Origin of the sequence: Vibrio harveyi NBRC 15634 = ATCC 14126 = KCTC 12724 (assembly GCF_001591145.1) — a bacterium.
GTDB lineage: Bacteria > Pseudomonadota > Gammaproteobacteria > Enterobacterales > Vibrionaceae > Vibrio > Vibrio harveyi.
This window is the reverse complement of the sequence record NZ_BCUF01000007.1, coordinates 1-57,671: the sequence shown is the minus strand read 5'-3', so window position 1 is coordinate 57,671 and position 57,671 is coordinate 1. Positions and strand designations below refer to the sequence as shown.

General features: G+C 46.3%; 54 protein-coding genes. 34 read left to right on the top strand and 20 right to left on the bottom strand.

Annotation, left to right across the window (positions count from 1 at the left end; translation table 11 throughout):
• Nucleotides 1–14: 14 nt before the first annotated feature.
• Nucleotides 15–443, top strand: coding sequence for a hypothetical protein (locus tag VHA02S_RS05670; protein WP_005434695.1), 429 nt, complete (start codon nt 15–17; stop codon nt 441–443).
• A gap of 151 nt (nt 444–594) precedes the next feature.
• Complete coding sequence (locus tag VHA02S_RS05665; RefSeq protein ID WP_009706731.1) at nt 595–1,461, top strand: phage antirepressor KilAC domain protein; 867 nt, start codon at nt 595–597, stop codon at nt 1,459–1,461.
• Between the two features lie 117 nt (nt 1,462–1,578).
• On the opposite strand, the gene nagB is transcribed toward VHA02S_RS05665, so the two are convergent.
• Nucleotides 1,579–2,379 (bottom strand): glucosamine-6-phosphate deaminase, encoded by an 801-nt coding sequence (nagB, locus tag VHA02S_RS05660; protein WP_005448902.1) that lies wholly within the window; start codon nt 2,377–2,379, stop codon nt 1,579–1,581.
• Between the two features lie 375 nt (nt 2,380–2,754).
• Between nagB and VHA02S_RS05655 the strand changes: the two genes are divergently transcribed.
• Complete coding sequence (locus VHA02S_RS05655; protein WP_009706732.1) at nt 2,755–3,006, top strand: DUF3081 domain-containing protein; 252 nt, start codon at nt 2,755–2,757, stop codon at nt 3,004–3,006.
• A 146-nt stretch (nt 3,007–3,152) separates the two neighbouring features.
• Here the strand turns inward: VHA02S_RS05655 and VHA02S_RS05650 are convergent, their stop codons facing one another.
• Complete coding sequence (locus VHA02S_RS05650; RefSeq protein WP_005434702.1) at nt 3,153–3,506, bottom strand: MaoP family protein; 354 nt, start codon at nt 3,504–3,506, stop codon at nt 3,153–3,155.
• A gap of 148 nt (nt 3,507–3,654) precedes the next feature.
• Between VHA02S_RS05650 and VHA02S_RS05645 the strand changes: the two genes are divergently transcribed.
• Nucleotides 3,655–4,548, top strand: coding sequence for a LysR family transcriptional regulator (locus tag VHA02S_RS05645; RefSeq protein ID WP_009696587.1), 894 nt, complete (start codon nt 3,655–3,657; stop codon nt 4,546–4,548).
• 159 nt (nt 4,549–4,707) lie between these two features.
• On the opposite strand, the gene VHA02S_RS05640 is transcribed toward VHA02S_RS05645, so the two are convergent.
• A complete protein-coding gene (locus VHA02S_RS05640) occupies nt 4,708–5,151 on the bottom strand; it encodes a DoxX family protein (protein ID WP_038895002.1) in 444 nt (147 codons plus the stop codon).
• A gap of 348 nt (nt 5,152–5,499) precedes the next feature.
• Complete coding sequence (locus VHA02S_RS05635; protein ID WP_005448910.1) at nt 5,500–5,703, bottom strand: hypothetical protein; 204 nt, start codon at nt 5,701–5,703, stop codon at nt 5,500–5,502.
• Nucleotides 5,704–5,906: 203 nt separating this feature from the next.
• On the opposite strand from VHA02S_RS05635, the gene VHA02S_RS05630 reads away from it, so the two are divergent.
• From VHA02S_RS05630 to VHA02S_RS05620, 3 genes are all read left to right on the top strand, one after another.
• The gene (locus tag VHA02S_RS05630) at nt 5,907–7,274 is read left to right on the top strand and encodes a DNA-3-methyladenine glycosylase 2 family protein (RefSeq protein ID WP_038898433.1); all 1,368 of its coding nucleotides are present in this window, start codon (nt 5,907–5,909) and stop codon (nt 7,272–7,274) included.
• Nucleotides 7,271–7,753, top strand: coding sequence for a methylated-DNA--[protein]-cysteine S-methyltransferase (locus VHA02S_RS05625; protein WP_009696589.1), 483 nt, complete (start codon nt 7,271–7,273; stop codon nt 7,751–7,753). The genes VHA02S_RS05630 and VHA02S_RS05625 overlap by 4 nt, the downstream gene beginning before the upstream one ends.
• A 108-nt stretch (nt 7,754–7,861) precedes the next feature.
• The gene (locus VHA02S_RS05620) at nt 7,862–8,683 is read left to right on the top strand and encodes a hypothetical protein (protein WP_038898434.1); all 822 of its coding nucleotides are present in this window, start codon (nt 7,862–7,864) and stop codon (nt 8,681–8,683) included.
• Between the two features lie 189 nt (nt 8,684–8,872).
• Here VHA02S_RS05620 and VHA02S_RS05615 read toward each other — a convergent pair whose 3' ends face one another.
• The 7 genes from VHA02S_RS05615 to VHA02S_RS05585 form a co-directional block, all read right to left on the bottom strand.
• Nucleotides 8,873–9,139, bottom strand: a complete 267-nt coding sequence (locus VHA02S_RS05615) for a DUF2999 family protein (protein ID WP_005448923.1) — start codon at nt 9,137–9,139, stop codon at nt 8,873–8,875.
• A gap of 66 nt (nt 9,140–9,205) precedes the next feature.
• The gene (locus VHA02S_RS05610; protein ID WP_038898435.1) at nt 9,206–10,558 is read right to left on the bottom strand and encodes an MATE family efflux transporter; all 1,353 of its coding nucleotides are present in this window, start codon (nt 10,556–10,558) and stop codon (nt 9,206–9,208) included.
• Between the two features lie 86 nt (nt 10,559–10,644).
• Nucleotides 10,645–11,496, bottom strand: a complete 852-nt coding sequence (locus tag VHA02S_RS05605) for a helix-turn-helix domain-containing protein (RefSeq protein ID WP_017189758.1) — start codon at nt 11,494–11,496, stop codon at nt 10,645–10,647.
• Nucleotides 11,497–11,578: 82 nt separating this feature from the next.
• Nucleotides 11,579–12,712, bottom strand: a complete 1,134-nt coding sequence (locus tag VHA02S_RS05600; RefSeq protein ID WP_038898436.1) for a lipocalin-like domain-containing protein — start codon at nt 12,710–12,712, stop codon at nt 11,579–11,581.
• The gene (locus VHA02S_RS05595; protein WP_038898437.1) at nt 12,712–15,237 is read right to left on the bottom strand and encodes an ABC transporter permease; all 2,526 of its coding nucleotides are present in this window, start codon (nt 15,235–15,237) and stop codon (nt 12,712–12,714) included. The genes VHA02S_RS05600 and VHA02S_RS05595 overlap by 1 nt, the downstream gene beginning before the upstream one ends.
• Nucleotides 15,224–15,934, bottom strand: coding sequence for an ABC transporter ATP-binding protein (locus VHA02S_RS05590; RefSeq protein WP_005448934.1), 711 nt, complete (start codon nt 15,932–15,934; stop codon nt 15,224–15,226). The genes VHA02S_RS05595 and VHA02S_RS05590 overlap by 14 nt, the downstream gene beginning before the upstream one ends.
• A gap of 225 nt (nt 15,935–16,159) precedes the next feature.
• A complete protein-coding gene (locus VHA02S_RS05585; protein WP_005448935.1) occupies nt 16,160–16,405 on the bottom strand; it encodes a DUF3297 family protein in 246 nt (81 codons plus the stop codon).
• A 235-nt stretch (nt 16,406–16,640) separates the two neighbouring features.
• On the opposite strand from VHA02S_RS05585, the gene agaR (VHA02S_RS05580) reads away from it, so the two are divergent.
• The 10 genes from agaR (VHA02S_RS05580) to VHA02S_RS05535 all read left to right on the top strand — a co-directional run bounded on the left by agaR (VHA02S_RS05580) (nt 16,641) and on the right by VHA02S_RS05535 (nt 25,813).
• On the top strand, nt 16,641–17,411 hold the full coding sequence (agaR, locus tag VHA02S_RS05580; RefSeq protein ID WP_038898438.1) for a transcriptional repressor AgaR: 771 nt from the start codon (nt 16,641–16,643) through the stop codon (nt 17,409–17,411).
• Between the two features lie 449 nt (nt 17,412–17,860).
• A complete protein-coding gene (gene agaR, locus VHA02S_RS05575) occupies nt 17,861–18,637 on the top strand; it encodes a transcriptional repressor AgaR (RefSeq protein ID WP_005448941.1) in 777 nt (258 codons plus the stop codon).
• A gap of 8 nt (nt 18,638–18,645) precedes the next feature.
• Nucleotides 18,646–19,956, top strand: a complete 1,311-nt coding sequence (locus VHA02S_RS05570) for a D-tagatose-bisphosphate aldolase, class II, non-catalytic subunit (protein ID WP_038898439.1) — start codon at nt 18,646–18,648, stop codon at nt 19,954–19,956.
• A complete protein-coding gene (locus VHA02S_RS05565; RefSeq protein WP_005448944.1) occupies nt 19,953–21,110 on the top strand; it encodes an SIS domain-containing protein in 1,158 nt (385 codons plus the stop codon). The genes VHA02S_RS05570 and VHA02S_RS05565 overlap by 4 nt, the downstream gene beginning before the upstream one ends.
• Nucleotides 21,111–21,132: 22 nt before the next feature.
• A complete protein-coding gene (agaV, locus tag VHA02S_RS05560) occupies nt 21,133–21,606 on the top strand; it encodes a PTS N-acetylgalactosamine transporter subunit IIB (protein ID WP_005448946.1) in 474 nt (157 codons plus the stop codon).
• A 16-nt stretch (nt 21,607–21,622) separates the two neighbouring features.
• On the top strand, nt 21,623–22,399 hold the full coding sequence (gene agaW / locus VHA02S_RS05555) for a PTS N-acetylgalactosamine transporter subunit IIC (protein ID WP_005448948.1): 777 nt from the start codon (nt 21,623–21,625) through the stop codon (nt 22,397–22,399).
• The gene (gene agaE, locus VHA02S_RS05550; RefSeq protein ID WP_005448950.1) at nt 22,389–23,273 is read left to right on the top strand and encodes a PTS N-acetylgalactosamine transporter subunit IID; all 885 of its coding nucleotides are present in this window, start codon (nt 22,389–22,391) and stop codon (nt 23,271–23,273) included. Before agaW ends, agaE begins: the two co-directional genes overlap by 11 nt.
• A 59-nt stretch (nt 23,274–23,332) precedes the next feature.
• Nucleotides 23,333–23,773 carry a PTS galactosamine/N-acetylgalactosamine transporter subunit IIA gene (agaF, locus tag VHA02S_RS05545; RefSeq protein ID WP_005448952.1) on the top strand — a complete coding sequence of 147 codons (441 nt, stop codon included), beginning with the start codon at nt 23,333–23,335 and terminating at the stop codon, nt 23,771–23,773.
• On the top strand, nt 23,763–24,968 hold the full coding sequence (nagA, locus tag VHA02S_RS05540; RefSeq protein ID WP_038898440.1) for an N-acetylglucosamine-6-phosphate deacetylase: 1,206 nt from the start codon (nt 23,763–23,765) through the stop codon (nt 24,966–24,968). Before agaF ends, nagA begins: the two co-directional genes overlap by 11 nt.
• Entirely contained in the window at nt 24,959–25,813 is an 855-nt protein-coding gene (locus VHA02S_RS05535) for a tagatose bisphosphate family class II aldolase (RefSeq protein WP_005448957.1), read from the top strand. Before nagA ends, VHA02S_RS05535 begins: the two co-directional genes overlap by 10 nt.
• A 123-nt stretch (nt 25,814–25,936) precedes the next feature.
• Here the strand turns inward: VHA02S_RS05535 and VHA02S_RS05530 are convergent, their stop codons facing one another.
• Nucleotides 25,937–26,332 (bottom strand): hypothetical protein, encoded by a 396-nt coding sequence (locus VHA02S_RS05530; protein WP_038898441.1) that lies wholly within the window; start codon nt 26,330–26,332, stop codon nt 25,937–25,939.
• Between the two features lie 32 nt (nt 26,333–26,364).
• A complete protein-coding gene (locus VHA02S_RS05525) occupies nt 26,365–28,356 on the bottom strand; it encodes a peptidase U32 family protein (protein WP_038898442.1) in 1,992 nt (663 codons plus the stop codon).
• A 212-nt stretch (nt 28,357–28,568) separates the two neighbouring features.
• Between VHA02S_RS05525 and VHA02S_RS05520 the strand changes: the two genes are divergently transcribed.
• A complete protein-coding gene (locus VHA02S_RS05520; protein ID WP_005448963.1) occupies nt 28,569–29,018 on the top strand; it encodes a DUF302 domain-containing protein in 450 nt (149 codons plus the stop codon).
• A 151-nt stretch (nt 29,019–29,169) separates the two neighbouring features.
• On the opposite strand, the gene VHA02S_RS05515 is transcribed toward VHA02S_RS05520, so the two are convergent.
• Nucleotides 29,170–29,778: a DUF6198 family protein gene (locus VHA02S_RS05515; RefSeq protein WP_038898443.1), complete on the bottom strand. Its 609-nt coding sequence runs from the start codon at nt 29,776–29,778 to the stop codon at nt 29,170–29,172.
• A 541-nt stretch (nt 29,779–30,319) separates the two neighbouring features.
• Between VHA02S_RS05515 and VHA02S_RS05510 the strand changes: the two genes are divergently transcribed.
• The 3 genes from VHA02S_RS05510 (at nt 30,320) to VHA02S_RS05500 (ending at nt 33,488) form a co-directional block, all read left to right on the top strand.
• The gene (locus VHA02S_RS05510; RefSeq protein ID WP_009696607.1) at nt 30,320–30,784 is read left to right on the top strand and encodes a CesT family type III secretion system chaperone; all 465 of its coding nucleotides are present in this window, start codon (nt 30,320–30,322) and stop codon (nt 30,782–30,784) included.
• Nucleotides 30,785–30,793: 9 nt separating this feature from the next.
• The gene (locus VHA02S_RS05505; protein ID WP_038898444.1) at nt 30,794–32,527 is read left to right on the top strand and encodes a hypothetical protein; all 1,734 of its coding nucleotides are present in this window, start codon (nt 30,794–30,796) and stop codon (nt 32,525–32,527) included.
• Between the two features lie 565 nt (nt 32,528–33,092).
• Nucleotides 33,093–33,488, top strand: coding sequence for a GFA family protein (locus VHA02S_RS05500; RefSeq protein ID WP_005448972.1), 396 nt, complete (start codon nt 33,093–33,095; stop codon nt 33,486–33,488).
• A gap of 26 nt (nt 33,489–33,514) precedes the next feature.
• On the opposite strand, the gene nhaD is transcribed toward VHA02S_RS05500, so the two are convergent.
• Both nhaD and VHA02S_RS05490 read right to left on the bottom strand, forming a co-directional pair.
• Nucleotides 33,515–34,945, bottom strand: a complete 1,431-nt coding sequence (gene nhaD / locus VHA02S_RS05495; protein ID WP_050567807.1) for a sodium:proton antiporter NhaD — start codon at nt 34,943–34,945, stop codon at nt 33,515–33,517.
• A 420-nt stretch (nt 34,946–35,365) separates the two neighbouring features.
• The gene (locus VHA02S_RS05490) at nt 35,366–36,391 is read right to left on the bottom strand and encodes an acyltransferase (protein ID WP_038898446.1); all 1,026 of its coding nucleotides are present in this window, start codon (nt 36,389–36,391) and stop codon (nt 35,366–35,368) included.
• Nucleotides 36,392–36,644: 253 nt separating this feature from the next.
• Between VHA02S_RS05490 and VHA02S_RS05485 the strand changes: the two genes are divergently transcribed.
• A complete protein-coding gene (locus tag VHA02S_RS05485) occupies nt 36,645–37,235 on the top strand; it encodes a TetR/AcrR family transcriptional regulator (RefSeq protein ID WP_005448982.1) in 591 nt (196 codons plus the stop codon).
• Nucleotides 37,236–37,357: 122 nt separating this feature from the next.
• Nucleotides 37,358–38,212, top strand: coding sequence for an alpha/beta fold hydrolase (locus VHA02S_RS05480; RefSeq protein ID WP_017818347.1), 855 nt, complete (start codon nt 37,358–37,360; stop codon nt 38,210–38,212).
• A 119-nt stretch (nt 38,213–38,331) separates the two neighbouring features.
• Here VHA02S_RS05480 and VHA02S_RS05475 read toward each other — a convergent pair whose 3' ends face one another.
• The gene (locus VHA02S_RS05475) at nt 38,332–40,872 is read right to left on the bottom strand and encodes a glycosyl hydrolase family 18 protein (protein WP_026138283.1); all 2,541 of its coding nucleotides are present in this window, start codon (nt 40,870–40,872) and stop codon (nt 38,332–38,334) included.
• Between the two features lie 348 nt (nt 40,873–41,220).
• Nucleotides 41,221–41,724: a DUF2850 domain-containing protein gene (locus tag VHA02S_RS05470; protein ID WP_029790555.1), complete on the bottom strand. Its 504-nt coding sequence runs from the start codon at nt 41,722–41,724 to the stop codon at nt 41,221–41,223.
• A 220-nt stretch (nt 41,725–41,944) separates the two neighbouring features.
• Here VHA02S_RS05470 and ppnP point away from each other — a divergent pair, with 220 nt between their 5' ends.
• Together ppnP and VHA02S_RS05460 are read left to right on the top strand one after the other, a co-directional pair.
• Nucleotides 41,945–42,229, top strand: coding sequence for a pyrimidine/purine nucleoside phosphorylase (ppnP, locus tag VHA02S_RS05465; protein WP_005448986.1), 285 nt, complete (start codon nt 41,945–41,947; stop codon nt 42,227–42,229).
• 141 nt (nt 42,230–42,370) lie between these two features.
• Nucleotides 42,371–42,652, top strand: a complete 282-nt coding sequence (locus tag VHA02S_RS05460; RefSeq protein ID WP_005448987.1) for a hypothetical protein — start codon at nt 42,371–42,373, stop codon at nt 42,650–42,652.
• Between the two features lie 51 nt (nt 42,653–42,703).
• Here VHA02S_RS05460 and VHA02S_RS05455 read toward each other — a convergent pair whose 3' ends face one another.
• Nucleotides 42,704–43,894: a GGDEF domain-containing protein gene (locus VHA02S_RS05455; RefSeq protein WP_005448988.1), complete on the bottom strand. Its 1,191-nt coding sequence runs from the start codon at nt 43,892–43,894 to the stop codon at nt 42,704–42,706.
• Between the two features lie 446 nt (nt 43,895–44,340).
• Between VHA02S_RS05455 and VHA02S_RS05450 the strand changes: the two genes are divergently transcribed.
• The 9 genes from VHA02S_RS05450 to VHA02S_RS05410 all read left to right on the top strand — a co-directional run bounded on the left by VHA02S_RS05450 (nt 44,341) and on the right by VHA02S_RS05410 (nt 55,533).
• Nucleotides 44,341–45,666 carry a carbohydrate porin gene (locus VHA02S_RS05450; RefSeq protein ID WP_005448989.1) on the top strand — a complete coding sequence of 442 codons (1,326 nt, stop codon included), beginning with the start codon at nt 44,341–44,343 and terminating at the stop codon, nt 45,664–45,666.
• A gap of 481 nt (nt 45,667–46,147) precedes the next feature.
• Nucleotides 46,148–47,152 carry a LacI family DNA-binding transcriptional regulator gene (locus tag VHA02S_RS05445; protein ID WP_005448990.1) on the top strand — a complete coding sequence of 335 codons (1,005 nt, stop codon included), beginning with the start codon at nt 46,148–46,150 and terminating at the stop codon, nt 47,150–47,152.
• A 22-nt stretch (nt 47,153–47,174) separates the two neighbouring features.
• Complete coding sequence (locus VHA02S_RS05440) at nt 47,175–48,422, top strand: ABC transporter substrate-binding protein (RefSeq protein ID WP_005448993.1); 1,248 nt, start codon at nt 47,175–47,177, stop codon at nt 48,420–48,422.
• Nucleotides 48,423–48,482: 60 nt separating this feature from the next.
• A complete protein-coding gene (locus VHA02S_RS05435) occupies nt 48,483–49,472 on the top strand; it encodes a carbohydrate ABC transporter permease (protein ID WP_005448995.1) in 990 nt (329 codons plus the stop codon).
• A 1-nt stretch (nt 49,473) separates the two neighbouring features.
• Nucleotides 49,474–50,358 (top strand): carbohydrate ABC transporter permease, encoded by an 885-nt coding sequence (locus VHA02S_RS05430; RefSeq protein WP_005448996.1) that lies wholly within the window; start codon nt 49,474–49,476, stop codon nt 50,356–50,358.
• A gap of 23 nt (nt 50,359–50,381) precedes the next feature.
• Nucleotides 50,382–51,731: a GH1 family beta-glucosidase gene (locus VHA02S_RS05425; protein WP_009696616.1), complete on the top strand. Its 1,350-nt coding sequence runs from the start codon at nt 50,382–50,384 to the stop codon at nt 51,729–51,731.
• Nucleotides 51,731–52,825, top strand: coding sequence for an ABC transporter ATP-binding protein (locus tag VHA02S_RS05420; RefSeq protein ID WP_005448999.1), 1,095 nt, complete (start codon nt 51,731–51,733; stop codon nt 52,823–52,825). Before VHA02S_RS05425 ends, VHA02S_RS05420 begins: the two co-directional genes overlap by 1 nt.
• A gap of 134 nt (nt 52,826–52,959) precedes the next feature.
• On the top strand, nt 52,960–53,982 hold the full coding sequence (locus tag VHA02S_RS05415; RefSeq protein ID WP_009696617.1) for a LacI family DNA-binding transcriptional regulator: 1,023 nt from the start codon (nt 52,960–52,962) through the stop codon (nt 53,980–53,982).
• Between the two features lie 210 nt (nt 53,983–54,192).
• Nucleotides 54,193–55,533, top strand: a complete 1,341-nt coding sequence (locus VHA02S_RS05410) for an MATE family efflux transporter (RefSeq protein WP_005449001.1) — start codon at nt 54,193–54,195, stop codon at nt 55,531–55,533.
• 213 nt (nt 55,534–55,746) lie between these two features.
• Here VHA02S_RS05410 and VHA02S_RS05405 read toward each other — a convergent pair whose 3' ends face one another.
• Nucleotides 55,747–57,426 carry an RluA family pseudouridine synthase gene (locus VHA02S_RS05405; RefSeq protein ID WP_038898448.1) on the bottom strand — a complete coding sequence of 560 codons (1,680 nt, stop codon included), beginning with the start codon at nt 57,424–57,426 and terminating at the stop codon, nt 55,747–55,749.
• Nucleotides 57,427–57,671 lie beyond the last annotated feature (245 nt).

Genomic DNA, 57,671 nt, shown 5'->3' with positions numbered 1-57,671 from the left:
CCCCGTTAATCTGAATGAAATTACTCCATCTGCAACTTTTCTGGTACGAAAAACATCACACCCTATTGGAGATGGAAGACCTGCCAATTCTTACCCCAGCGCAAGAGCAAGAACTGCGTGAGTGGGCGAAAACACGCCGAAAAATCCTCAGCTACGAAGTGCATCAACAGCCTTGGGTAAAAGTGAACGTCGACGGTTTCTCATCGATTTTAGAGCTCAAACCAAATGGCACGTTGGTGGAAAAAGACTTGTTCAGTGAGCGTGGTTTACAGGGCTTATGGAAGGTCAGCGACGGCTTCTTGTTTATTAAAGTCATCAGCGGTGAATTCATCGTCGAATACCAAATTGTTGGTCACACCGAAAACAATGTGCACAGTGGTATCGAGTACATCAACGGCAAAATCAGTACCTATAGCAAATTTGCCAAACTCGCGAATAATTAAGCCGATTCAATTCGATGTCGAGAAAGGAGCCAAAGTGCTCCTTTTTTGTTGTGGATAGAAAATCCCAACTATTCTTACTTCAAGCAATGAAATCAATGCGTTAATATCCAAGTCATCACCTTATTTCAAACAGTAGCAGGAGGCATGAATCGTGTCTGAAAAAATATCGACGTCGGCGCTGGCAAAAATGCGTCAGATAGAAGCAAAGCTGCTGTTTGCTGATCTCAAACGCGCTGGTTACATCGTTCGCCAAGACGAGAAATGGATTTTGACCGAAGAGGGCGCCAAGTTTGGTGGCGAGTATGTTGATCACCCTAAATTTGGGCAGTTCATCGTATGGCCGACTAACTTGCACATCGAGCTTGCTGCAACGTCTGGCAAAACCTACAGCGCAACCCAGTTAGGTGAGAAGCTTAAGCTCAATGCTAAGCGCATGAACCAGCTGTTAAGTGAATTAGGCTGGATCAGCAAATCCGAAGAGGGTTGGAGCTTAACCGAAGCTGGAATCCGTGCTGGTGGGCAGCAGAGAACCGATAAAGAGTCGCAGAATACCTTTGTGGTGTGGCACGACGTAGTGCTGCGTAACAAGCGACTCAAGCAGTCTGTGATTGAGTTTTTAGGTCAAGATGCCGAGTCCCATTCCACAGATAAGTCGTTTTCTAGTTTTCGCCAGAAGTTTGAAGCCAAGCACCGCACTTTAGATGGACATTATGTACGTTCTAAAGGAGAACTGCTGATCGATAACTGGCTGTATTTGGCAGGAGTAGTACACGCTTATGAGCGTCAACTGCCGATCGACCAAGATGTGACAAGCGATTTCTACCTACCAGGCGGCAAAGTCTATCTGCAGTTTTGGGGCAGCGACACCGGTGAGATGTTAGAAGCGGAGCGAGAGAAGATTCGTGCGGTGTACGAGCAGCATAACTTCAACCTCATTGAGGTCGAACCGAGTGAGTTAGATAAACTCGATGAGGTATTGCCGAAACGTCTGCGCCAGTTTGGTATTCAAGCTTATTAAACGCCTCGCTAGCGGTTGTTTAAATTCCTAAACCTTCCAGTCTTTAAAAACGAAAAACCCGTGATGACTCACGGGTTTTGTGTATTCAGCGTTTATCTTTGGTTGTTACCCGAAGGATTAGAAACCTTTGATGTTTTCCGCTTCTAGCTCAGAGAAGTACTTAACAGTCTTCACTTTAAGCTCTTGTTGTGAAGGCTCATCACAAACGATCACTGCTTTAGGGTGCAGTTGAAGTGCAGAAACCGTCCATAGGTGGTTTACGCTGCCTTCTACTGCTGCTTGTAGAGCAAGTGCTTTGTTGTGACCTGTTACTAGGATCATCACTTCTTCAGCGTCTAGTAGCGTGCCAACACCGATAGTTAGTGCGTACTTAGGAACTTGGTTGATGTCGCCATCGAAGAAACGAGAGTTCGCGATACGAGTGTCTTCAGTTAGTGTCTTGATGCGAGTGCGAGAAGACAGAGAAGATGCTGGCTCGTTAAATGCGATGTGACCGTCGTTACCTACGCCGCCCATGAATAGGTTGATCTTGCCGTAAGACTTGATTTTGTCTTCGTAGCGTTGGCATTCCGCTTCGTGATCTTCCGCGTTACCGTTAAGAAGGTTGATGTTCGCTTCTTGGATGTTCACGTGGTTGAAGAAGTTGTTGTACATGAATGAACGGTATGATTCTGGGTGATCCGCAGGGATACCGATGTACTCGTCCATGTTGAAAGTCACAACGTGTTCGAAGCTCACTTCACCAGCTTGGTAAAGTTCGATCAATGCTTTGTAAGTTGCTAGAGGAGTGCCACCAGTAGGTAGACCCAGAACGAACGGACGCTCAGCAGTTGGTTTGAAGTCGTTGATGCGCTTAGCGATGTGTGCTGCTGCCCACTTGCCTACTTGTGCTGCTTGAGCTAACGGGATAAGTCTCATTTTGTGCCCCTAGTTATTGGAATTTAAGATGTCCTGAAACATTAATTCGCATTATAAAATAAGTAATGACGATCTGCTATTGTTTTAGGTCAAAATTTTGCTTTTTCTTTAACCAATGTTGCTTTTCTCAACAGTTTTCACGTTTGCTTGTTGCGATTACCCTCTTATATAGAGTGCGTTAGACTAGTTGATTAGCGTTTAAAATTTATGACTGAAAAAAAGTTTTTTGGCTGAATGAGCGAGCCAAATTGAACCGAGTTGCGTAGGAGAAGGGGAAGAAAAATGCCGAAGTTATGATCTCACGCAATCTATGGTGTGGCACGGCGTTTCTTCCTTAACCATACTTAAAGTGTGTTTATTGCTGAGGGAATCGCAATGAAAAACGACTTAGACGCAACCAAAGTGCTGCAAGCATACGAATGTGTGATGAACAACGGCACGCCTACCGAGTTTGGCAAGATGTATGAAGGGGTAGAAGCCTTTTCTGATTACGACGGCTATAACGTGTTTCTGAGAGGCAATGGCGTGGAGCTCAAAGTGGGTTTCCACAACACCTATCAGTTGGAGTATGACCAAGAGCATCTTAAAGACAGCTTCTTGAAGAAGGTCGCCATGCTGGCGAAGTGAGTGCTCGCCGGATAAATAGGTTTACTGAAAAATGAAAAAGCCCTTTGGTGAAACACCTCTGGGCTTTTGAAAAAGAAAAATTTTTGCAACTCCACAGAATGAAACACTCTGAGGATTAACCAAGCATTAAGGCTTGGCAGAGTCGGTTAATCGTCTTCTGCTAGGCTCTCTTCTGCGTAGTCATCTGACGCCTCTGGTTTGTTACGACCGTTTAGCGTGTGGAAGCGTTTGCGACCACGAGCTAACTGTGTGTATTTTAACCAAGTGCGCTCGATCTTAGTTTTCGCTTTGCCTGGGTTTTCCAGAACTTTTACGAAGTGTTTCTCTTCGCTGTTCTCAGGTGTCAACTCGCCTGACTCTAGGCCAAGCATAGTATCCCCATAAATTGTTAGGATTTCCTCTTCCGAAAGAGTAAAATCGCCAGACTTTGCAAAGCCGCGTGGGAATTTTACGTTGTCGTAAAAACGTTTTTTGCCATGACGAAATTCAGTGTCAGACATATCAACAGCCTCTGTAACCGTTATTGATGAATGTGATGAATTACGGCGAAAATTAGGCGCAAAGCTAACAAAAGAAAAACAAAACTTTTTTGTCGTCAAAATTTTAATTAGTTGTTAATCTGGTTTTATATTGACCAGGAGATGGTTTATGGATGTAAAGGTCTTTCGAACATTTTTAGAGCTGGCAAAGGTTCGTCACTTCGGACGAGCTGCTGAGAACTTGTACATTACTCAAGCCGCTGTGAGCGCACGCATCAAACAACTCGAAAGTTATTTCGATACGCAGTTGTTTATTCGTGATCGAAATAACATAAAGTTGACCTCCGCAGGTGAGCGTTTAATAGGCTATGCAGAGGTGATGGTCACCACCTTGCAGCAAGCCAAACTCGAATTATCCCTCGAAGATGGCAAAGCGTTGCAGCTCACCATGGGTGGTACGCCGAACATTTGGGATGCTTACCTGCAAAACTGTTTGAGTGTCGTAACAGACTCGTTTGGTGGTTACGGTTTTATGGCGGAAGTCATGGGACGTGAGATGCTAAGCCGCAGCCTGCTTGAGCGCACACTCGATATGGCTTTCGCCTTCGATCAAATCAAAGCGGATGAGCTTAACTGCAAAAAAGTGGCTGACGTGGTGTTGGTGCTTGTGTCTACCGAACAAGATTCTCTTGATACGGTGTTTAACAAGAAATACGTTTACGTTGATTGGGGTACGCGCTTCGCTTCAGAACACGCGGAACGTCACCCGAAAATCCCAGCGCCTTACCTTCGCACTTCTACCGCTCGTATCGCGTTAGACTTCGTTTTAGAGAAAGGTGGCAGCGCATACCTACCAGCGTCTCTGGTAGAGCCTTTTATTGCAAGCGGGCAGCTCCACAAGGTGTCTGGCGTAGAAGATTGGTACCGTCCTATCTATTTGAGCTATCGCAAAGCCAGCACGTCTGTAGAAGCGATTAAGCAGGTTGAAGAAATCGTAAAAGAGATTGACCCGTTAACGGCGTACAGCTTGCAACAAATTGCGGACATTCCTGCAGACGAGTAATTTCTGCTTTTGCGATCCAGTGCAAAATTAAACGAAAACCCCTTGGTGTGATGCCAAGGGGTTTTTTGTATGGGTTTCGGGAAATGCCGATATGTTTATAAATAAATCGCCTTCTTGAAGCGAGAGTTGTGGCACTGTGAAGGTCGTTTTTGCTCCCGTTTACGCCAGTTTCTGACGGAGCGCTTCATCCAATGCGGCTTTGCCTGCACCAGAGAAAGCGAGAGAAACGCTTGCTGCCAGTAGTGCTAAACCAAACTCGTAGCCGTTGTTTGACATAAACAAGCCATTTTCAAAGTGAACCGAGAAAATGGCGATAACCATGGTGAATGCCAAAGCCACCGCTGCTGGGCGGGTAAGTAGACCAAGTAAGATGAATAAACCGCCAAAAAACTCTGCACTGCCTGCTAAAAATGCCATCAGCATGCCTGGACCTAAGCCAATCGATGCCATCCATTGACCTGTACCTTCAAGACCATAACCGCCAAACCAGCCAAAAAGTTTTTGGGCGCCGTGCGCCATAAAGATGATGCCGACTGGAATGCGAAGTGCGAGTGCGCTGTAACCCGCGTTTGAAGTGGTGATTTTCTGTAGTAGTGCTTTCATGACTTTATCCTTTCTCGAATTTTTCTGATGAGGAGTGGTGACTCCCTTGCTGTTGAAATCAGTGTAGGTAGGAGGAGAGAAAGAAAAAATTGGGGCAATTTGATGTTCTCGTTCGATAAATTCGATGGAACGTTTTTTTATTTTTAAATACATTAACTTAAATTGTTAAAAGTATTTGTTTTTAGTGCTCATACGTGCCGGTTTTGATCAAGGAATTGGTAAAATTTTGAATGACATTCTTTACTTTGGTTGGTCTTTTAGAAGGGTGTCTGTGTACTACGGGCAAAAAAAAGAACACAGGGGGCTGTGCTCTTTTGCTTTTACGATTAACAAGGGAGAAAGGAGTTTTTATAGATTCATTAAGCTTTCAAGCGAGTCTTCCACACTACTGTAGTGATAAGTGCGAATATTCACACCATCAGTCGCATTGATTTGAATTTCTGAAATCTCGTTATCAGAGTCGCGTTCGATAATCCCTATCGAGTGCTCGACTGATTTACTGGTAATAACCTTGTGATTTCTAAGTACAATCACGCACGTATGTAAGTCCATGCCAATTCCCTTTAGCCGACGTTGTTGTGTTGTTCTGATCTAACTTTAGTGCACAAATTTACTAATGCCAAAATTTCTCAATATTGAGTTCCGAAAATGGCTAATCTACAGTAACTCCTCGTTCTACAATGAAGTTATACCGATCGAGTGGCGAGCAAGTTACCCACTCGTTAAACACACACTGTGTACGCAAGGACAGCACTATGCTCATCCACCCACACACATCGTTGACCTTCGAACAATGTCAAAAAGCACGCATGGCACGTGATAGCCGTTTTGATGGGCGCTTTTACATTGCGGTGAAAACCACAGGGATCTTTTGCCGCCCGATCTGCCCAGCCAATTTGCCCAAAGAGGAAAACGTCGAGTACTTCACTGACAAGACGCAAGCTTTGAAGGCAGGTTATCGTCCGTGTTTGCGTTGTCGCCCGGATAGTGCGCCAGGATCATGGGCTTGGAAAGGGGTTGAAACCACATTCCAACGTGCGATCAAAATGATCGATCAAGGTGAGTTACATCATCAGTCCCTTGCAGATCTCTCCGATCGTCTTGGGATCTCGGATCGTTACTTGCGCATGCTGTTCGAGCAATATTTGGGGATGTCACCTAAGCAATATGCGCAGTATCAGCAATTGATGTTTGCCAAGCAGCTTCTGCATTCGAGTTCGATGTCAGTCACCGAAGTCGGTTTTGCCGCGGGTTTTAACAGCACTCGACGCTTCAATGATGCGTTCCAAAAGATCCTTCAGCTAACGCCTTCTCAAGTGCGCAGAAAGGAGTTTGATGGAGTGGGGACGAACCGAATCGTGCTCCCTTATCGCGGCGCTTTGCACTGGCAACACATGCTCGACTTTTATCGTCTGCGTGCGATTGAAGGAATGGAGCAAGTCACACAAGATGCTTACCAGCGCAATGTTCTACTTGATGATTGCCATGCACGATTTAAGGTCACTCAAGGGGAGGGTTACCTTGAGATGGAGTTCGATATTGAAGACGTCACTACATTGCAGAATTTGGTGTCTGGAGTGCGTCGCATGTTCGACCTTGATGCGGATATTTGCACGGTGGAGCAGCACCTTAATTACATCGCGCCAGGGTTGGTGAAAACCCAAGGGATTCGCATTCCGGGCGTCTGGAGTGCGTGGGAAGCCGGTGTACGCGCTGTGTTGGGGCAGCAAGTGTCGGTCAAAGCGGCTATCGGACAACTTAATTTGTTGGTAGAAACGCTCAGTAACGATCAGCAAGCGCGCCACTTTCCAACGCCAGAAGCCATTGCGAATGCCGATGTTAGCTTCTTGCGTATGCCGCAAAGCCGTAAAGACACACTCGTGCGATTTGCTCAGTACATGCAGCAAAACCCTGAAGCCGATCCGCAGCAATGGCTGGAATTAAAAGGCATTGGTCCGTGGACGGTGAGCTATGCGCAATTGCGTGGCCAATCTCAGCCCGATTGTTTTTTAGATAAAGACTTGGTGGTGAAGAAAGCCATGCCAAACTATCCGTCATTGAATGCTCATACTGCGTCGCCTTGGGGCAGTTACGCGACTTTTCACTTATGGAATCAATCATGAAATCACTTTATACGGTAATGCCAAGTCCGTTAGGCGCTGTGACCATTCAAGCTAACGATCAAGGTTTGCTGGGAATTTGGTTTGAAACGTGTACCACCAAACCAGACGAGTTGGGTGAGCGTGATGATCAACATGCAGTGCTCAGCCAGACTGTTACTCAATTGGAAGAATACTTTGCTGGGCTGCGTAACGAATTCGACTTGCCCCTTGCAGCGACAGGTACGGCTTTCCAAACTCAAGTTTGGGATGCGCTAACGACTATTCCTTACGGTGAGACATGGAGCTACCAAGACTTGGCAAATGCCATCGGTAATCCGAAAGCGGTACGTGCGGTGGGGCTGGCGAATGGTAAAAATCCAATCTCGATTGTGGTGCCGTGCCATCGTGTCATCGGCAAAAGTGGCAAGCTTACGGGCTATGCGGGCGGGGTAGAGCGAAAGCAACGATTACTCGCATTGGAGAAGGGCACGCCACTTTAAGTGAGACCATTCTCAGAATCCGGCAAGGTTTATCTTATTTGGCTAAATTTTGTGTAGGGTTGTTGTGCTAATAAACAATTCAGAGCAATGAAAAAGGATAATAAGGATATGTCTTTCAATACGGATTTTGATGCATTCATAAACCAAAGCTGGCAGCGACATGAAGCGCAGCCACAACAAACATACAATCAATTAGAACAAGCGCTTAGCGAGGTGGAAGACACTAACCATGCTGAGCGCATCTTACCCTTGATGTTGCACACATCCATTGGTCATCTGCACGACCCAAGCCAGTTTCTCTCCAGTTTAGATAAGCTCGAAAATGGCGTAGCGACTCAGTGTCTAGCGCGTCAGAGAGCCAAAGCCGTTGCACAGTACTTCGTTGATCAAAATACAGACCCGATTACGGATCTAGATGATGTCGATCAGCGTCGCGTGTTTGCTCAAATTGCTAACGAGCTGTCAGCAATGAATGAACTAGAGCAAGCGAGCACGTGGTTAGCAAAAGCAGCCAACGGTATAGATTCAGATCAAGCTGCCGAGCCTTTAGCGCGTTCAATTGCCATTACGGGTAACAACCTTGCCTGCCAATATGAAGAGCTTGAAACCCGCTCTGAGGTGCAAGTAGAACACATGCTAGAGGCTGCTACATTGGCGCTGGAGTATTGGAAGGTAGCGGGAGGTTGGATACAAGAAGAGCGCGCAGAATATCGCTTAGCCATGAGTTTGCTCAAAGCAGGAAACCCACTCAAAGCCAAAGTGCACGCTGATCGCTGTGAAGCAATCTGTCGACAAAATGGAGAGGACGCTTTTGAGCTTTTCTACGCGCATGATTTGTTGATGTTGGTGCACTATCACTTAAGCCAAGCGAGTAAGAAAAAACTGACTGCGGATGACCAGAAGTATTGTGAGAACTCACCATTGGCGTAGCTAGAACACGTGAGAATAGAAAGTAGCAAATAACGGCTTGAACCTGATAACAAAAAGGCAGTTAAGCCCACTCAATTGGGATTAACTGCCTTCTGTTTTCTACTATGCCCAAGCGACTTCAAACGCAGGTTTCAAATCAAGTGATTCTCACTAAACTAAGCATCCGAGGTGACTTGGGTATACAAGGAATTAGTTGCCTTGATTTTGGCTTTGAAGCTTCTCTTTTGCTTCTTCAACTTTTGAGAAATCCAATCCCAACTCATCCACCGCTTCTTTGATTAGCACTGGGTTTTGCATCACTTGTGCCATCAGCATTTGTAGCTTGTCTTGTGGTAGACCTAGCTGGCTGATTGTTGCCATTGCCGCAAGAGGGTTTTGGGTCAGAGTCTGAAAAATCTCGTTGATTTGTTCGTCGCTGATATTGTTCTCTTTCAACAGCGCAATAATCGGGTTCATCGCATTTCCTTTTAATCACAGAATGAAATAGAACCCGAGTTTATCATTTGGCTGGGTTTGGTTGAACTAAGAACTGCTCGCGAAAGCATTTGTTGGTTCTACCGTGCGTTTCCGGTAATTGAATAACATGCTCAAGCTGATCACCGCGGTGAGAGACTCTGCGAAGAGAATGCTTGCCCAAATACCGTTGTGCGGGAAGAACTTAGGCAGTATCAAAACACCCAACGCAACAAAAACAAACCCTCGGCTCAATGAAATGAGTGTTGCTTGCTTTGGTTTGGCAATGGCTTGGAACAAATTAGCAATCACCATGTTTAACCCCATCAAAGGCACGCCGAAGAAGTAGAAGGTGAGTGCAGTCGCGGCAAGTGGGATCAAGTCGTTGCTGTTACCTAAGTACACCGATGCAATTATGGGTGCCAATAACCAAATCCCCATTAGGAAGACGGTGCCGCTACCAATTGCCGTTTTTAACCCTAGTTTTAAGATCTCATCAATGCGCTCTGGGCGAGCTGCGCCGTGGTTAAAGCTGATGATTGGCTGACACGCTTGCGCGATGCCGACCATGACAAAGAGGGCGAACACACCGACGTTCGTAGTCAAGCCGTAGGCAATGATATGACTCTCACCAAATTGAGTCAGTAAGACATAATTAAACAAAACAATGGTCATTGCAGACGTGACTTCGATAAAGAATGTCGGTGTACCGATGCTTAAAATCTCTTTGGTTTTGCTGAATCCTATGCCTTTTAAGCTCAGTACCAAAGCGCCTTTCTTTTGCACAAAGTGAGTCAACAAAATCAGTGCGATGACCGCTTGAGCAATGGCCGTACCATACGCTGCGCCCTTCATCCCCATGTTCATCTCGATGATAAATAGGTAATCAAATGCGAGATTAGTAATGGCACCAATCGACATCGCATAGGTTGCCAATTTGGGGTTGGTGTCGTTACGCACAAAGCAAGACAGTACCCAAGCGAGGGAATAGAGAGTAAAAAACGGTAACAGTACAACAAGGTAATCATGAGCAAGCTGAGCCAAGTTGCCTGAAGCGCCCATCAAGGCAATCAATTCATCTAACCAAATGAGAGCGAGCGTCACCGTGATAGTGGATAGCAAAGTGGTAATCAACATGGATTGGCTAAACCACATCTGGCTGGACTCGGAGTTGCCTTTACCAATTTCGATCGACATTTTTGCGGCGCCACCAATGCCAACCATCATGGCGATGGCAGTAAAAATCGAAAACGGTGGAATGACTAAGGCAATAGCACCAAGTCCATCGGGACCAACGCCCAAACCGATAAATAACGCATCGCCCATGATGAACAAAGATTTGATCACCATGCCAGTGAGAGCAGGCCACAGGTACTGATAAAAGGATTTTGAAATGGGATCAGTTTTTAGATTGATAGCCATGGAATAGAAAAATACCCGAATGTGGTGGATTTATGTTCGGGTATTATCAGTACATTCAAGTGTGGCGAAAAGGGATTATCCGCCCATTATATTGCACTATCTAAACATCGTAGACGAAATTCCGCTGGTGTTTCTCCTTTTTGTTTCCGATAGAAGCGGCTGAAATAGGCAGGGTCATCAAAGCCTAATTCAAATGCTATGGTCTTGACGGTTTTCGTCGAAAACACCAGTTCTCGGTTGGCTTCTAATATGATTCGGTCATGAATCAGTTGCGTGACCGTCTTGCCTCTGTCGGCTTTCACTAACTCGTTTAGACGTTTGCTGGTGAGAGCTAAGGCATCGGAGTAGAACTGGCATTTCTTTTGTTCGCGATAATGCAGCTCAATTAATTCGGTCAACTGTACGATGCGAGCGTCTTTCTGCTCCCCTTTTTGAGATGGTGTTTTAGCAAAGCGCAATGCATAGCGTAGAAAGCTGTTGATGAGTGATTCGACAAGATCCCAATCACAATCCTCTCTTTCACATTCTTCTTTGATTAGGGTGTAAATTGATTCTAGGTAGGGAAAACTCTCTTCGCTACAATCGAGGTACGGCGGTCGATCAATCGTAGAAAATACGCTATTCACCAACTGCGTGCTGCGTGGATTGGTTTCAGCAAAGCCGGGACGGAATATCAACATGCGAATGTTTTTACCCATGAACTCGGAATGGTGAACCTGCCCTGGTGAAATGGTAAATAAGCGACCAAGGCGGTTTTGGTATTCGACGAAATCGATGCTCTGCGTTCCGCTATTATCCAAGCACCAGACAATCTCCCAGTACTCGTGGCGATGTGGCTCGATGTATGGGTCTTCTTGGATGTCTGAAAATTCAAGCGCTCGACACGGCTCACCTAAAATGAGTCGCACTTGTCGGATTGGCGAAATCATATTGCTCATGAGGGCATTCAACAGCTCTTGGGGATGAGGATTTCATCATTATGAATCGAATAACCAAGGTTGTGCACGGAAATTTTTGTCCTCAGTAGCCAGTAAGTTCCATATAACCAGTCCCAGAATGAGAGCCATCAATACGCACTGGACCTTCCCAATAAGGCACCGAAAGCGGCATTTTCGCGTTCGGGTTGAGTGCAGAAACGGTTAGCTCGATTTGTTGCTTAGGAATCGACACTTGCCACTGAGTTGGATAATTGCGACCTTGGATTTCTGTTTGATTGGTTGCCTCTAACTGAATGTCTTTTTGTGGGATAGCGATGCCAGAACCATCTTGCTGCATCAGCCTTGCGCTGGAGTAACTGGCTTGACCGGTTTTGGAATCTCGCAATTGGAACACCACCAAGCTGGTTTCGTCACTCAACCTTAGGGCAAACCAGTCCCAGCCTTGTTGTGAGTCGAGTAAGAATTGCGAGCTCCACTCTCGGTCTATCCAACCTTTGCCCGACACTTGATGAGTTTTGCCGTCGATCGTGACTTCACCGGAAACATCAATAAATGGTTGGCTGTAGTAATACGAAGCCACCTGACCATCGGCACTTTTGGTGCTGTAACCTTGTTCGCCTTGCTTTTGATAAGGTGCGCTGCTGGTAAGCGTCAGCGAATAGCCAAACTGTTCCGAGTTCGCCTTCAATGTTGCAGGGAAGAGATCGGTGGTTGAAGAAGTCCACTGCCAATCATCGAGATAAACCCGAAATGGTGAAGTGTCGACGCCGGCTAGAGAGGCTTGATCGCGTGACCATTTTTCATCGGCGTAGTGTTTGTCGGTTGTGGTGACCGCGCTGTGTGCCATGAAGATTTGCTGAGTCTGCCATTCGGTTTTCTTTACGTCATCTTCGCCCTTTGGCGGTGGCGGCGGTGCAGCAGCAAAGCGAAATTGTGTCCATTGGACGCCAAGTGGGTTGCTGTCTTCATCAATTAAGTTAGCGGTTAAGTACCACCATTCATGACGAAAATTCGGGTGCGCTTGATGGTCTGCTGGGAAGGTGAGTTCAACCCCTTTTTCCACGGGTGTGAATGGGTTGCTCTTACTTTGCGTATCTCCACTGCCCAGCAACGTGCCCATATTTTGTGTGCTCATATTTTTTTGTTGGGGATCTTCACATCCAAATAGGAATAGACTACCTATGAACAGAGTAAGTTTGCTTGCTAATCGAACCATCACAACACCTCGCTTTGCAAACTGGACACGACAGGCTTACTGACTAATCGCCACAGCGGAATCAAGGTCGCAATCACTGCCACCAAGATGGTGATCGCCGCAATGCTGAGGGCATCACTCCAATTCCACAGATAATTTAAGCTCCAACCAAAAGCGCGCAAGGTGACGATGTCTGTCAGCACATAACCCACTATGGCTCCGAGGGGTAGGGCGATAACCAGAGTAAAACTGACCAAAGCGACGATCTGTCCGACCACCATGGTCATTAATTTTCGACGGCTGACGCCAAGTGCATATAGCCTTGCGATGGCGGCTTTGCGCGCGTCGAGCAACATGAAACAAGCACTGAACAAACCAATCACCGCGACCATCAAAGTCACGCCGTTGAGTGCGCGTGTAATGGCGAAGGTCTGCGAGAAAATATCCAACGCGATGGATTTGATTTGCGCCTGATCGTAGAGCTGACTTTGATGCAGATTCAGTTGCTCGCGCAGTTGGTCGTATACGATTTGTGGGTCACCAGATACTTTAATGCCAAGGCTTGTTGGCAAGTCGGTAAATCCGCTCTCTTGCCATAACTTTGGTGATAACAAGACTTCACCGTTGGGTGAGCCGTAATCATGGAATACCGCACCCACAAGCAGGTTCTTATTTGGAACGGCATCAAGCGTGAGCTCGCTACCCAGTGATAAACCCAGTTTGACTGCGGTTGGTTCACTGATGGCGATCAGCTCACCTTGGTAAAAGCGGGACCAGAAGTTCTCCAAATGCGATTTGAACACCATGGTTTGCTCTAAGGTGTCTTTGTCTTTGGTACCAAGCAAAATCGGTAAGCCTTGCAGGTTATCGTCGACGTAGTATTGCTTGTAGACGGTCTCAACCTTGTCGAACTGTCCTAATGCGCGCTCTACATCTGCGATTTCCCCTTGGGCAGGGCTGACGTAAATATCGGCGTGCAACCTTTGTTCTAACCACTGTTTTAGGGTGGATTCAAAGCTGCCCACTAAGGTGTTCATCCCCATGTTGGCAGTAACGGCGAGTAGCAACGCCATCATGGCGAGAGAAAGCGGAGAAATCAGCTCACGCAGCTCAGCAAACAGGTACTGCAGCAAACCGGAAGTGGTGCGCTTTTCACTCCAGTTTGCTAGTACGCTGAGTGTTTTAGGAAGATATAAAGGAATCGACACCACAAGCACGCCGAGCCACGCCATGGTAAATCGGTGATGCTCACTCAGCCATAACCCTGCAAGTGCGAGAGCCGTCAAAGCAGCACCTATCACGAACAAGTGGTTTTCGTTAGAGGCTTCAGGTGCTTGATAAAATCCGCCATGAGAGGAAAGCGGCTGGCGCACGCGCTGTTTAAAGTGCTGCCAACATGCCAATAGGGTTGCGGCTAATGTGAGTAACAGCGCTTGCGCCCACCATTGCCACTGCCAAGTACTGGGCAGCAGTGTCGCTCCATAAAGTTGCTCTAAAGTCAGTGCTACGGTCGGGTGCAGCCAATGGCTAAGTTGCATGCCCAATACAAAACCCAGCGAAGCACCGATGGTAACCAGAATTGTGAGTTCAACTAACAGCGCAGAGAACACAATGCTCGGCGCAACGCCCGCCTGTTGAATCTGCACTAACAGTCGATTGCGTTTCAGCAAGCTGTACTTTACGCCGTTGTAAGCAATGAACAACCCGACTAAAAAGGCAAGTAAGCTCATTGCTGTGAGATTGAGGTGAAAGCTGTCGGTCAGCGAGCCAAGGTCTGTGCTTTGATTGTTGGAAATCCATTGCCCTTGATCGCCAATCAGCTTCTGCCAATTTGCTTGCGTGTCTTTATTCCCTTTATAACCCGAGTGGAAAACCGCAATGTAACTGAGCTGTCCTTGTTTATTGAGCAGTTGCTGGGCAAAGCCAATGTCCATCAACATTCGGCTACCTAACTGCCATTCGTCGGGTAGCACCACCACTTGGGTTGGAATGTCGTCCAGAGTTAGGGTTTCTACCTCTCCTAAGTTTTGATGTTGAGATTGACTCATCATCACGATTGGCTTGCCGGCTAAAAGCTCAGGCAAAGGTAAAGCACTGTCGAACAAAGAGACGTTCTGTTGGTTTTCTGCTGACTTTCCGTTTGCAGAATACCGAGAACGTGAAGAGATAGCGGCAATCAACTCGCTGCCTTGTACTGACCAGCGACGCCCTTGTTCATCTCTCACTCGCCCTTCGATTACAGGTAGTGCTGCACTGAGCCCGTTTTGTCTAAGGGTGAAGTAGAGCGATTCAGGCAGATAGTTTTGCCCTGCTGGTGGAATAATTAAGTTCTGAGCTTGTGCGCTAAGCTGCTCGGTAGACTCTGCATAACTGCGCTTGGCATTGAGGTTGATGGCTTGTACCGCAACAAACAAGGTCACAGCCAACACGATACCGATCAGAATCGCGGCGGCTTGCAGTGGTGCCTGCCGATAGTGCGCCGCAAACAGATTCAGGGCGAGTCGAGTATGCGTGAATCTGGTGTTTTGGAGCTTAGCTTGCTTCATGGTGAAGCTCATGTTTGTTTACTTGATGACTGTTCTGTAGCTGATTATTATCCAATCGCAGCCGTGTTTTCATAAACTCAGCGCAGTCAGGACTGTGGGTGACTAACAGCACTGCCGTATTGCCTTGGGTGGTGATTTCACTCAGTAGTTTCATCACTTCCAAACCAGCTTTTTGGTCGAGGTTACCTGTGGGTTCATCAGCAAGCAGCAGTTTAGGTTTGTGGGCTAATGCGCGCGCAATCGCAACTCGTTGTTGTTGACCACCGGAAAGGGCAGAAACATGTCTATCGAGCAGTTGGCTGATGCCCAGAGTCTCGACCAAGTAATCGCACCAGTCGTTCCATTTCTGTTGATTCAAATGCAGAGGGAAGGCGATGTTTTGCTGCACGTTGAGCGGCGTTAACAGATTGAATTGCTGGAAGATAACACCGAGCTTTTGGTGTCGAAATCGGCTCCATTGTGGGTCTTTCCAAGCCGTCGTGTTATCGCCATCTAACCACAACTCACCTTCGGAAAGCGGCTCAAAGCCAGCGATGATATTGAGTAGGGTACTTTTGCCGCTACCACTGGCGCCCGTCAGCGCAACACTCGCTCCTGTGTTCAACGTAAAGTCGACGCCTTCCAACACGCGATGTGTCTCTTTACCATCGACAAAGCTTTTACTCGCATGTTTAAGTGTGACAAGTGGGCTTTCCATTTCCTCTCCTTGTGTTCAAAGGTGTCGTTTCTTTTGGCAATGGTTATTACAGTAAGTTCTATAGAAACTTTAGACAACAATAAGATAAAAACAGCGATTTACATCGATTTCTTAATAACTTGTACTGAAAAGAAGAGGGATTAGATTAAACGAGGAGGGGATATGGCAGGCATTAAAAAAGCCCGAGTCAGATTCGAGCTTTCAAAGAAATTCAGCGTGTTCGGCTTACACGTAGTACGCTTCAACTTCGCCTTTAAGTTTGATAAGCATTGGGTTACCGAAACGGTCTTTTGCTTTAGGAGAAGCAATTTTTACCCAACCTTCGCTGATGCAGTATTCTTCTACGTCAGTACGCTCTTTGCCGTTAAAACGGATACCGATTTGGTGATCGAAACATTCTTTGATGAAGAATGGGCTACGTGGGTTACCCGCTAGGCGATCTGGTAGAGCTGGTTTAGCTGTATCTGTCATTTTGTGTGACCTTGAAGTCCGTAAAAAAAGTGCGCCATTGTAGTCAGTGCAAGGCGAGTGTTCAAGAAATGTTGATGTGAGTTTGAAGCGTATAACACTCACAGCCATGCTATCGTCTTTTTTGGCGTGAATACGCTCTCGATTTCAATTTGATAGCATTAAAGAAAGGTTGCATTATAAACAGATACGAGTACCTATCATTACATCTATAGCTTGTTACCGGTGATCAACTTTTATGAAATTAAACGCATCATTAAGGCGCAAAGAGATTTTGCGGTTCATCCAGAACGCCCAGCGAGGTGAAGTGAGTGACTTTGCCAAGCAATATGATGTGTCAGAAGTGACCATTCGAAGTGACCTCAACTATCTAGAGAAACAAGGCTGCGTCAAACGTTGTTATGGCGGAGCACTGTTGAATAATCAGTTTGCGTTTGAACGTCCTCTCAATGATAAAAAGCAGCTCAACAGTAATATCAAGGCGAAGCTCGGAGAGTATGCTGCCTCGTTGATTGCGGACGGCGATAAAATCATTCTCGACTCTGGTTCAACCACAGAGCAAATTGCTTATCACTTGAAAGGTAAGAATGATCTTGTCGTCATGACTAATGGGATTAACATCGCCTATCACCTTGCCAATCAAAGTAATGTCTCTGTTATGGTCACTGGAGGCACCATGCGTGAGAATTCTTATTCCGTCCACGGTTTAAGTGGTGAGGACTTCCTCGCAGGCTATCGCTTTAACAAGCTCTTTTTAGGTGTGGATGGCTTTGACAAATCTACTGGCGTCACGACTCCTCATCAGGGTGAGGCTGACATTAATCGAAGAATGCTTGACGCGGCACAAGTCGTTATTGCTGTAACTGACTCATCAAAGTTTTCTCGTCAGAGTTTTTGCCTTATTGCCCGACCAGAGCAACTTGATATGCTCATTACTGACAGTGGCATCCCGTCCGATTACCTTGAACATCTCACTTCAATGGGCGTTGATGTACGTATTGTTGATTAGTGATTAGTGATTAGTGATATTGGTTTTTCTATCAATATCGTGAAGATTATTTCTGATCGACTTAAACCTTTGTGCAACTTCAGCATCAAAAAAAAGTCTTCTAACGACTTCATCGACCTTCAAAAAAATAACTGATATTGCATTTTGTGATCTCGCGCAGGCTGTAGTTCGAAACGACAGCTGTTAACTCTATTTCATCCTGCCTTTCACTTTCCTTGTATCGAAAGTGAGTTTTTATGCGCCCCTTTGTGATTACTTTCAATTTAATAACGAAAGAGAAAAGCCTTTCGTTTTTTATGAAGTGAAAGGTTTTTTGGGGTGAAAACGAAAGAAAAATGACTGTGATCTAGCTTTCACTTTTCCTAACTTCGCCCTGTTTTAATACCAACGAAAAGAAAATCGAAACATTTCTAACGGAAAGCGAAATGGAACGAAAGGAGAGTTGGTGAATGAACAGTGCAGAACGAAGACAGCAAATCATGGCTCATATTTGTCGTCATGGTTCAGGAAAAGTGGACGACTTTGTCGAGCATTACAATGTATCGGCTGTCACCATTCGCCACGACCTCAATCTTCTAGAAAAAGAAGGCTGTGTTTTTCGCTGTTATGGTGGCGCAACACTCAACCCTAACTTTGCCTTTGACCAACCGCTCTACCGCAAAGATCAACTTAATCGCAGTGCGAAACAAGCGATAGCACAGGCTGCAGCGAGCCTTATTCAAGATGGTGAAGCGATCATTTTGGATTCCGGTACCACGATAGGTCTTATGCCGCAGTACTTGGTCAATAAGCAACAATTGGTTGTGATGACCAATGCCCTCAATACCGCCTACCAACTTAGCAAGATGGAAAACGTCGAGTTACATGTGGTTGGAGGTAGCCTGCGTCGCGCTTCTTGTTCACTGATAGGTAACCATGGTGAACAACAAATTCGATCTTACCTTTTTGACAAGCTGTTTTTGGGCGTGGATGGATTCGACCTGCTTGCTGGCGTGACTACGCCGGACAATCAAGAAGCTCAGGTGAATCGCGCCATGTGTGAGGTTGCTCGCCAAGTCATTGCTGTCACCGATTCAAGCAAATTTGGTCGCAAAAGCTTTTGCATGATCCGAGCTGCAAGCCAGATCGACGTCTTGGTCACTGATCGCAACATTCCCCATAACACGCACCAATCCCTTATTGAACTTGGCGTAGATGTCGTCATTGCGGATCAAATCGTTAACTAGGAATCAAAATGAAAGCGTTACTTTCTCTAATCGAGCAACACAAACAAGGTCAGCTTACCGGTATTTATGCTGTGTGTTCTGCTCATCCCTTAGTACTTGAAGCTGCGATAAAGCAGGCTGCGCAAAATGAGCAACTGGTTTTGATTGAGGCAACGTCAAATCAAGTTAATCAGTTTGGTGGCTACACCGGAATGACGCCACAAGATTTCGCGAGCCACGTATTTGATTTGGCTGAGCGGGTTAATTTTCCCGCTGAGAACGTGGTATTGGGTGGCGATCATCTTGGTCCTAACTGTTGGCAGCACTTGCCAGCAAGCCAAGCAATGGAATATTCAGCGCAAATGATTCGAGACTATGTTTGCGCGGGCTTTAAGAAGATTCATCTCGATTGTTCAATGCCTTGTGCCGATGACGAGGTACCGCTGAGTGAAGAGCTAATGGCGCAGCGTGCTGCCCAGTTATGTTTGGTGGCAGAGCAAGCATGGAAAACGGTCGGTGGTGAAGCGCCAGTGTATGTGGTTGGCACGGAAGTTCCAACGCCAGGTGGTGCTCTTGAGTCGCTTGAAGAAGAAGGTATTCAAGTGACGAAAGCGGAAGAAGCATTGGCAACGCTAAATGCTCATCATCAAACGTTCAGTGATATCGGGCTTAGCTATGTTTGGCCTCGTGTGATTGGCTTAGTGGTGCAATCAGGAGTGGAATTTGATCACCACTCAGTACATCACTACCACAGTGCGGCAGCGCGATCGTTAAGCAATATGATCGACAGCCAACCAAATCTGGTCTTCGAAGCGCATTCTACGGATTACCAAAACCCAGAGGCATATCACCAACTGATTCGCGATCATTTTGCGATTCTCAAAGTCGGTCCAGCTCTCACATTTGCTTTGCGTGAAGCCTTGTATGGTCTGGACTCTGCGGAGAAAGAGTGGTTAGGCGCTCATCATGCTTCTCACTTACGCGAAACCATAGAACAAGTGATGAGAGAGCAACCTAATTATTGGCGTTCTCACTACTCCAGCAAAGGGCATCAACAATATCTCGATTGCAGCTACAGCTTGAGTGATCGCATCCGTTACTACTGGAATCATCCAGAGGTTAAAGCAGCGCAGCAAGCTCTGTTTGACCACTTAGCTGCTCACCCTCTGCCAATCACAATCCTTAGCCAATATTTACCCAACCAAGCTAAGGCAATTTCTCAACATCAAATTCAAAATCAACCTGCTGAGATTGTCGTGCACAAGATAATGGAAGTGACACAAGTCTATTCCGAAGCCTGTTACGCCAATTCAGTGGCTAGCAAGGAGACGACCAAATGAGTTCAGTTTTAGGCTATGAGTTGCCATGGTTAGAACAACGTAATGGTGTTCATACGGCTCAAGAAATCAGTCATCAACCTCAGTTATGGCGAGCACTTTCTACCATTTTAGAAGAGCAGTATGAGGCAATCCGCGATTTTCTAACGCCTCTGCTTGAGCAGCCAGACCTACGCATTATTTTGACTGGTGCGGGCACATCTGCATTTGTCGGCGATGCGGCAGCACCATTTATTCAAGAGGGGCTGAGATTTCAAGTTGAGTCCATCCCAACCACGGATTTAGTGTCAAACCCGGAACAGTATCTGGACCCGAGTCGTCCGACCTTGGTCGTTTCTTACGCCCGCTCTGGTAATAGCCCGGAAAGCGTTGCTGCTGTTGCTCTTGTCGATCAGCTTGTTCCTCATTGTCATCACTTGTTCTTGACGTGTAACCGTGACGGGGAACTCTCTCATTACGCTCGAACTGCACAAAATGCTTGCTGCGTGATCATGCCTGAAGGCTCAAATGATAAGAGCTTTGCGATGACATCAAGCTTCAGTTGTATGTTGATGTCTACGCTGACGTTATTTGGTGGTCAATCTCCAAAACAATGGCATGAACAAATTGAAGTGGTAGCAGCACTTTGCGAAGCCAAGTTAGAGCAATGGGAGTCTGCTATTAAGGCGCTCGCCAGCCAGCCTTATGAGCGTTTAATCGTAATTGGTAGCGGTGGTTTTGCAGGGCTTGCCCGTGAAGCATCACTCAAATCGCTTGAGCTTAGTGCAGGTAAAGTGATGACGGCTTTCGACTCATCTCTTGGCTTCCGCCATGGTCCTAAATTCACCATTAACGATAAAGCGGTCGTGATCCAGTTGCTATCAAGTGACGCTTATACCCGTGGGTACGATCTGGATTTATTCAATGAGATCCGTCGCGACAAACAAGCATTAGCTCATATTGCTCTCACAGAACTGTCTCTCAACGAAGATGATGTTTTTGAATTTGGGAGATTGGACTTGGGCGATCAGTGGCTGTGCTTCCCATTCATTCTCTTCTGCCAAATGTTGGCATTTGAAAAATCACTTCAACTGGGATTTGGACCGGACAATCCGTGCCCAACCGGTGAAGTCAATCGTGTGGTGCAAGGTGTCACCATCTACCCATTCAACAAGTAACGGATTCGAAAAGGAATAGACCATGCCAAATATCGTGTTAAGTCGTATTGATGAGCGCCTCGTCCATGGCCAAGTGGGTGTGCAATGGGTAGGTTTTGCGGATGCCAACATTATTGTCGTTGTGAACGATGAGGTAGCAGAAGACACCATTCAACAGAACTTAATGGAGATGGTGCTAGCAGATGGCATCGCAATCCGATTTTGGACGGTGAAAAAGACCATCGACACCATCCATAAAGCGGCTGAACGCCAACGAATTCTAATGGTTTGTCGCACACCAAAAGATTTCCGCCAATTGGTGGAAGGTGGTGTGCCAATTAGCAATATCAACGTCGGAAACATGCACTACGTTGAGGGGAAAAAGCAAATTGCCAAAACGGTCTCAGTCGGAACTGAAGACGTTGCGGAGTTTGAAAAATTAAAAGCACTAGGGGTGAAATGCACGATCCAAGGGGTGCCAACTGAAAGTGCGACTGACCTCTTTACTCTTATCTAACAATAGGAAAGAAATCATGGAAATAGGACTCTTACAGGCCTTGATGCTCGGCATCTTAGCCTTTTTTGCTGGCCTAGATTTATTTAATGGTCTTACTCACTTCCACCGTCCGGTGGTGCTTGGTCCACTTGTTGGTCTGATTTTAGGCGACTTGCAAACCGGTATCTTGGTCGGCGGTACGCTTGAATTGATTTGGATGGGACTTGCCCCTCTTGCGGGGGCTCAACCACCAAACGTTATCATCGGTACCATCGTGGGTACGGCTTTCGCGATTACAACCAAAGTCGAGCCAAATGTTGCGGTTGGCGTCGCTGTGCCTTTCGCCGTTGCCGTACAGATGGGCATTACGCTGCTCTTTTCTGCAATGTCTGCGGTCATGTCTAAGTGTGACGAGTACGCACAAAATGCGGATACCAATGGTATTGAACGCGTGAACTATATGGCACTTGCTGTACTCGGTTCTTTCTACTTTCTGTGTGCATTCTTGCCCGTTTATCTTGGGGCTGAACATGCAGGGAAAATCGTTGAAGTACTACCGAAAGATCTTATTGATGGCTTAGGCGTCGCTGGTGGCATCATGCCTGCAATTGGCTTTGCTGTCTTGATGAAAATCATGATGAAGAACGCCTACATCCCTTACTTCATCCTTGGTTTCGTCGCTGCTGCTTGGCTTCAACTGCCAATCTTAGCGATTGCCGCGGCTGCGACGGCCATGGCCATTATCGACTTCATGCGTAAAACGGAACCCACTCCTGTAACTGCACCTGCTGAGGACTTTGAAGATGGAATCTAATGTAAGTAACGAACTCGACCTTCGTAGCCAAAATGTTGATGTGCAGCCAGCTCCTGGCGTGGCTGAAGATGAGTATGAAAATAAAGAGATTGGTGCAGATCTAACCAAAGCAGACATCAATCGTATGGCGTGGCGCTCGCTGTTACTCCAAGCGTCTTTCAACTACGAACGTATGCAGGCTTCTGGTTGGTTGTACGGACTACTGCCTGCGCTGAAGAAGATTCACACCAATAAAGCTGACCTATCTAAAGCAATGCAAGGTCATATGGGGTTCTTCAATACTCACCCGTTCTTGGTGACATTTGTCATGGGGATCGTTCTGGCGATGGAACGCTCCAAGCAAAACGTCAGCAGTATTCAGAGCACTAAGATTGCGGTTGGTGCACCAATGGGGGGCATCGGTGATGCGATGTTCTGGCTGACTCTTCTTCCTATTTGTGGCGGCATCGGTGCAGACCTTGCGCTGCAAGGCTCCATCATGGGTGCGGTGTTCTTTATTGTGCTGTTTAACGTGGTGCATTTTGGTCTGCGATTTGGTCTCGCACATTATGCGTATCGCATGGGGGTTGCTGCTATCCCTGTTATCAAAGCCAACACGAAGAAAGTCGGACACGCGGCTTCGATGGTAGGTATGACGGTGATCGGTGCTTTGGTGGCGACTTATGTTCGTCTATCGACGACCGCAGAAATTACCGCCGGTGATGCCGTGGTGAAACTGCAAGGCGATGTGATCGATAAACTCATGCCAGCGTTTCTTCCATTGGTCTACACCCTAGCTATGTACGCGCTCGTCAAGCGTGGTTGGAGCCCGCTAAAACTTATCGGTATCACCGTGGTGTTAGGTGTTGTTGGGCGTTTTATGGGTTTCTTATAAATCACATTGGACACACAAAACATTGGGGTGGAGTGCTCTGCCCCATTAAGGAAACGTAAATGATTGCTGTAATTCTATCTGGTCACGGAGGGTTTGCTTCCGGTCTTGCCAAAGCGGTGTTTCAGGTTATTGGGGAGCAACCTCAATTTAAGTTTATCGACTTTCCAGAAGAGGCAACGACTCCGCAACTGGAAGTGTCAATGCGCGAGGCGATTAATGAAGTTGATTCTGGCGAAGGTATTGTTTTCCTGACTGATTTGTTGGGAGGTACACCTTTTCGTACTGCATCACTGATCAGTCAAGAGCGTGACGATGTCCAGGTTGTAACGGGAACAAACATGCAGATGGCGGCTGAGATGCTTTTGGAACGTGATGAACTCGATCTCGCTGAGTTTCGCGATCAAGCGCTGGCTTGTGGGCATCGTGGCATTACCTCGTTGAGTGCTGAAATGGCTGAGAAAGCTAAACATGTGGGAACGGTAGAAGAAGATGGCATCTGAACAAGATCGTGCAAGGCATTCTTGCTACCGAGCTCAGCGTGTATTGCAAGGTGATAGATGGCTTGATGATGGGCTAATTCGCATCGACGAAAATGGGGTGATTGATTCTGTTGAGCCATTCAACCCTCATGAACATATTGATTTTATTGACTTAGGTGAGGTGAGCATACTACCCGGCCTGATTGACAGTCATGTGCATGGAGCCAAAGGCTGTGACGTTATGGATGCCGAGCATGACAGCCTCAATACGATGTCTCGCTATTTCGCGAGCTTGGGCGTTACCGCATTTGTTGCCACAACCGTAACCGCTCCTGTGGCAAAAATTCGTGCCGCGTTAAAGCAAGTTGCTGTGAGTAAACGACATGGCGTTGATGGTGCTGAGATCTTAGGTGCGTATCTAGAGGGACCTTATTTCACCGAGAAGAATCGCGGCGCGCACCCGACGACATGGTTTAGAGATTTATCGCTCGAAGAGTTGGAGCAGTGGATTTCTTATTGTGATGACCAGCTCGTCACCGTCGCACTGGCTCCAGAAAAAGACGGGGCAATCGATGCGATTCGTTACCTGAATAAACAGGGTATTAACGTGATGCTTGGGCATACCGATGCGAGTTACGACCAAGTGAAACAGGCGTTGGATGCTGGCGCAAATGGCATTGTCCACTGCTACAACGGCATGCGTGGTCTACATCACCGAGATCCAGGAGTCGTTGGGGCAGGGCTTATCCACCCTAATAGCTATGTCGAAATGATTGCCGATGGGCATCACGTTCACTCTGCTGCTATAGATGTCGCGCATCGCTGTTGTGGTCAACGCTTGACGCTGATTACCGATGCTATGAGTGCGACAGGCATGCCTGATGGCCGCTACACGCTTGGTGAATACGAAGTGCAAATGAAAGGCGGCGTCGTTACTACAGAAAGTGGAAGTTTGGCAGGCAGCACTTTGACCTTGCCGCAAGCAGTTAAAAATATTCATAAATGGCTAAACATCCCACTAGAGCAAGCTTGGTTGATGGCATCGTTAACTCCGGCTCAATCGTTAGGTTTGCAACACCAATTAGGCACCCTAGAAGCCGGAAAGCGCGCATCTATGGTCGCTGTTAAATCAGATTTCTCAATTGTAAAAACTTGGGTCAATGGGCGTCTTGTGTTTGATGCATCCGTACCAAGTCAGGAGGCTTTATGTATCTAATTTCTTCCCGTGAAATGCTAAAACGTGCTCAACAAGCTGGTTATGCGGTGCCTGCATTTAATATTCATAACTTAGAGACGGTCCAAGTCATTGTTGAAACCGCTTCAGAGATGGGCTCCCCAGTGATTCTCGCAGGCACGCCGGGAACTTTTGATTATGCGGGCACCGATTACCTGATCAGTATTTGTAAAGAAGCTGCACATAAGCATTCAATCCCGTTAGTTCTTCATCTTGATCACCATGAAGACCTACAAGACATTTGTACTAAGGTCGATCACGGTATTCGTTCTGTAATGATTGATGGTTCGCATTATGCGTTTGATCAGAACATAGAGATTGTGCGCTCGGTGGTTCAATACTGTAACCGATTCGACGCAAGTGTCGAAGCTGAGTTAGGTCGTTTAGGCGGTCAAGAAGACGATCTGATTGTCGACAGTGCCGATGCACTAATGACCGACCCAGCTTCTGCCGCAGAGTTTGTTCGTCGTACTGGTATTGATTCGTTAGCTGTGGCAATTGGCACAGCTCATGGCTTGTATAAAGCGGAGCCTAAACTCGATTTTAACCGCTTAGATAAAATCCGTGGCGTTGTCGATATTCCGTTAGTACTGCATGGTGCATCAGGTGTTCCTGATGAAATGGTTCGTCGTTGTATTGACCTTGGCGTGTGCAAGGTGAACGTGGCGACTGAGCTGAAGATCGCGTTCTCAAATGCGGTCAAACAACATTTTGCGCATCACCCTGACGCAAACGACCCTCGTAAATACATCACGCCTGGTAAAGCGGCGATGAAACAGGTGGTGATGGATAAGATCCATATGTGCGGAAGTGAAGGAAAGCTCTAGGGTCTGTTGACCCTAACAACTGATTATATTTGGTAAACTCCCCCCGATGACATGTTTACCTAGGTGCTAGGTCTTCTAGCACCTTTTTATCTTTATGGCATTTTAACCGTTATGATGTGGGTATTACGCCCGATAGAATTTACTGTCGTTGAACACGTCACGATCACGTGGATCATTCGATAAGAACATCCACATCTCTTTCATGCTTTGTTCAAAGAATTCTTCCTCAAACACCACCATGGAACAATGTTCATTCAGCCTGATGACAAAAGATTCGAGTGCATCAAAACCGATGTTTTCGATGTCATCAATATCGATAAAATAAAGTTTCTTATCAGTTTTTTGCGCGCTTTCTGCGGGCAATTCGCCTTTACCAAGAGCAGAGAAGTTGAGCTCTACCGTCAACCCCGTGCGGTTTTGCGTGAGCTCATAGACGTCTTCTGATTGCGTCACAACGTTGTAATTCAGATCATCAAAGTAGCTGAGCGTTTCTTGCTTCATTGGGTATAAGTCTTCCATAAATTGTGCGAGTGCAATCTTGCTCTATTCGCTTATAAGCCTTTTAAATACTGAGCATTAGCAGTAGGGTGAATCGCAACATTCAGAGCGTCTAGATTCTGCTCATTGTGTTCATCAAGCAGCGTTGAAAAAGCCTCTATTAGCTCAGGTTTGGTGATTGTGACTTTGGTTTCTGTCTGGATATCACGTAGGTCAATCAACACGTCTGTAAACAGTTGCGGCAAATCTTGCAGTATTTGCAGGTTCAGCACGTTATGTTCGCTGTAAATTGCGTTATGGCTGCCTTTTTGCTTTTGTACCACATATGGGTTGTCTTTGAGGTTGATGATTGATGTGCGTTTATCACAACGCTTCAAACAACCTTTGTTAACCTTGATTTTGCGGCAACCTTCGGTTTGTTGGAACAAACATTGACGACTGGTTAAGAGCGTATTTGGGTGGTAAATGCTGTAGTAACTGCGCATGTTGTGTGGGCGTTTAATATGACGCATTTGCTTCATGTTCAGCTCGTTTGAGATAAATGCTCCGCGTGCCGCGAATTCTTCTTGCAAACACTTAAACGAGTATGAGTTCACCGTATTCATTTGTGGACCTGCAACCCAACCTAATCCAAGCTCTTGAGCGAGTAAGCCTACGCCAGAGTTGTTGGTGATCAGCAGCTCTGGTTGGATAATTTCTAAGAACTTGCGTGCAGCTTGGTAATCGTCACCAATCAAAATTGCAGGGAACCAAGGCTTCAACGCCGTGTTTTCTTGGAATAAGTCGACCATAGCGTTTAACTCGCTCGCCAATCCCATTGGTAGTTGAAAGTACACATCGACATCGCGATATTTGCACAGCGAAGCATCTTCTAGCGACGAAATCAGTACCGATAGTTTTGCTGTCCCTTCACGCTCTTGTGGCTGAGGTAGCGTCGGTAAACTCGGTACATCAATGGCGCCTTTTAAACTACCGCCTGAGGTTTGTGTTGCCGTGACGTCGAAGTCTTGCGTCTTCTCGGCGACTTTTTCGATGATTGCGGTTTTGTCGTCGTACAGCTTCTTCTTCACTGTTTGCACATCGTCCGCGGATTCGCATTTGTATATCTTTGAGAAGTGTTTCACCGCATGGTCGCGTGGGTTGTCGATATACATCGCTTTACCGAAGTCGCCTTGCAAAAATGCGTTGGAGAAATCACGGTTGAATACGGTGTACAACTCTGTGGTGTCGCTCGACAGCTCTACGCCATCACATAAGCGATCAATCTGCTTACGCCAATTATCGACGACGGTGTAAACGTAGTGGGACTTCTTGATGCGACCTTCTACTTTCAATGAATACACACCTGCATCGGCAAGCGCTTGTAGATTGCCAAAAGCTGAGTTGTCTTTCATGTTGAGCGGGTAGCTGTTGCCTGTCTTGGTTGTCTCGTATTGCTCACGACAAGGCTGACTACAGCGTCCACGGTTGCCCGATGCACCATTACGCGCTGAGCTAATGTAGCAAATGCCAGAGAAACCAATGCAGTAAGAGCCGTGAACGAACACTTCCATCATCACGTTGTGCTGACGACCGAACTGAGCCAAGTGTTTTATTTCATGGATATTGAGTTCACGAGAGAGGTTCACGCGGCTCGCTGTCAACTGATTGAGGAACAGAATCTGTCCTTCATTGTGAGTGTTGAGCTGGGTTGAAGCGTGTACATCTAACTCTGAGAAGTGGTTCTTGAGAATGTAAGCAAGACCAAGATCCTGCACGATTACGCCGTCAATCGCGGTGTTGTTCAACTGGCTAAGTAAGCGAACGATAGCAGGAATTTCGCTTTCTAGAATTAACACGTTCAACGTGAGGAAAATTTTACAATTGTGCTGATGCGCCAACTGTAATACGCCGTTCAAGTTATCTAAGGTGAGGTTGGTTGCGCGGTTACGTGCATTAAAGCGGTCAAGTCCGCAGTAGATGGCATCGGCACCTGCAGCAATAGCCGCTTTAATGGAATCTAAATCGCCACCTGGCGCTAATAACTCAAATTGATCGCGTGTCACTAGTTAACTCTTACTCAATAAAATAGGTTGCGTATTTTATGTGCTTCACAGTTTTAATGTTGGATTGATTAACGCTTTATTAATCTGAATCAATTATTGCCTGTTGGTCGGTCTATTGTAATTACGGGAAGTCATGACCTGAGACCACATGCTCGCGAGTCGGTGACTTGGGTATATAATTTTTGGATATAGTAAAAATAAGGAACTGGCAGATGGTAAAAGTAATCACAGTTGGGTTGGTTGTTGCTCTGGCGTCATTTTCGACCCTAGCAGAAGAGAGTGTTATCCGCGTTGCAAGCCAACATTCGGTGCAAGATACAGCGAATAAATTTGTTCAGATTGCTCAGGGTAAAGGTTTGAATGTGTTTGCTCGCGTGAACCATCAAGAGAACGCGGCGAAGGTCGATATGACGCTACGACCAACAGAAGTGATCGTGTTTGGCAACCCAAAAGTAGGGACGCCATTGATGCAATGTGCACAAGAAGTGGCGATTGATTTACCGCAAAAAGTGCTGGTTTATGAGGATGCAGAAGGTAAGACATGGCTTGCTTACAACAACCCAATGTATCTAAAAGAGCGCCACGGTATTGAAGGGTGTGATGAAGTGCTGACGAAGGTGAGTGGTGTACTCAGTAAGCTAACCGGTGCAGCGGCAAAATAGTGCTTGAAGAATAGGGGCTTATCATCGCTATCTAAGCTTACGACGCTATCATCTACATTAATTTTGAAAACAAAAATCCCCGAGATATTGCTCGGGGATTTTATTTTTAGCTGCTGTTGAACGCTAAGACTAAGTTCGTCGTTTATTGCGTTTATACTGGCTGCGGCTTGGGCTGATAACGCCCAGGTTTGTGGTTCATCGCCAAGATCAAGTTGGTCGCCACAGCGCCAAGTACAGAAAGAGCAATCAAGTAAACATCAACGATAAACAGCGACATCACTACGATGGTGCAGTCCAGAGCCATTTGTACTTTACCTGCTCGAATACCAAAACGTTCCTGAAGAAAAAGCGCCAAGATGTTGAAGCCACCTAAACTCATCTTGTGGCGGAAAATTACCAGCATGCCCATGCCAATCAAACCACCACCGAGTAGCGCTGCGTACACGGGTTCAATACGAGAAATCTCAATCACATGATGCAAATGGTCTACCGCAAAAGACACGATCGAAACCGCAATAAAAGTGTTGATGGTAAAACGCCAACCCATGCGTATCACAGAGAGAATGTAGAACGGCAGGTTCAGTGCGAAGAATATCTGGCCAAAACTGAAGTCACTGACCTTGGTAAGGAAGATCGCCAAACCGGCCGTTCCGCCAGTGAGCAATCCCACCTTGCTGAAGAAGATAACCCCAAGTGACACCAACGCACTACCGAGCGTCAAGGCCAAGAGGTTTTCTCTAAGGCTATGATCTTTATCCATAAAAGTATTTTCCTTGGTTTTAAAGCCGTTTTAGCTGTAAGTACGAAACCAAAACGGATGCGGTTAGCAAAATGCCAACCAAATAATGATAAATCGCTGAATAAAATGTCGTGAAAAGTGATTGATGTCGAGTTTTCGACCTAGATTGCGCGGATGTTAACTGTTTAACAGACTTTACACATTAAGCTAGGGCATGTTGCTCTTTGCTGTACGCATTTTGTTCAACAGCGCATCGGCAACCACCTTACTACCTTTCCTTGCTTCCGCATTACAAGTCCGCTGCGCACCAGCACAAGAACTAACACGCCTTTAGCCAGCGTCTCTGATATCCAGGGTGAATAGAGGTAAGTACCAAGCTGCAGAGCCGCAATATTATGTATCCAGCGCAACAGCAGGCTTGCGATAAACGGTCAAATAGCGCGCCCACTGGCATCAGCGTTTGCTTAATAAACCTAAAAAACCTTGCCTAATAATGAAAGAAATTCCCCTTGCATACGCGGTAGTCTGAACACTCATTCCCCGACTGTATCTGGAGGTGCTGATGACGGCCGACCAAACCTTTCTGAACAACCTGCTTCTCGAGTTGGGTAACACTTGGCAACTGGACTGCTTAGAGCTTGATAACTTTGGACGTTGTGCACTGCTGACTGAAGAAGGCATCGAGCTGGCAATCGATATGGCAGCGGGAAGCAACCACCTTCAGTTTCTTGCAGAATTAGGGGCTCTGTCGGAGGTGCAGAGAGAGCGTCACCTGACCCGTCTTCTTAAGCACAACTTTGAAAATCCGGTCTTGCGTCAGGCACACTACGCCCTGAGTCCGCAAGGCGATCAGGTTCTGCTGCGCTACCAGCACCCGATTGAAGGGTTGGAGCTGGAACTACTGGCGAACCTGCTTGGCAACTTTATTACCACAGCGACTGATGCCAGAAACGCTCTTCAAGCCCCTTTAAAGGAAGAGGCTAAAGCACCTTCTCTGTTTTGCGACGCGCACCTGTTAAAAGGTTAAGGAGTCATTATGCCGGTAACTAAACTTCTCAACACCTTGTTTAAAGGTGTCTCTCAGGTACATCAGAGTGCACCGAAACAGGCGCCGAAACTGGAAAAATCTAAATCAGAACTTCCGGGGGCTGCGCATTCAACACAGAGTATGAGTGAGCCGCTAAGCCAGAACCCTGTAGGTTTGCAGAGTGCGCCTCGCATCCATGATGAGGATCTCACGCCACTTGCCAAAGCTTTTAGCAGCGCACTGCAACAATACGTAGACAATAAACTGGAGAAGCATGGCGAGTTTCTGCGCGGATATTGTGAGATGGAAGAGATCAAGGGACGGATCACCATAGATGATCAGGAAAAAGTCAGGGTCATCAGACTGCCCCGCTCGCCGCAAAAACTGGCAGAAATGTTTAACCTGATGCTAGAAGGTCACTCAAGGTTCGGCTCTATGTATAAAGCGTTAACCCGACCTTTAGAGAGCAAAGACAATATTCTGGGCTCGTACTTGCGCCTTTCTCACGGCAAGGTAAAAGCTGCTAAAACACTGCCTGCCGAAGCGGTGACTAAAGCGGAGCAGACAACCAAAGCTAAGTCTCAGGAAACAAAAGCTGAAGCAGCGCCAAAAAACGCGCCGGCTCCTGCTGCCGAGCCACCGAAAACTGAGATTAAATTTACTTCCAGTGAACGTAATATGATCTCAGACGGTATCAACCAGATACTGTCCGACTACCTGCTCACTGGCAAGAAAGCGGCTTCGCACCAGGAGAAACTGAAAGCGCAACTGGAAAGCGGCGATCCCATGATCAACCGTTTCTTAAATGTGGCAAACGGCGAAATGAAGCTGAGTTGTCCTAAAGACCGCCAGGAGTTGAAAGGATTTCTCGAAGCGCTGCTTAAAGGTCACCGGGGCTTTGATACCCGTTTTTCTGCTGGCTCAAGCAGCCTGGTAAATCTGGTCAAAAAAGCGGTGCAGAGTGAAACTGGCGCACTGCGCCACTACCTGAAGTGGGACAGCAGCAACCGGCTGACAACTCGCACGCCGAGTGATGAAGCGATTAAAGCCGCAGAAAAGGCCGAACAACAAAAGCTTCTGATACTTGAGAACCGTGAAAAAGCCGCGCTGACCAAAGAGATCAAACTCTCTCGGGATCAACAGCCCGCTTTGATGGCTCGGGTTAAACTCGCCCGTCATCTGCAGGTGCACGCCAGAACAAATTGGCCGGAGCTAGAGTTCCGCTCGGTCCCTATAACCAGAATGACCAGCGCCCCGCTGCACGGTGACGAATCACTAACGCAACTGCGGGATATGGTCAAAGCTGTCAGCGGAGAAAACCGCGGTCTTGCCGGAGAGATAGAACTCAACCTAGAGCAGTTGCCGATAACAGCAGAGATCAGAGAGAAAGGCCTTCCGGTTACCCGGCTTCCTGTTAAGCAGGCGCTGACAGAACTCAGAGATAAAGTCACCAACATGGAGAAGGCTTCTTCAAACTGGTTCACCCGGTTGCTGTTTAAACCACAGCATCAGGCGCTGAACGAGATCAAAGGTCGCCTGAACGAGCTGGATAATCTGCGTCAGCAGCTCACCGAGTATTGGCCCGGAATGCCTAATCAGATCTGGTTTAGCAGCTTTGTGGCCAGAGAGGTAGAAAGGCTGAGTGATAAAATCATCCCAGAGCGTACCTTTGGTCCTATCCACCTGACCACACCCGAGCATAAAGCGTGGCAGGTTGTTAAGGCTGAGATGCTCACTAAGTAACTGAACCCCCTTGAGCGTGTTGAACTTTATATGGTCAGCACGCTCTACCTCTTCTTTCTAGCTCGGGCAACCTTCCCGAAATCTATACCCAGGTCACTTTCGCTGAACCATACACTCGGCTTTTCCAATACATTCACTGCCCCTTGGTACCGCACCGGTACTGTGTTGATGAGCTTTAACAATCCAGCCATAAGCACCCCCTCTCGTAATCTGAATTCCTGGCTAATTCATTGAATAAGCAGGTTAAAAAACCTTTGTTGGACCAGTGATTGGAGTGACGATAAACAGCGCTCCACTCACTAAACGCTGCAGATAAATCACGCTAGGGAATGCCTGTGTGAAGCCGGTATAGTCTTCGAAGGTCATTCTATGTTTGGGCTTGTTGTATACACGGTCGGTGCTCTTCATAAGCTGAAGTGGTTTTTCCCACCGCTTATCAGTTACATTAGTCTAGGCATGATTTGGAGTGTTTTTTGCTCATGATACCTCCTTACCATGCAGCTCAAAAAAACATCATGAAAGAACAATACACTTTAGGTGAACAGGGAAGGAACAAGGAAAAATCATGATTAAACAAGTGGGTAGTACGACAATTCAGCCTTTGCATAAGCTTTCTTGTCATTGTGGAAAAGTGCAAATCGAACTGTCATTACCGAATGGAATCGAGAAGCCTCGACGCTGTGATTGTTCCATGTGCCGACGTCGCGGTGCGATTGTGGCATCGGTACCGTTGAACGGAATTCGTATCACTCAAGGTGAGGAAGTACTCAAGCTTTATCAGTTTAATACCAACACAGCTAAGCATTTCTTCTGTGGAGAATGTGGCATCTACACTCACCATCAGCGCCGCTCTAATCCGAGTGAATATGGCTATAACGTTGGCTGCTTAGAGGGCGTAAATCCGTATGAGCTGGGAGAGATAGAGGTGATGGATGGCGTGAACCACCCATCAGACCGATAAGAATTATTCCGATGGATTAAGGCAGTTTAAGTGAACAAGCTGCCATTCATCCAAAGGTGCGCGGCAATACTCGCTGCGTACCCAAGAGCAATCACCGGTGCCCATTTGAGATGACCAAAGAAAGTATATTGCCCCCTCGCCGCGCCCATGAGAGCCACGCCAGCAGCAGAACCAATCGACAGTAAGCTACCGCCAACACCTGCTGTTAGTGTCACCAACAACCAGTTACCCATCGACATGCTTGGGTCCATCGTTAACACAGCAAACATCACTGGAATGTTATCGACGATGGCAGAAAGTATCCCCACCATGACGTTCGCCCAAATTGGATTCCACTCGGTGTACATCACGTTGGAAACCAGTTCGAGATAGCCAAGCAAACTCAAACCGCCAACACACATCACTACGCCGTAGAAGAACAATAAGGTGTCCCACTCGGCGCGAGACACACGGTGGAAGACATCAAATGGTACAACAGAACCCAGACGTTTCAGCGCGTAGTCATCCCCGTTGGCAATCGCCATTGCGGCTTTTTTGGCAAGAGAATGTTTGAGTGTTTTTCGCAGGAAGTAGCCAAAAAATTGCAGATAAGCGAGGCCCATCATCATGCCGACCACTGGAGGGAAGTGTAAAACGGCGTGGAAGGAAACCGCTGTTGCAATGGTCAGGATAAACAAGCCAACGATACGTTTTGCACCACGTTTCAGTTCGATGTGCTCATGAACCGTATCTGGCTTTGTGTTTGGTACAAACAACGACATGATTAATGCAGGTATGACGTAGTTGATTAGAGAAGGTACAAACAACGGCATAAACTCAGCAAAGCTGACGTGTCCTGCCTGCCAAACCATCAGAGTCGTAATATCGCCAAATGGGCTGAATGCACCGCCAGCGTTTGCGGCAATGACGATGTTAATACAGGCAAGATTGACAAATCTTGGGTTGTCGCCAGAAACTTTCATCACTACTGCACACATTAGTAGCGCTGTGGTCAAGTTATCGGCAATAGGAGAAATCACAAATGCAAGACTACCTGTGAGCCAAAATAACTTTTTGAAATCAAAACCTTTGCCAACCATCCACGCTTGCAGTGCATCAAACAGTCTGCGTTCTTCCATCGCATTGATGTAGGTCATCGCCACTAATAGGAACAATAAAAGTTCAGCGTATTCCAAAAGGTTGTGTTCCAGTGCGGCTTTAGCAACGTCAGCTTGGTTGTGTTGGGCAAAGGTATAGCCAATTAAAATCCAGATTAATCCCGCGGCGAGCAGTACAGGCTTGGATTTTCGCATTTGTAGGTATTCTTCCAGCATTACCAGAATGTAGGCAATGGTGAAGAAAATCAGTGCGGCATAACCGACGGTGGAATTGATGAGGTTAAGTTCACTGGTCGCAGCTGCAAACGTGGAGCTAGAAAATATCAAACAGCAAAACGCGACAATTGGGTAGATTGGCATAGACATTTCTCCTTGTCTGACTGGAGAAATTTTAGCCACATATTAATAGGTTAAGTGTGAGTAAGCTCGAATTAACGGTAGGAGTTTTGAATTGATGTAGCTTGCGCCACTACTTTCTGAGTGACGCAATGCTCGCCGCGCCAAATAGGATTACTGCAGCGTATAAACCATAGGTTAACCAATGGCTAATTTCTAAAAAAGGAACGAGTCCCTGACCTGCCCACATACCGCCTCCGTTTAATGAGCATTTTGTTGATGTCGGATAAATTTAAAGTAAATGAACAATGTTTTTTGTGAGTGAAAGCAAATTACAAAGTATTAGAAATGATAATTTTGGCGAGTGAGAGAGAGCTCTCATTTTTATAAAGTCTGCACTAACCAAAAAGTGGTAGTGCAGACCATACATAGTGCTGAATGGATTTAGCGCAGTAATAGTTTTTTCAGCGGCGTAGCTTCAATGCCTTTTACAAGTAGCAGGGTTACCACAATGGTTGCTGGGTAAATAAAGGCGTCTTTAGCTAAGTTTTCTAGCCCTAATATACCTGCCATGTTCATCATGATGATGATCACCAGCAAATGACTCACGTAGATACCTAAAATGCTCGGTGACCACTTAAACACCCATGGCATATTGCCAAAGTTTGGATGGGCAAGAAGCCACATGAATACGCCTAAAGACCAGATCACAGTGCCAAATAAGAAGTCGTGTGAATTAAAAGCGATCTCGTCGTTCATCAAATAATAGGCTTCGGCAAAGTGCAGTGCCATACCAACCAAAATCAAGCGAATGGTGTTATTACGAGACCATTGCCACTGGTGTTGTCTCGCTAAGTAACCAAGCACAACCAACAATGTGCTGAAGAACGGACCATTGCGAGTAAAGAAGGGCGCTGGTAGCTCAGACAGTGTGATGTAACTGCCTGCGAGTACCCCATAGACGTACAACAATATTGCCGTCGGGAGCAGCAACTGCGCCATGCCAACACGAACCAGCAATGCAATGATAGCGACAGCAATCACAAGTGCAGGAATGAACCACAAATGAACTAAGCCGCCTTCTAACAGCGAGTTAATTGGGTTCGACATCAAGTAGCCCCAATAGCCTTGTCGCTCAGCGAGATAGCCTGCCTCCGCAACCACTTGCCAACGGAACGGCATTAACAGACAAATCGCACTCCAAACCAGCCATATCTTAAGCAAGGGCTTAGCGTAGTTTTTCAGTGTTTCAACGGGATTTGCGCTGAGTTTAGGCTGGATTAGATAACCGGAGATGAGGAAAAACAGTGGTACAGCAAAGCGAGCCAATTGGTTAAGCATATACCCAACCCAAGGTACCTCATCCCATTGCCAGTACGTGAGTGCCATTTGACAGTGAAGGCCAACGATCGCGAACATTGCGATGATGCGGGCGAACTCTAAACTGGCAATTTTCTTTGTGGTTGCCATAAATACTTACCTAAAAAAGTGAAAAATCGCTGAGAAATTAACAGCTAATAGCTTACTCATCGCGGTAAAAAATCAACTGATGTGCAATTGATAGTAACCAGTTTGTGAAATTCAGACCCATCTCAAATTTCGAAAATTCGTATTCATTGAGTTGCTCAATGTATTGCGATCGTGATTGTGTCAGAGGGTATACATTGGTTTGACCAGTAAACTTTAGATTGTAAAAAAGTACGACCGTGCTAAAAATGTATTTATGAAAAAAGGAAAAGTAACCAAAGAGCTGATATTGCAGCGTGCATTCCAACTGGCGAGTGAAAACGGGTTGGAAAGTCTCACTATAGGTGAGTTGGCGAAGCAGTGTGGCATGTCGAAAAGTGGCTTGTTTGCTCACTTCAATTCCAAGTTGAACCTTCAACTATCGGTGTTGGAGTTTGCCAATCAAGTATTCGCAGAGCGGGTTATTGCGCCTGCGCGTGAGTTGGGTGACAGCAATATCGAACGTAAAGTACGTGGTCTGTTGGACACTTGGATGACGTGGAATCACTCTTTTCAAGGTAGCTGTATGTTCCTTGATGCTTGGAACGACACCGCAGAAGAAGGCTGTGCGTTGCAAGCTGCATTACGTAAATCGATTGATACTTGGCTGAATTATCTCGAAATTCAAATCAAGAAAGGCAAAGAGAACCAAGAGTTTGTCGCCGATTTAGATACGCGACAAGCGACCTTTGATTTATACGGGCAGTATTTAAGTGCGCACGTGTTTTATTCGATTAAAGGGCAAGAAGAGAGCCAGAGATTGTTTTGGCAAGGCATCGATAATTTATTTATTCGATGGAAGCGCTAGCCCCGCAGTAACGGGCATAGTACGAGATTCATAATGAAGAGCGACATAGAGCGCTCTTTCTTATCAGTATAAAAAGCACGACCGTTCTATTTTGTGCAAAGCTGATAGTTAAGGAAAAGATCATGAGTGAGAAAATCTACTTCAATACTTCGCAGCGCTTCAGTGTTAAGCGTAGCTTGGTCAATATCAGTACGCGTTTGCACCATACGTTGGCACCGTCACATGCAAAAAAGACCGCGCGTAAGCTGTTGCTCACCCCAGCACGTACTCAGCCTAAAAATGCAGAGCCACAGGGGCTGATTAAAAGTGAAGTACAAGGTCATGCTGGTGCAATCAAAACTTATCAGCTTGGTAATGGTCCGGTATGGGTGCTGACTCACGGTTGGTCGGGGACAGCAAGTCAGTTCTATCCGTTGATGGAGCACATCGCCGCATCGGGTTACACCGCTTTGGCTTACGATCACCCTGCTCATGGTGAAAGTGATGGTCAGTATGGGCATATCCCGGGGTTTGTTCGTGGTCTAGAGGACGTGTTGGATTCTGTTGATGATGTTGCAGGTTTGGTGGGGCACAGTATGGGTACTGCGTCAGCGTTAGAATGTCGTCACAGCAAATTAGAAAACAAGCCACTGCTTTTGATTGCGCCGGTGCTTAACTACGTAGAAAACTTGTTTGGCAGCATTGCGCGTTCGGGTTATTCAATGAAGCTATTCAAAGCCGTGGTTTCGGAAGTGGAAGATCAGTTTGGTTACCCATTGCAATCCATTGACCCTGAAAAGCGTCTTGCTGAGCGAAAAGCAAAAACTATCATTGTTCATGATGAACAAGACAAATTCACCAAACACGGTGTATCTGCGAAAGCTGCTAATGAGATTGAGCGAGTCGAATTGGTGACGACGCAAGGGCAGGGTCATGGTCGCGTCATGAAGTGTGATGAGGTATTCCAGAGTTTTGACCGTTTAGTTGACGCTCGTTGATCGTAGCGATGGCGCTTGTGAATCAAAATCTAGAATAACAAAAGGACAGCTGATGCTGTCCTTTTCTATTTTACAATTTTGATAGCGGTAGGTGCTGAATAACAACACCTTAGCAGTGTTTAGTTACAGTTAGCTGGACCAACTTCTTTCCAAACACCCCATTCGCCAGACTTGCTAGGATCTTGACCTTGAGTCCACCATTTCGCTTCCCAAGTTTTACCTGCGTAAGTCACTTGATCACCACCAGTGTAAACTGCCGTTGCATCCCATGCGTTAGTACAAGTACCACCGCCTGTGCTGTGCTTCGCTACAACAACGGTTGCACTTGCAGTTGATACTGCTTGACCATCACTTACGCTTACTGTGAAGCTTAAGCTTGTGTCTTGTGGGTATTCTGCTGCTGTGAACGTTACTTTCGCACCGTTGACCGTAGCATTTAGACCTTGTGGTAGCGTCCAATCGAACGTTAGTGTGTCGTTGTCAGCATCGCTAGAAGCTGAAGCATCAATCACAACCACGTCACCAGCGCTTGCCGTTGCTGGTGCAGAAACCTGTGCAACTGGCGCTGTGTTTGGTGGATCAATCACGCCTGCTGGCTTAACGGTGACTACAACAAGATCAGAAGCCGTTGCGCCTTCGTTATCTGTTACGGTCAGCTTAAACGTTAGTTGCTCTTCAGCTGCGACTTCTACCGCATCAAAGCTTGCTGTTGCTGTGTTCGCGCCAGATAGAACGACTGCAGTACCTGATACTTGCTCCCAAGCGTAACTTGCGATTGTACCGTCAGAGTCAGTTGAGTTGCTGCCATCAAGCACAACGCTTGCAGGACCTGTTACTGCTTGGTCTGCGCCTGCTGCTGCCGTTGGTTTACGGTTTGGTGGGGTAACGACGCCGCCAGCCATACCTTCGTGCATTGCATTAAGGATGTCGCCGTTATCTGCATCAATCTCCCAAGAGAATAGACCTGCTAGACCTAGAGATTTTGCGTAGTTGCCTTTCGCTAACACAGAACGATGATCGTCAAATGTGATTAGCTCACCAGTCGAACGGTTCCACACCCAAGGTGCTTCTGCTTGCGCATCATAGCCGTATTCAAAGCCGTTGATGCCAGTGTTGTTCGCACCTAGCATAAATGACTTAATACCTTTGTAGTCGATTACGCCATCTTCCCAAACACCTTGAGCTGTGCTGCCTTTCAGTTTGCCTGTTGCAGTACCGGTCATTGGGTCATTTGGATCTGTTAGCGTATCAGGTGTTACACCTTCCCAACCACGACCATACATCGCTGTACCAAGAACCAGTTTATTTGCAGGAACACCTTGCGCTAGAAGAAGCTGGATACCGTTATCTGCAGTGTATGCTGGACCTTTGTACGGTTCGCCATTTTCATCCACGCCGCTGCCATCACACTGACCAGGACGCATGAATGAGCCACAGTAAAGAGCAGTTTGGTGACCAGGAACGTTGTTCCAGCCGCCGTAGAAGTCGTAAGTCATCGCAAAGATGTAGTCCATGTACTGAACCGCGTCTGCGTAATCTACGTCTTCAATCTTGTCGTAACCAACACCGATTGCTGAAGTTAGCTCGTAAGTACGACCTGTTTCTGCTTCAAGTTCATCTAGCATTACACGTAGTTCACGCATCAATGCAATGTATGCAGGACCATCGTTTACAGGGTCACCCTTATCTGCTGCAGCGCCGCCGCCACCAGGGAATTCCCAGTCAATATCTACGCCGTCGTAAAATTTCCAAGTTTTCAGGAATTTCTTAACTGACGCGACAAACGTGTCACGATTCTTCTTATCAACGAAGTCGTAGAATGGGTCAGAAAGTGTCCAACCACCGATAGATGGGATAATTTTTAGATCCGGGTTACGTTGTTTCAACGCCATTAGCATTGCGTAGTTACCCTTGATTGGCGTGCTGTATTCATGACCTGCTTGAGGGAAGCTCTTCTGATAAGCTGCCCACGGGTCATGGATAACCACTTCGTAATCATTCACACCACGACATGCCGTTTGCAGTGCATTAAAGCTGTTACCACCAACTGATTTTACTGATTCGTTTGGACCACAAATTGGGATAAAGCCGTAAAGGATGTGAGTTAGGTTATCAACTGGCATGTTGTCGACAGTGTAATCACGACCGTAAATGCCCCATTCAACAAAATAAGTACCCATCACGATACTTGGATCGGTGTTGTAGCTCTTGTTGTTCGGATCAACATTCATCGTCAGAGGCTTCAAGTGTGAGCCGTCTGTATCTGCAATGGTAATTTCTACCGGAGCGCTCTTAGAACAACCTGTTGCGTCACACGCTTCGATTTCCATTTGGTACAAGCCGCCTTGACCATATTCAAACGAAGCTGTGGTTTGACTGCCAGTGATAGCGCCTGTTGCCACTTTTACACCGTCAAAGTAGACGTTGTAAGTGTCGCCAGATGTGCCACTCCACTGGTTAAATTTCACTTTGATCTTAGCCAGTTCATGGTATTTGACCATGTCGTTGTAGCCAGATGTGGTTTCCATTGCCAATTCAATTTTAGAAAATTGAAGGTTATTGGAACCGTACATATCGATACTTGGTGCGGTTGGAGCTGCGTTTGCAGCGCCAGATAGTGCTAGGGCAACCCCAGCTGCACATAGGTTAAATCGAATCATAACTTCTCTCTCAATCCTTGAATTCATGCTCGTTTAGGAACATAAGCTGCTCTTGCGACAGAAAAGACAATCAATTCACACACTGTGCAAAAGCATCCCTTTGAGCATTTCAGAGGCTTATTTTTTTTCAAAAAAAAATAAATCAAGATTCGACCGTGTTACACAAAACTCACTACAAGAAACATAGTTTTGCATAGAAAATACAATATTGAGCCAAGATTTTATAAATATTTTGCATGTGTTTAATTAATCGCTTACTCAGTCCGTAGGGGTTATTTTGCGAGTGAAATTAAACTTTTCTGATGAAACAGAAAGAGTTACGACATAGAGGTAGCGTTGAAAAGGAGGTTATTTGCGACTGAAGTGTTCGCTCAACGCTGCTCTGCGTTTGGAAGCTGCGCCAGTTTCTGAGCCCTGAACCGTGTGTTCGAAGCCTTTTAGGATAAAGCGTTGGTCAGGGAGTCGAGGCTCAATGCGTCGTATCTGTGGAGAGAGATGAGACCCTGAGATTTGGTACTCAGTTTTGCCAAGTCCGGTGTTCAGTGTGACGACTTTGCCATCAAACTCGAATTGAGTGGCGATAAGGCGATGGTTGCGAAAGACACCTTCGGGTGTAAAAGAAAGCTGTTCGGTTTGATAAGGTGGCGCACCGATCTCTATCCATTCACCGTAGATTTTGTTTGGGTCGATGTAATCTAAGTAAGATGCGTACAACTGGTAACTAAGCACACTAATCAACGAGCAACCGAAAACAGCAAAGCCCCCTTTAATGATTTTGAACTGATGACGAGCCCAAAATGAGGGTTGCGGTTCTGGCTTCTGTTTCCTTTTCCTGCGCGCAGTGGTGGTCATGATTCCTACTTACCTTCCTTTTTTATTATGGTGAGAAGCTTGAGCTACAAAAACAAACAATCTAGCTTTTGAGACGGTGAAACTATGATCTGATGTCCACTTTTACATTCCGAAACACAGTTATTGAGAATTTGCTCTTTCAACAAAGACCCATTTAGAGACTTGAGTCGTAAACCGAAACAGGGTAAAAAAGAGCTGATTTTTGATAAGGAAACCAATAATGAGTATTAAGGAAAACAGTTATTTTGCTGGTGGCGTAAAGTCACTAGGTTTTAGTCAACAAGGGCAGGATGTCAGTGTTGGCGTAATGCTACCAGGTGAATACACGTTCGGCACACAAGCGCCGGAGCGTATGAGTGTTGTTAAAGGTGCGTTGATCGTAAAGAAAGCGGGTGAAGTGGATTGGGTCACCTACAATAGTGGTGAGTTCTTCGAAGTTGAAGGTAATTCATCATTCGAACTGCAAGTGAAAGACGCGACCGCGTACTTATGTGAGTACCTCTAAGTACTAAATAGAATTGAGATAAAAGCCACCTTTTGGGTGGCTTTTTTCATGCATGTTGTTCAGATACAAACGTTTTTTAACAACAAACTGATAACTTTGTATATACTTAATACAGGTGCAACCATCAACAAGGAGGAAGTGATGGCAGTACAACCTAAACATTCTGATCTCCCTCCTCGCTTTGAGGCGACGGAATTTACGACAGAGCAAAGGCACCGTTTCACGAAAGTTGCGAATGCGGCACAAAAGCGTCGTGCTTTCTATAAACGAGCGATTGAAAACAGTCTAGTCGGAAAAATTAAGGAACGGGCACTGAAACCCGTTATTCGTCCTAGAGAGGATAAACCAAGTAAAACACGCCAAGTGATTTGGTTGATTACGTTTTTGCTCGGCGGTTTATGGGCGATGTACATGTTTGCTTAACATGTGTGATAACGACCATTTGCACTTGCCATGATGCTAAGCAATTGGTCGTTATAAACTGGCATCGCGTTGTAACGAGGTCACATTTTCACTTCCCATTGCGCCAACAAGCGAATGTCTTTGATGGCGTAACTCTTCTGCATGCGAGCAATGCTCATAATAGGCGTACTGGTTTTTACCCGTGTGCTTTGCCGCGTACATGGCTTTATCCGCACAACGAGTCAGCTCAGATAGGTCATTCGCATCCTGGTGATAGATGGCAACGCCAATGCTCATTGTAAGCTCATTAATCGTGTCTTCCGATTGATAGCCAGTTTTAAATAGATTGACGATGCGATCCATGATGGTGTCTAAGTCCTTTTTACAGCGCACATCGTAGAGCATGAGTACAAACTCATCACCCGCAAAGCGAGCGATCGAATAATCGTGTTTGTCTGTCTTTCGGTCTTTGTTGCGAATGTTGTTTTTCAAGCGTGTCGCGAAGTGTTTTAGTACGCGGTCACCCACATCATGACCATAGTTATCATTGATGTGTTTGAAGTTATCAATATCAAGGAAGACCAATGCGGTAACCGTATTACTATGGGTTTGATCTAGCTCCTCTAGCTTGGCGCGAGCCCAAGTTTCAAAACTCCAGCGATTCGCTAAGCCAGTCAATTGATCGAGATAAGCGAGTTCTTCAATCCCTTCTCGATAGAGAGTTTGGATGTAATTAACCACTTTTGAGTAGTAATAAGAAAACGTATGGCACACAAAGCAGATCGCCACTAAGGTGAACATAAAGCGACGCTCAGTCATTTCACTTGCAGTGGGAACACTTTCTAGAAAGGTTAAACCAAAAAAAATAATGAGTGTGTAACTGACACTGAATAGTAAGCCGACCTTAAATTCATTAATTAGAATAATGGCAGCCACAATGGGGTAGAGCCAAAGCAACCTGCCGGATGGCGCGTCGTTATAGAGCAGCAGTAGTAAACCATCGAACATCAATACCGCGGTGAGCAGTAAATCTGCGTATTGATGATGCCCACGTACTTTAATTAAATAACTGATGGCTAAACATGCCACAGCACACAGACCAATTAAAAAGCTAAGCCCCCAGTTCCCTTCAAAGTAATGCAGCACAGAGCCATAGGCTAAAAATGCCGTCGCAATGCTGGAACAGAGAAATACAATCTTCTTTTTTCTTGTCGATCGGATATCCGCCATTTCCTCTAGGCGTGCTCCGGCCAATTTCGACATTGTGTATCCCTACTTTAGAATTATTTAATGCCTATTCTAGGTGGTAATTTAGTACTACATGGAATAGCAATACGTTTAATTGTGATATGAATCATGTTTGGCATGAATGTGAGTTGTTGAATTTGTAAGAAATTTACGACTTGTGAAAGTTTTCAGGATTATGAAAACTTTCAAAAAACCAAGTATGAATTGCGCTTATTTTGAACAAATTAACGTGATTATTCTTAAACATTTCTGTGAAATGAAAGCGATTTCAAAATATGAATGACAAATTAGAATCCAATAACATTATGATTTTAATTAACAAAATACGGCGCTAGTTTCATGCGTTGTTTCATGTCATTTCGAGTGCTTGTGCCATGTGAAGCAGTAGCGACTTTTCAAACGTTTCATTCCTTAAGATCCCTATTGAAATAATTACACCTACAAAAACTTAGGGAAATCACATGAAAAACTTAAAGGTTTTACCTCTCACTCTTGCAGTGGCCACTTCGCTTGCTTCTCTTTCTACTTTTGCTGCCGATTCTGATGTAGAAGCTTTGGAAAAACGTATTCAAGAACTGGAGAAACGCATTGACCCAACTTATGTCGATGACCAACAACCAGCGGTATTAACGCCGGACATTGAGATTCCTTATGGCGTTGTGTTCTCTGGTTATGCTCGTTACGGTGCTCACTACCAAGGGGGCGACCAAAAGTACGTGATGGTTGATGGCTCTTTTAACGGCTCATCCGCTATTGGTCGATTAGGTAACGAAGGCAATGGCGGTGAATTCCAGTTAGCTAAAGCATTTAAGAATGACAGTGGCGCAATCTGGGATGTTGTGGTGATGTTCGATCACTGGGGTGACGAGGTGAACCTGAAAAAGGCTTATGCAGGCGTTACGAATGTACTAGAGAGTCAGCCGAACGCTTACATTTGGGCTGGTCGTGATTTCCATCAGCGTCCACAACAGGGCATCAACGATTACTTTTGGATGATGCACGATGGTCAAGGTGGCGGTATCAACAACCTTGAGCTTGGTTCCGTCAAACTTGACCTTGGTGTGGTTGCTTCGGTTGAAAGCTGTAACCCGGAAATCACTCCGGGATCAAACCCTTCAATCTCTTGTACTGGTGGCTCTGGAACGGGTGATAGCGGTGCGTATGCATTCACGTCTAAACTGCACGGCATTGATATGGGCTTTGCTGATTTAGAGCTTTACGCGAACTATGGTTTTGATTCAGAAGCAATTGAGAGCTCAGAACACATTGATGCTTACCAGCTGGGTGCGGTGATTTCTCGTGCACACGACAGCGGATCAAACCGTTTAGTGTTGCGTTATTCTGATAACGCTGACAACGGCGTATTCTGGAAAACAGAAGACTTAACAACTATTTACGCAAGCTTTGAAGGTAATGCAAACCTTGGTGAAAACGCTGCGGTTGAATACCTATTGGCATATCACGATTACTCAATTGACGGTTCAAACAAGCTTGAAGATGAGCGTACTAACTACAGTGCTATCGTCCGTCCGATGTACTTCTGGAATGATGTTCACTCGACTTGGCTAGAAGCGGGTTACCAAATGGTTGATTACGCACGTGCCGATGATGACAACACAGGCTGGAAAGTGACGCTATCGCAAAATATCTCGTTTGATTGGGGTGCTGGCGCTCGTCCGATGCTCCGCTTCTACGCGACGGCAGGTGAGGTCGACAACAAAGCAACCAACAATGACCCTAAGCAAGACACATTTAGCGTAGGTGCTATGTGGGAAGCTTGGTGGTAAACCGAGTCTAATTAATTACTGTCCATGTAACAGTGGTAGGCACTGAAGGCAGATTTATTAGGTTTCTACCACTGATTTATTTCTTAACTCTCTCTATTTAGTCATGGTGTTCATTGCAACCAGTGAAAACCATACTGTCCATTATTGACCCTATTTTGAGCCGCATTTGCGGCTCTTTTTTTGTTTCTATGCTTTAAAAAACTGCGCAGAGATCTTTATTAAAGAGTTGTGAAATCAATGCCTTTATTGAATCTCATTTGAACGTGAAATGACCGTTTCATGAAACAGTTTCATGGCGTGAAAGGAAACTGCCTACCGCTTCATTTTTTCCGATATTGCCCGAATCTAAAGGGATTTCGGTGTGATTTCTCTCACGATAACACCCTAGTGGATAAGAAATACTAGCTGCCATGAAAGCGGTTTCGAGAAATGCATCTCGAAGCAAAATTGAATCTTGATGCTCAGGTGGAAGAGGTTTCTTGTGGCGACGATTAAAGATGTATCTGAATACGCAGGGGTTTCTCAGGCAACGGTTTCTCGCGTGATTAATGGCACTAGCCGTGTAAGTCACGATAAGAAGCTGAAAGTCGAGAAAGCGATTCAAGAACTTGGCTATCGTCCAAACTCAATCGCTCAGGCTTTGGCGTCTAGTCGCACTGGCAGTATTGGCATCATCGTGCCAGAGCTTGGTGGTCCATTTTACTCTGGCATTTTGCACAGCATGGAAGAGCGTCTGCGCCGTTTCGGTTACCACGTGGTGGTGACTGCAGGTTCAAACTCTGAGCAAAGTCAGCGTGAGTCAGTGGAATTTCTGCTTGGACGACGCGTGGATGCCATCATTTTGCATGCACAAAACCTGACGGATGATTATTTAATCGATCTTAAAGAAAAAGGCATTCCGGTGGTACTGGTGAATCGCTTTATTCCAGAAATGGCGCAATGCTGTATTGAGATCGATAACGAATTTGGTGGTCAGTTGGCGACCGAATACTTGTTGCGAATGGGGCATCGCAACATAGCGTGTATCACCGGTCCTCTGGACAAATCTGACGCACGGGGGCGTCTACAAGGTTACCGCAAGGCTCTTGAAGAAGCGGGAATCGAGTATGACGAAGCGTTGGTGTCCGAGGCCGGTTTTACCGAAGAATCAGGGGAAAGCGCAATGCGTAAACTGTTGAAGCGCGATTGTCATTTTACTGCTGTATTTGCGTGTAATGATCATATGGCGTTCGGTGCTTACGAAGTGCTGAAAGCCAATGGTGTAAACGTTCCGGAGCAAATCTCTTTGGTGGGGTTTGATGACATTTTATTTGCACGCTACCTCACGCCAGCCCTAACCACAGTTAACTTCCCTATTGAGCAAATGAGCGCTGAAGCTGTCCAGCTCGTGATTCAAATTCTCAATAAAAATAAACGAGATGTGAACTTCAAATTGTCGCCAAGCTTGGTGCCAAGAAGTTCAGTCAAGGAACTGCATACCCTATAAAACGATAATTAAGGACAACAACATGAAACTGAAAACTTTGACGCTTGCCATGACCGCTGCTTTGGGTGTTGCTGCAACGGTAAATGCGGCTGATGAAACCAAAATTCGCTTCGATGGTTTCCCTGATTTTGATAGTAGCTTGAAAGTGCTGCTACCGGATTTCGAGAAGGAAACTGGCATTAAAGTGGATTACCTAATGAATAACCACGGTGACCACCATACCAAGCTGACAACCAACTTGGCGACGGGGTCTGGCGCAGGTGATGTGATTGTTGTTGATGTAGAAAAAATCGGTCCATTTGTGGCGTCTGGCGGCTTAGTTAATCTGTCTGAAAACTATGGTGCAGACAAATACGCAGAAAACTTTGCGCCTTATGCATGGGCACAAGGTAAAGGTGCAGATGGCGATGTGTATGGTATGCCAGTCGATTTAGGTCCGGGTGTGATGTACTACCGCACTGACATTTTTGAAAAAGCGGGCATTGATATCAATGAAGCGATCAAAGATTGGGACTCTTATATTGCGGCGGGTGAAAAGCTGAAGCAACAAAACGTACAACTGATCGCGTCTGCTGCGGATGTGGCACAAGCGATTATCTTTACCACAGTGCCAGAAGGTGAAGGTCTATACTTCGATAAAGATGGCAATCCAGTCGTGACCTCTGAGCGTTTTGTGCACGCGTTTGAAGTGGCGAAAGAGATTCGTGATAAAGGTTTAGATGGTCGTATTCTTGCGTGGTCAAACGAATGGTACGAAGGCTTCCGTAACGGCACATTTGCTACTCAGCTTTCGGGGGCTTGGCTACTTGGTCACCTAAACAACTGGATTGCTCCTGAGACTGCAGGTAGCTGGGGTGTATCTAACCTTCCTGATGGTATTTACGGTAGTTGGGGTGGCTCATTCCTATCGATTCCAACCCAATCTAAGCATCAAGACGAAGCGTGGAAGCTGATCGAATACATGACAACTCGTCGCGATATTCAGCTTAAACACTTCGAAACTATCGCAGCATTCCCTGCAAACACAACAACTTACGACGACCCTATGTTTGAAGAGAAAGTCGAGTTCCTTGGTGGGCAGCAAGCGCGCTTATTGTTTGCTGAGGTGGCACAAAACATCAAGCCAGTGGCACCAGCAAAAGGCGACCACGTTGCTCGCTCTATCATCCTAGAAAACGCACTGATGGAAGTGCTGGATGAAGGCAAAGACATTGAAACGGCATTGAAAGAAGCGGAACGCATGATTAAGCGCCGCACCCGTAATTTGTAAGCATTTCGCCATTTGGTAAGCAAGGAGGGCGAATCGCCCTCCTGAGTAGAGGTCGTTACTATGAATCATGCAGCGAGCAAGGTTATGGAAACATCACAACGTGAGAGCATTTTTTCTCGTCTAAGTTTGAAAGCGCTTACACCGTATGGATTCCTATTGCCGTTTTTGATTATTTTTTCTGTTTTCGGGATCTTCCCGTTACTGTTTTCAATTTTTCTTTCTTTCCATGAGTGGAACCCAGTCGAAGGTTTGGGTGCGATGGATTACGTCGGGCTAGAGAACTACCACATTGCTCTGACTGACCCGTGGCTGTGGCGCTCATTGAAGAACACCCTTTGGCTAGCCATTACGTCTGGTGTGGCGCAGCACTTAGTTGCTCTGCCTGTGGCGTACATTCTGGTGTCTTTGGGTGACCGTTTCCGTCATTGGTTGACGTCGGCTTATTTCCTGCCGTTCATTACGTCAACGGTGGCTGCGTCACTTATCTTCTTCAACATGTACTCGCCAAACTCAGGGATCATCAACCAAAGCTTAATGGCATTGGCAGACAGCACACTATTTGGTTGGGCATTCTCTTGGGTGAACGACTTCCAGCCAATCCGTTGGTTAGATGACGCAACCATGGTAAAGCCTTCTATCGCCATTATGGTGTTCTGGAAATACACCGGTTTTAACATCGTGCTATACACCACTGGTTTGATGACGATTCCTAAAGACATCCTAGAAGCGGCTCGTATGGATGGTGCAAACGCATGGCGTCGATTCTGGAGCATTTCACTACCAATGATTCGTCCATTCATCTTCTTTGCGGTCACCATGACCATCATCGGTAACTTGCAGTTGTTCGAAGAACCCTTCGTTCTAACGCGCGGTACGGGTGGTACAGGTCAGTCTGGTTTAACCATCTCAATGTACCTCTACAAAGTGGGCTGGGAATGGCTAGAGATGGGTACAGCGTCAGCGATTTCGTGGCTGCTCTTTACCTTGATTGCAGGCTGTACAGCGGTTCAATTCTTCTTCTTCGGTAAGAAAGGTCTAGGGGAGCAATAAGATGAGTACTAACACTTTACCTGCGGCGCAGCGTTGGCGTCCAAGCGATCGCAGTATCGAGATCTTCACAAAAATACTGATGGTGATGCTCGGCTCAATCCTGATTGTTTCTGCCATCATGACCGTATTTCCGTTCATTTGGTCGGCGCTGTTATCAACCCGTGACCGTACCGAAATCTTTGGCACTGGGATTAGCTTTGCGATTGGCGATAGCTTAGCGGTCAACTACGCAAAACTATTGGAAATCATGCCGTTTTGGCAGGCGATGTTTAACTCTATCTACATCGCATTCCTAGGCACCACAATTTCACTGCTGTTTTGTAGCATGGGCGGCTATGCGTTTGCGGTGTACAAGTTCAAGGGCAAAAACGTGCTGTTTGGTATGTTGGTTGGCTCAATGATGATTCCGCCAGTGCTGAGTTTGATCCCTTACTTCATGATCGTGAAGTTTCTCGGCTTACTCGATAACCACTTAGCGGTTTGGTTACCGTTCACAACGACACCATTTGGCATCTTTTTGATGCGTCAGCACGTGGTGGCTTCGATTCCAAAAGAGCTGTTAGAAGCGGCGAAGCTCGATGGCGCAGGTGAATTTAGAACTTACTGGAGTGTGGTATTGCCACTGATGAAACCGGCGCTTGCAACTTTGGCTATCGTGCAGTTTGTCTTCTTCTGGAACATGTTCATGCAGCCACTCGTGGTACTTACAACGCCAGAAAACTACGTGATTACGCAGGCACTGCGAAGCGTGCAGGGCATTCCGAATACGCCGTGGGGAGCGGTGATGCTCGGAACAACCATCTCCATTTTACCGTTAGTGATTACTTACTTATTTGCCTCTAAACAGATGATCAGCGGCTTGACCTCTGGTGCCGTCAAGGGCTAAGCGAAACAAAAGGTTTTATAACAATGAATAAATTCCAATTACCACAAGATTCAAAATTACGTAGCCCAGAGTTCCTATTTGGTGTCGCAACCTCTTCTTATCAGATTGAAGGCGGTGCGCAGTTAGGTGGTCGTACGCCTTCGATTTGGGACACGTTTTGTAATAAGCCAGGTGCAGTCGACAACGCAGATAACGGTGATGTGGCATGTGATCACTATCATTTGTGGAAGCAAGACATCGAGATGATTCAAGGCTTAGGGGTTGGCGCATATCGTTTATCCATGGCATGGCCGCGCATCATTCCAGAAGATGGCAAAGTGAATGAAGAAGGTTTGAAGTTCTATGAGCAAATCATCGATGAGTGTCACGCACGTGGTTTGAAAGTTTTCGTCACGCTTTACCACTGGGATCTTCCGCAATACCTAGAAGACAAAGGTGGTTGGCTAAATCGAGAAACTGCTTACAAGTTTGCAGAGTATGCGGATGTAGTTAGTGCTTACTTTGGCGATAAGATTGATTCTTACGCGACACTGAACGAACCGTTCTGTTCAGCCTACCTAGGTTACCGTTGGGGTGAACATGCTCCAGGTCTTAAGGGTGAACGCGAAGGTTTCTTATCAGCACACCACCTAATGCTGGGTCATGGTCTTGCGATTCCACACATGCGTAAGAATGCACCAAATGCGATGCACGGTTGTGTGTTCAATGCGACGCCTGCTTACCCATACAGCGAGGCGGATATCGGTGCGGCAGAGTATAGTGATGCGGAAGGTTACCATTGGTTTATGGACCCTGTATTGAAGGGTGAATACCCTCAGTTGGTCTTAGATCGCCAATCGCACAATCTACCGATGATTCTGGAAGGTGACCTCGACATCATCCAAACCGATTTGGACTTTATCGGGATTAACTTCTATACCCGTTGTGTGGTGCGTTACAACGAACATGGTGATATTGAAACCGTTCCTCAACCAGAACAAGAGCACACGTTCATTGGCTGGGAAATTCACCCTCAGGCATTGACGGACTTACTATTGCGTCTGAATGACCGTTATCCAAACTTGCCGCCACTTTACATCACTGAAAACGGCGCAGCTGGCGATGACCATTGCATTGCTGGCGAAGTGAATGATGAGCAACGTGTGCGTTACTTCCAACTGCATCTAGAAGCGTTGGATGCTGCGATTAAAGCAGGTGTGAATGTGAATGGTTACTTCGCTTGGAGCTTAATGGATAACTTCGAGTGGGCTTACGGGTACAAGCAGCGCTTCGGCATTGTCCACGTGGATTACCAAACACAAAAACGCACCTTAAAAGCGAGCGCAATTGCTTACCGTAACATGCTGCTAGATCGAGCAGAGGAGAACCAGTAATGGCAAAAGTCGAATTCAAAAACATCAAAAAATCCTACGATGATGTTGAGGTAGTGAAACACTTCGACTTCACGGTGCAAGATGGAGAGTTTGTGGTTTTCCTTGGTCCATCGGGCTGCGGTAAATCGACCACGCTACGTATGCTTGCTGGGCTGGAAAGTATAACGGGTGGTGAGATTTACGTTGGCGATAAGCTGATGAATAAAATCGATGCGAAAGATCGTGACCTTGCGATGGTGTTTCAAAGCTATGCGCTGTACCCACATATGACGGTATACGAGAACATCGCTTTTGCACTGAAACTGAAAGGCATGCCAAAAGACCAAATCGATGTTGAAGTGCGTAAAGCGGCAAAAATGCTTGAGTTGGACGCACTGTTAGATCGCAAACCAAAAGAGCTGTCTGGTGGTCAACGCCAACGTGTTGCGATGGGGCGTGCCATGGTTCGCACGCCTAAGGTGTTTTTGTTTGATGAGCCATTATCGAACCTAGATGCCAAGTTGCGTGGTGTAATGCGTGAAGAGATCAAACAGCTTCATCGTGAGCTAAAAACCACCACGATTTACGTAACCCACGATCAAATTGAAGCGATGACACTGGCAGACCGTATCGTGATCTTGAAAGATGGTTATGTAGCTCAAGTTGGCACACCAACGGAAGTGTTCCAACGCCCGGCTAACAAGTTTGTGGCGCAATTCATTGGCAACCCATCTATGAACATGTTGGATGCCAAGCTGATTGGTGAAGACGGTAACTGGGAAGTGGAATTGGGTGATGTTCGTATTCCTCTACCAGAGCGTTTCAAAGCACACGCATCGAAGAACTTAGCACTGCACTTTGGTGTACGTCCTACGGACATTCATCTACGTGCTGAGCAAGTGGATCATGACCGCGTGCTGCCATTCCCTGTCAAAATTAAAGACAAGGAGCTACTAGGTGCAAGTATTCTACTGAAAACGGAAATTGCTGGTCAGCCATTAATGGTTGAAACACAAGCTGCGGAAGTGGATGTGGATAGTTTAACTCTCTACTTGGATTTAGATGCGATTCATCTGTTTGATGCACTGAGTGAAAACTCGCTAGCGACATTCTAAACCCTCGATATGAAAGCCAGTGCGCGCTTGCGTACTGGCAAATTATCTAGCTCTCATTTCCCATATCCAAACGTTGTCGCGTTCCCCGGCGCAACTTATATTTCTATTATTAGCTTGCTGGGAAAATTCCTACAATGAAAAAGAAAAAAAGAGCAGCATCTATTTACGATGTGGCTAAGTTGGCTGGGGTATCACCGAGCACCGTTTCACGTTTCCTCAACCGTACAACTTTTGTCTCGGACGATAAAAGCCAAAACATAGAGAAAGCGATCAAGTCACTGGGCTATAAGCCGAACTATCAAATGGGACAAGGCACTAATACGCGTTCCATGACGATTGGCGTTCTTATCCAACATCCAGAAAGTCCGCACACCAGTCGTATCCTTAACGATATGGAAAAGGTTCTGAATGCTCAGGGGTACTCGTTGGTGATTGCGACGGGACATTGGCAGCGTTCATTGGAATCGCATGCTTTGGAGTATTTGGCGAAGAGCAATGTCGATGGCGTCATCATTGTAACGGGCAGTTTGACGGAAGCGCAGATACTGGAATATGCAGAGCGAATTCCGGTTGTTGCGGTTGGATACAATGTCATTGGCGATAAGGTTAGATCCATAAATATAGATAATGTATTGGGTGGATATATGGCGACACTGCATTTGATGCAGCAAGGCCATGTTAACATCGCGCATATTAAAGGGCTTTTGAATCAACCAGACGCCGTTGCTCGCTTTGTTGGCTACAAGAACGCACTGCAAGAGGCTGGCATTAAAGTGCTACCAAAATTGGTTAAGCAAGGCGACTTCAGCAGTGAGTCCGGTTACGCCAAAACCGTTGAGTTGATCGAATCCAAAGTGCATTTCTCTGCGTTGTTTGCTGCCAATGACCAAACGGCTTATGGAGCAATAAAAGCTCTGCATGACCATGGTTTTCGTGTACCAGAAGATGTATCCGTGATCGGTTTTGATGATTTGCCGACCTCACAGTATTTTACGCCAGCATTAACCACGTTGCGTCAGCCAATTGAAGAAGTCGGAGCGCTCAGTGCAGAGTCCATTCTTAATTTATTGAGTGGTGAGAGACACGAGGTGCGTTTGCCACCTATTGAGTTGATTGTTCGTCAATCTACTGCTTCAAAGTTTCGTCAGTCAAGCTAAGGCAATCCGTCGAATGCATTAGAAAATATTTTCCGAAACGCGACGAAATTTTGTTGTATTTGTGACCAAACTCCGTCTAGAATTCGCGCCTGCATTTTGGTGGTTAAGTGTTCAATTGCCGAAATGTCCAAATTCTAATAAATCTAATTTTTTGAACTGCCTCACAGTTTTCTGTGGGGCAGTTTTTAGTTGTAGGAAAGGTCTCAATTCATGCCTAAAAGCCAGAATATCAACCAGCGTATGTCTATCGTGGCATTGGCTTGGCCGATACTTGTCGAAATATTGCTACGGACGGCTTTAGGAACCAGTGATGTATTCATGCTGAGTGGTTACTCGGATAAAGCCGTCTCTGCGGTTGGGGTTATCACGCAGCTCACGTTCTTCCTGATCATCGTATCCACCTTTGTGAGTAGTGGCACGGGCATCTTGATCGCGCAATACAACGGTGCAGGGCGTGAGAAAGACTCCGTTGATGTTGGCGTTGCCAGCGTAGCTTTGTCCGTTATTGTTGGTGCATTTTTGAGTGTGCTTGCTGTGATCGGTGCGGTGTTCTTCTTACCTTACTACGGGTTAGAGGCGCAGGTTGAGCAATACGCAAGAGAATACTTGCTGATCAGCGGTGCGATGACGTTCAACGTAACGATTGGTATCGTCTTCACCACAATTCTGCGCAGCCATGGTTACTCACGCTCACCAATGGTGGTGAACCTTATCTCTGGTGTATTCAATATCATTGGTAACTACATTGCTTTGTACCAGCCTTTTGGTTTGCCTGTGTATGGCGTTGAGGGCGTTGCGGTGGCGACTGTCGTCAGCCAAGTGATCGGTACTTTGCTATTAGGCGTGATTTTGAAACGCAGCAGTATTGAATTGCCAATGTCTAAGCTCAAACAAGTTCCGAAAGAGGTCTACAAAAAGATCTTAAAAATCGGTGGCATGAACGCGGGCGAAGTACTGTCTTACAACATGGCGCAAATCTGCATCGTGTACTTTGTGGTGCAAATGGGTACCTCTTCGCTAGCGGCATTTACCTATGCGCAAAACATCGCACGTTTCTCTTTCGCGTTTGCGCTCGCGATTGGTCAGGCAGCGCAAATCCAGACAGGGTACTACATAGGCAAAGGTTGGGTGACCAGCATTTTGAAACGTGTGCAGATCTACTTTTTGATTGGCTTTGCGGCGTCAACAGCAGCGACGTGTTTGATCTACCTATTCCATGAAGAGATTCTGAGCGTGTTTACCGATCAGCCAGAAATCTTGGCATTGGCGGGCGCATTGGTCATGGGGTCAATCGTGCTAGAGGCAGGACGCGTGTTTAACCTGATCTTCATTTCGGCACTCAAGGGGGCGGGCGACATCAAGTTCCCCGTACAGATGGGTATTCTGAGCATGTGGGGATTAGGTGTGGTGTTTTCTTACATCTTCGGCATTCACATGGGTTATGGCGTGATTGGTGCTTGGATGGCAATTGCTCTAGATGAATGGGTGCGCGGTATCATTATGGCAAGACGCTGGCGCTCTCAAGTGTGGACGAAGTTTAAAGTCAGTTAACTTCCGTTCATAAAAACCAGAGATTCCAGACATCTCGTTCCTCGATTCTGGAATGACAATGTTTAGTTATGGTGATTGGAAACCTAACTCTATAACGCGTCATTCCCGATAGCGACGAAGGAGCGCAGTCGGGAATCTCTTACTTGCTCTAAACGTAAAAAAGGCGCTGTAACTCAGCGCCTTTTTGCTATCTGCTTTTCACGTAGAGTCACTTTAAAACTCACACTCTGCTTGGAAACACATACGCTCCTTGCTGTACGGATGATCCAACTCTAACATCTCCGCATGCAAATGCAGACGGTTGGCTTTCTCGCCATATAAGCCGTCGCCAACCATCGCCATGTTCAAGCCCATGTGGTGGGCACTGTGTACACGCAATTGGTGGGTACGCCCCGTTTTCGGGTACATGTACACCTTGCTGCGTCCGTCTTTTATTTCAATCAGTTGCCAGTAAGTTTCGGCAGGTTTACCGTGCTCAAAGCACACAAGTTGACGTGGACGGTCATCTGGATCGCCACGCATCGGAAGCGAGATTTCACCTCCAGGCTCAGTTAATACACCTTCAAGCAGTGCCATATAACGCTTTTGTACGCCGCGTGTAATGAACTGCTTTTGCAAGCTCTTGTTCGCGCGTTTGGTTAAAGCAAACACCAAAACCCCCGACGTTGCCATATCTAAGCGATGAATCACAAATGGCCCTTCGACATCTGGGAACATTGTTTGAAGACGTGTGTACGCGGAATCCTTGATAGTTTTACCCGGAACAGAAAGCAGACCCGATGGCTTGTTGACGATCACCATGGCTTCATCTTGGAACAGTATTTCTAACTCTTTATCTTCTGCCCAATTTTCTGCCAATGGGTTTGGCTCCACATCCAAGCCTTGCAGCATGTGTCCCAAAATCGGCTGACACTTGCTGTTGCAAGATGGGTAAAACTTTTTGTGTTGGCGCACTTCCGATTTCGGTGATACGCCCCACCAAAACTCAGCTAATGCTAGTGGTTGGTAGCCATGCTTGTATGCGAACTGAAGTAGTTTCGGAGCGGCACATTCACCAGAACCGGCTGGTGGTACTGGATTGGTAGTAGAAGCAAAAATGTCCACCAAGTCGCGCTCTGCGTTGCGGTTGTCCAAGAAGCGGTATTGCTTATGCAGTTTGTGTTGTAGAGCATTAGACAAATCTTTGCGCTGCTCTTTGAGCCCTGCCAGTGTTTGTTCTAGCTCGGCTAAGCGCGCTTCTTTGATTGCCAGCCTTTCGTCCCAAGCTTGTTTGAGGTACTTGAGCACATTCTTCTCAGCAACGCTTTGTTTACCCAAATCATCCAGTAGCGCTTTTAGATCTTCTGGATTCAGTGTTTGTTCGCCTTGTTTGCGCTGTTGTTTGCGTTCTGCACGACCGGTAATCATCACTTGGCGCTGGGCATTTTCTTCTTGTTGATACGCTTCGCGGTCGGCTTTGATTTCTGCTTTCAGTTGTGCCAGTTCTGGATTAGCAGCAAAGGCTTTGTATTCCGCATTCGCCGCGTTAATAGCATCCGTCTCGCCACGAAAGAAACCTTCTTCCGTCAACATGTCGAATACGGGTGGAACAAAACCAGGGAGCAAGTTTTGATCGGCAATTTTGCCAGAGAACGCACTGAAGTAGCCAAGCTCACCTTGTGGATTACGCACTAGCAAAACACCGAACATCTTACCGCGTCCACTTTGCTCATCCTCAAGACCAAAATCGTGCTCAAAGTCAGTTTGTGTCATGAGGTGCTGCTGTAATTGCTCGGCAGCCAATACACACAATGGGTGAGGGGTGTAGTAGAACGGAAACGTAAACTGCGCTGGCAAGTTATAGCCAGAAATGTCTGCAGAAAATCGAGTAAAGCATTGTTCAGGCGAGTGCATGAGAGTGAGTCCGCGCGAAATAAAAATCGAGCACGGATTGTACCTGTTTTGGCTGTGATTGCTATTCGAAGGCGCTCCTGGGCTGACGGTATCGGCTCGCTATGACTCCTTATCTCAATGATTTTCATTGCTTAGAACGCAGAAATTAGGATTGCGTTTGAAATGATTAATTTGAGTGATGTACTGTTTTGATTGATATACCCAAGTGACTTCAAGATGCAGGATTCAGAGCATTGTCATTGATT

Coding starts and splice junctions, on each gene's coding strand:
- VHA02S_RS05670 (WP_005434695.1), top strand. CDS start 15: ATGAAATTACTCCATCTGCAACTTTTCTGGTACGAAAAACATCACACC.
- nagB (WP_005448902.1), bottom strand. CDS start 2,379: ATGAGACTTATCCCGTTAGCTCAAGCAGCACAAGTAGGCAAGTGGGCA.
- VHA02S_RS05655 (WP_009706732.1), top strand. CDS start 2,755: ATGAAAAACGACTTAGACGCAACCAAAGTGCTGCAAGCATACGAATGT.
- VHA02S_RS05650 (WP_005434702.1), bottom strand. CDS start 3,506: ATGTCTGACACTGAATTTCGTCATGGCAAAAAACGTTTTTACGACAAC.
- VHA02S_RS05645 (WP_009696587.1), top strand. CDS start 3,655: ATGGATGTAAAGGTCTTTCGAACATTTTTAGAGCTGGCAAAGGTTCGT.
- VHA02S_RS05640 (WP_038895002.1), bottom strand. CDS start 5,151: ATGAAAGCACTACTACAGAAAATCACCACTTCAAACGCGGGTTACAGC.
- VHA02S_RS05635 (WP_005448910.1), bottom strand. CDS start 5,703: ATGGACTTACATACGTGCGTGATTGTACTTAGAAATCACAAGGTTATT.
- VHA02S_RS05630 (WP_038898433.1), top strand. CDS start 5,907: ATGCTCATCCACCCACACACATCGTTGACCTTCGAACAATGTCAAAAA.
- VHA02S_RS05625 (WP_009696589.1), top strand. CDS start 7,271: ATGAAATCACTTTATACGGTAATGCCAAGTCCGTTAGGCGCTGTGACC.
- VHA02S_RS05620 (WP_038898434.1), top strand. CDS start 7,862: ATGTCTTTCAATACGGATTTTGATGCATTCATAAACCAAAGCTGGCAG.
- VHA02S_RS05615 (WP_005448923.1), bottom strand. CDS start 9,139: ATGAACCCGATTATTGCGCTGTTGAAAGAGAACAATATCAGCGACGAA.
- VHA02S_RS05610 (WP_038898435.1), bottom strand. CDS start 10,558: ATGGCTATCAATCTAAAAACTGATCCCATTTCAAAATCCTTTTATCAG.
- VHA02S_RS05605 (WP_017189758.1), bottom strand. CDS start 11,496: ATGAGCAATATGATTTCGCCAATCCGACAAGTGCGACTCATTTTAGGT.
- VHA02S_RS05600 (WP_038898436.1), bottom strand. CDS start 12,712: ATGGTTCGATTAGCAAGCAAACTTACTCTGTTCATAGGTAGTCTATTC.
- VHA02S_RS05595 (WP_038898437.1), bottom strand. CDS start 15,237: ATGAAGCAAGCTAAGCTCCAAAACACCAGATTCACGCATACTCGACTC.
- VHA02S_RS05590 (WP_005448934.1), bottom strand. CDS start 15,934: ATGGAAAGCCCACTTGTCACACTTAAACATGCGAGTAAAAGCTTTGTC.
- VHA02S_RS05585 (WP_005448935.1), bottom strand. CDS start 16,405: ATGACAGATACAGCTAAACCAGCTCTACCAGATCGCCTAGCGGGTAAC.
- agaR (WP_038898438.1), top strand. CDS start 16,641: ATGAAATTAAACGCATCATTAAGGCGCAAAGAGATTTTGCGGTTCATC.
- agaR (WP_005448941.1), top strand. CDS start 17,861: ATGAACAGTGCAGAACGAAGACAGCAAATCATGGCTCATATTTGTCGT.
- VHA02S_RS05570 (WP_038898439.1), top strand. CDS start 18,646: ATGAAAGCGTTACTTTCTCTAATCGAGCAACACAAACAAGGTCAGCTT.
- VHA02S_RS05565 (WP_005448944.1), top strand. CDS start 19,953: ATGAGTTCAGTTTTAGGCTATGAGTTGCCATGGTTAGAACAACGTAAT.
- agaV (WP_005448946.1), top strand. CDS start 21,133: ATGCCAAATATCGTGTTAAGTCGTATTGATGAGCGCCTCGTCCATGGC.
- agaW (WP_005448948.1), top strand. CDS start 21,623: ATGGAAATAGGACTCTTACAGGCCTTGATGCTCGGCATCTTAGCCTTT.
- agaE (WP_005448950.1), top strand. CDS start 22,389: ATGGAATCTAATGTAAGTAACGAACTCGACCTTCGTAGCCAAAATGTT.
- agaF (WP_005448952.1), top strand. CDS start 23,333: ATGATTGCTGTAATTCTATCTGGTCACGGAGGGTTTGCTTCCGGTCTT.
- nagA (WP_038898440.1), top strand. CDS start 23,763: ATGGCATCTGAACAAGATCGTGCAAGGCATTCTTGCTACCGAGCTCAG.
- VHA02S_RS05535 (WP_005448957.1), top strand. CDS start 24,959: ATGTATCTAATTTCTTCCCGTGAAATGCTAAAACGTGCTCAACAAGCT.
- VHA02S_RS05530 (WP_038898441.1), bottom strand. CDS start 26,332: ATGGAAGACTTATACCCAATGAAGCAAGAAACGCTCAGCTACTTTGAT.
- VHA02S_RS05520 (WP_005448963.1), top strand. CDS start 28,569: ATGGTAAAAGTAATCACAGTTGGGTTGGTTGTTGCTCTGGCGTCATTT.
- VHA02S_RS05515 (WP_038898443.1), bottom strand. CDS start 29,778: ATGGATAAAGATCATAGCCTTAGAGAAAACCTCTTGGCCTTGACGCTC.
- VHA02S_RS05510 (WP_009696607.1), top strand. CDS start 30,320: ATGACGGCCGACCAAACCTTTCTGAACAACCTGCTTCTCGAGTTGGGT.
- VHA02S_RS05505 (WP_038898444.1), top strand. CDS start 30,794: ATGCCGGTAACTAAACTTCTCAACACCTTGTTTAAAGGTGTCTCTCAG.
- VHA02S_RS05500 (WP_005448972.1), top strand. CDS start 33,093: ATGATTAAACAAGTGGGTAGTACGACAATTCAGCCTTTGCATAAGCTT.
- nhaD (WP_050567807.1), bottom strand. CDS start 34,945: ATGCCAATCTACCCAATTGTCGCGTTTTGCTGTTTGATATTTTCTAGC.
- VHA02S_RS05490 (WP_038898446.1), bottom strand. CDS start 36,391: ATGGCAACCACAAAGAAAATTGCCAGTTTAGAGTTCGCCCGCATCATC.
- VHA02S_RS05485 (WP_005448982.1), top strand. CDS start 36,645: ATGAAAAAAGGAAAAGTAACCAAAGAGCTGATATTGCAGCGTGCATTC.
- VHA02S_RS05480 (WP_017818347.1), top strand. CDS start 37,358: ATGAGTGAGAAAATCTACTTCAATACTTCGCAGCGCTTCAGTGTTAAG.
- VHA02S_RS05475 (WP_026138283.1), bottom strand. CDS start 40,872: ATGATTCGATTTAACCTATGTGCAGCTGGGGTTGCCCTAGCACTATCT.
- VHA02S_RS05470 (WP_029790555.1), bottom strand. CDS start 41,724: ATGACCACCACTGCGCGCAGGAAAAGGAAACAGAAGCCAGAACCGCAA.
- ppnP (WP_005448986.1), top strand. CDS start 41,945: ATGAGTATTAAGGAAAACAGTTATTTTGCTGGTGGCGTAAAGTCACTA.
- VHA02S_RS05460 (WP_005448987.1), top strand. CDS start 42,371: ATGGCAGTACAACCTAAACATTCTGATCTCCCTCCTCGCTTTGAGGCG.
- VHA02S_RS05455 (WP_005448988.1), bottom strand. CDS start 43,894: ATGTCGAAATTGGCCGGAGCACGCCTAGAGGAAATGGCGGATATCCGA.
- VHA02S_RS05450 (WP_005448989.1), top strand. CDS start 44,341: ATGAAAAACTTAAAGGTTTTACCTCTCACTCTTGCAGTGGCCACTTCG.
- VHA02S_RS05440 (WP_005448993.1), top strand. CDS start 47,175: ATGAAACTGAAAACTTTGACGCTTGCCATGACCGCTGCTTTGGGTGTT.
- VHA02S_RS05435 (WP_005448995.1), top strand. CDS start 48,483: ATGAATCATGCAGCGAGCAAGGTTATGGAAACATCACAACGTGAGAGC.
- VHA02S_RS05430 (WP_005448996.1), top strand. CDS start 49,474: ATGAGTACTAACACTTTACCTGCGGCGCAGCGTTGGCGTCCAAGCGAT.
- VHA02S_RS05425 (WP_009696616.1), top strand. CDS start 50,382: ATGAATAAATTCCAATTACCACAAGATTCAAAATTACGTAGCCCAGAG.
- VHA02S_RS05420 (WP_005448999.1), top strand. CDS start 51,731: ATGGCAAAAGTCGAATTCAAAAACATCAAAAAATCCTACGATGATGTT.
- VHA02S_RS05415 (WP_009696617.1), top strand. CDS start 52,960: ATGAAAAAGAAAAAAAGAGCAGCATCTATTTACGATGTGGCTAAGTTG.
- VHA02S_RS05410 (WP_005449001.1), top strand. CDS start 54,193: ATGCCTAAAAGCCAGAATATCAACCAGCGTATGTCTATCGTGGCATTG.
- VHA02S_RS05405 (WP_038898448.1), bottom strand. CDS start 57,426: ATGCACTCGCCTGAACAATGCTTTACTCGATTTTCTGCAGACATTTCT.